Origin of the sequence: Aurantimonas marianensis, from assembly GCF_024195285.1 — a bacterium.
In the GTDB taxonomy this organism is placed as follows: Bacteria; Pseudomonadota; Alphaproteobacteria; order Rhizobiales; family Rhizobiaceae; genus Aurantimonas; species Aurantimonas marianensis.
In genome coordinates this window covers 1-57,671 of record NZ_JALHBS010000007.1, presented here as the reverse complement: position 1 = coordinate 57,671, position 57,671 = coordinate 1, and the positions used below count along the sequence as shown (strand labels likewise).

The following is a 57,671-nucleotide window of genomic DNA, read 5'->3' as shown; positions in this document are numbered from 1 at the left end:
ATCTGGCAGTCTATCGCCTCGGCGCCATCGCCGTGCCGCTGGCGCTGCGTTTCGGTCCTGAGGCGCTCGGCTTTCGCCTGAGAGCGTCGGGCGCCCGTATGGTGGTGACGGAATCCGCCGGCATCGCGACGCTTGCCGCTGTCGACGAGGCGCTGCCGGACCTCGCCGAGGTCGTCGCGGTCGGGGCCGAAACGCCCGGCGTTCTCGACTTCGCAGAGCTTGAGACCCAAGCGGGTCCGGACGCCGGGACCGCCGACACGACGCCCGACGATCCGGCGATGATCATCTTCACTTCCGGCACCACGGGACCGCCCAAAGGCGCGCTGCACGGCCATCGCGTGCTGCTTGGCCATCTGCCCGGCATGCGCTTCCACCACGATGGCTTTCCCCAAACCGGCGACCGGCTCTGGACGCCGTCGGATTGGGCCTGGGCCGGCGGCCTGCTCAACGCGCTTCTGCCGTCGCTGCTCCTCGGCGTGCCGGTGGTCTTCACCAAGGTGCGTTTCGAGGCCGCAGAGGCGTTCGCGCTGATAGCCCGGCAAAAAATCCGCAACGCCTTCCTGCCGGCAACGGCACTGCGCATGATGAAGGGTGCCGCCAGCCCCGAGGCGCTCGCCGGCCTCGACCTTCGCACGATCGGCTCGGCCGGCGAGACGCTGCCGCGCGACACATTCCTGTGGGCGCGGGAGACGCTGGGGCTGACGGTGAACGAGTTCTACGGCCAGACCGAATGCAACATGGTGCTCGGATCGTCGGCGGCCTATGGCGTGTCGCGCGCCGGCGCGATCGGCAAGCCCGTGCCCGGTCACCGCGTCGCCATCCTCGATTCCGACGGTCGCGAGGTGACGCGCGGCACGACCGGGACGATCGCGGTCAAGGCGCCCGATCCGGTGATGTTTCTCGGTTACTGGCAGGACCCTGCGGCCACGGCGGCGAAGTTTTCCGGCGACTGGCTGACCACCGGCGACCAGGGCGTCATGGACGATAAGGGTTATGTCACTTTTTTCGGGCGCGACGACGATGTCATCACCTCGGCGGGCTATCGGATCGGGCCGGGCGAGATCGAGGATTGTCTGATGACCCATCCAGGAGTCGCCCTCGCCGCCGTCGTCGGCAAGCCCGACCCGATGCGCACCGAAATCGTCAAGGCCTATGTGGTGCCGGCCGACGGATTTGCGCCGGATGCCGCGCTCGCCGCCTCGATCCAGAAATTCGTGCGCGAGCGGCTGTCGGCCCACGAATATCCCCGCGAGGGTGCGTTCGTAAACGAGATGCCGCTGACGACAAGCGGCAAGATCGTTCGCCGGGTGTTTCGCGAGAAGGCCGCGCGGGAAGCGGCATCGGACGCGCCGCCGACGACCGCGCTTGGTCGCGCTTCATAGGCGAGACACGGCCCGACTATCCGAGCCAGAGCATGGCCCGTAACCGCTCGCGCATCAGGCGAGCGAAATTGCGCGAGCGGCGCATCGACGAGAGCCCTTTCGCGGCCGCTTCGACACGCCGCGCGCTATTCGGATTCAGGCCGAGAACGATGGTCGCGATCTCGATCCGATCGGACCAGAACCGGTTCATCACGAAATGGTCCGGCATGGCGCAGGAATCGGCGCGCTTGACGACCGGATCCGCCAGCAAGGCGCGGGTCGCTTCGGCGACGACTTGCTGCCCAGGCGAGGCGGCGGCGAAGGCTTCGTCATAAGCGCTCTTCCAGGCGTAGGCTTCGCCGCGATCGACAAAGGCGACAAGACTGGCCACGGTCCGCGCGCCCACCTTGAGCGTGAAGACGCGCACCCGCCCGTCGGCGGCGAGCGCATTGACCGCTTCGCGGGCGAAAGCCGCGCGATAGCGGTCGGTAATCAGGGCGCTGCGCTGCCGGCCCTTCCAGCCGCTGGCCTCGAGAACGAAAAAATCCTCCAGCGCCAGTTGCACATCCTCCTTGGCGCGGGCGACGTCGAAGCTGACCGGACCGGTGGCTTCCAGCAGACGGCGCTGGCGGGCGAGTTCGCGCCGGCGATGGCCCGAAAGAGCCGGCAGTTTCCGAGGCCCGCCGTCCGTCTCCTTCAGCAGCGCCGCGCGCGTGATGCCGTTGACGCAGGTGACCGGCAAGCCGCGCTCCTTCGCCACGGCCAGAAGGGTCCTTGCCATCGATCCATCGAGGCGGACATCCGGCAGCACGAGGACGTCGGGCAGGGCGAATTCAGGCCTTGCGATGGTTTCGAGAAAGCTCGCGAGCGTGTCGGCCGGATCGTCGCCATCGACGGGGAGCGTGCCCAGCGGACCGAACGGATGGGTCCAGGCGCGGATCGTCGCGGGGCCGCCGACGGCGGCCGCCCGTTCCACCGAAAACGGCATCAAGAGCCGCAACCGGCTGCGCGACCCGGCCTGGTCGCGAACCACCATGAGCCGAACCTTGCGTTCGTCGAGCCGCGGCATGGCCGGCACGAGGAACTGCGGATCGAAAAAGACGTTCGGCTCGATCGCCCGGCGCGACAGATGCGACAGCTCCTCGACCAGCCCGAACGCGGCCATCGGGGCATAGATCGAGAAATGGCGCACAGTATCGCCGCTCGAAACGGTGATGTCGTGCTCCGGGGCGTGGACGAGATCCTTCCCGCCGGCCAGCGCAATCTCGGAAGCGGCCAAAGGCGGGACGAACAACTCGTCAACAAGAGGTTTGGCTGCCATGATTCGATGATCCACATGCAGTCATTCGCCGCGATTCGCGCATCTTGCGCACGAAGGATGGTCGGCTCTCCTGCAAGGATTAGCGCCATAGCCTTAAGATTCAGTCGCCGGCCAAGGTCGGGCCGCGAGATTCACCCCGCGAAGCCGCCATCGGCGAGAAATTGCCGCTCCGCCTCGCTCGACCGCCTGCCAAGAATGGCATTGCGGTGGGGGAAGCGTTGGAACCGCGCGATGATGTCGCGATGCTCCTTAGCGAAGGCAACGTTGTCCGCGTCGCCGATCTCACCCATCCACGCGACGCACGCGTCCTGATCGGCCAGCCTCTCCGAATGCATCATCGGCATGGCGAGAAACTGGTTCACGTCCTCACCGACCGTTCGATGGTCGCCGCGGGCGAGCGCCTCCCGGGCGATGTCCAGCGCCTGCGCATCCGTCGCGAAGGCTTTCGGCGTGTTTCGGAACATGTTGCGGGGGAATTGATCGAGGAGGAGCACCAGCGCCAGCGCCCCTGTAGGCTCGCTCCGCCACGCCTCGAGTTCGCCGCGAGCCGCCTGCTCGTAGATATCGCCGAAGCGCCGCAGGATGGTTTCGTCGAATTCGGCGTCCTTACCGAACCATCGCTTCGGGCCGGCCTCACGCCAGAAATCGACGATGGTCTGGGGATCGATCGAGACGGTGCTCATGGAGGACTCCATCGGGCGGGCAAGGCGGCCGGGAATGCCGACGGCACGCGGTCCGCTCAGCCGAAGCGATGGCCCGGCACCGCCAGCGGGTTGGTTTCGAGCGCGGTCCGGTCGGGCGCGTCGGCCCGGACCCCGCCGGTGAAGGCCGCGAAGAGATCGCGAACATAGGTCTCGGGAAGCGCTTCGCCGATCAGGACGATCCGGGTTTCCCGGCGCGCGCCGGCCGGCCACGCGGGCAGCTGCGCGGGCGGGTGCAGATAACCCTGCACGCCGTGCAGCACGACCGGCCGCTCGGGGTATTCGCGCGTATGGACGAGCGCTTTCATGCGCAGGATGCGCTGGCCCTTCGTCGAGCGCAGAAGATCGAGAAAGCCGTCGATGGCGTCCCAGGCCACTGGTTCCAGGCACACCAGCGAGAACGAGCGCACCGCGCCGTGGTGCGCGTGCGCATGATCATGATGATGTGGGAGGGCGGCATCGTCGGCGCCCTGAGCATGATCGCGGGCTCCCGAAGTGCGCGTGTCGGCGCCGGATTCCAGGCCCAGCCACCGGTACGGGTCGGCGGTGCCGGAAACCGGATCATAGACGCCGCAATTGAGTAGACGCGACGCCAGCGGGCGCCCGTCGCCCGCGTCGATGACCGGCGCACGCGAATTCAGCGCGGCGATGGCCGCGTCCGGAGGCTCGGCTCCGGTTCCCAACGCAAGATCGGCCTTGCTGATGACGATCCGGTCGGCCACCGCCACCTGCCGTTGTGCCTCTTCCCGCTCGGCGAGATTTTGGACGCCGGCCAGCCGGTCGACCACGGCGACGACTCCGTCGAGCGCGTAGGTTTCCAAAAGTCCCGGATGGGTCATCAGCGAGGCGAGGATGGGAACCGGATCGGCGAGACCGGTGGTTTCGATGATCACCCGCTCCAGCCCCGAATCGCCGCTGGGACGCGGGCGTGTCGCCAGCGTGACGAGGGTCTCGACGAGTTCGCCGCGCACGCTGCAGCACAGGCAGCCATCCGACAGCTCGATGACCCCGTCGCTCGACGCCGTCTCGACGAGGAGCTGGTCGATGCCGGCCTCGCCGAACTCGTTGACGACGACCGCGGTATTGGTCACCCCCGGCTCACGCAACAGGCGGTTGAGCAACGTCGTCTTGCCGGACCCGAGAAACCCGGTGAGGATGGTCAGTCGGATCGGCCGCGGCGTCTGCCCGCTCGAGGAAGCATCCGCGGAGGCCATCAGTTCGCGGCCGGCGGTGGCGGCGTCGGAAACGGCACCGGACTTGTCGGCTGAAGGGCGAGAGCGCCGTTGCCATCCTCACGCGGCGCTTCGCCGCCCTCGCGGTATATGTCGAGTCGCGACGTCTTCCCGCTCAGGCCATCCGTCTTCGCCTTTGACGAACGCAGGTCGGATGCCGCCGGATCGCCGAGCCTGGCATTCCCGACCATTGCGGCGGACTCGGCGACGGCTTTCCGCGCCGCGTCGCCTTCCCCGCCATAGTCCACGTCCTCGCCGCCGACATCGGTGGCGTCTGCTTCGGCGGGGATCGCTGGTGGTATGAGGTCATCCACCGTCAGCGGCGGCGTCATGGCCGTCTCCTGCGGCCGCTCGGGCCGTGGTGTCGGCAGCGGGATGCCATAGGCCGAGATCAGGGAAATGCCCGGCTCGGCAATGTCGTTGCCGGCCGCTCCCCCCAGACCGACCTGAAGTACGACGGGCGAGCGATCCATCTCGTGAAGATAGGGGGAGCCGTAGGTCTCCTCACGCTCTTTTTCCTCGACGCGCTCGTTGGCGCGGGCCGTGCGGCCCTCGGACGAACAGATATAGCCGCTGACGTCGAGCGGTTCGCCGGTCGCAGTCGGCAACTCGTCGACCGTGGTGTCGATTTTCGCGAGATCGGCCTTGAACCCGGCCTCCAGGATCTCGGCCGAGTTGCGTTCGCGCTCGATGGTGCCGTTGGCGCCGATGACCACGGCGACCAGCGTGCGCCCCTCGCGCGTCGCCGAGGACACCAGATTGAACCCGGAGGCGCAGATGTAGCCGGTCTTCATGCCGTCGGCCCCGTCGAAGCGGCCGAGCAACTTGTTGCCGTTGTTCATGACCCTCTTGCCGTTGGAGATCGCCTCGGTGTTGAAGAAATCCGAAAAGGCCGGAAACTCACGCCGGATGGCAACCCCGAGAATGGCGAGATCCTTGGCACTGGAATATTGTCCGTCACCGGGCAGGCCGTTGGCATTGATGAACCGGGTGTCCAGCATCCCGAGCCGCCGCGCGGTGTCGTTCATCATGGCGACGAAATCGTCCATCGAGCCTCCGCCGATCGTCTGGCCGATGGCATACGCGACATCGTTCGCCGACTTGACGAGCATCATGCGCAGGGCGCTGTCGAGCCGCATGACCGAACCCGGCTGGAAGCCCATCTTGCTGGGCGGCTCGGCGGCGGCGCGACGGGTCATGACCACCGGCGTATCCAGCGCCGCGCGCTCGTCGCGAAGGGCTTTCAACGCGAGATAGGCGGTCATCAGCTTGGTCGTCGAAGCCGGGTAGCGACGCTCGCTCGCGCGATCCTGCGACAGCACCTTACCGGTCTCGACGTCGACGACGATCGATGCCATCGGCCGCGCGGCATCTTCCGCGGCCATCGCGGGCGAATCGCGTCCCGCGATCGGCATCGCGCCAAGCAACGCCACGGCGAGGCAGGTCGCGGTGAAAAATCGAAAATGACGGGAGGCGAGCGTCTTCACGCTGGATTCCTTCATTGATTGCAGTCAGTCTGCGCGCTTTGCTGAATCTGAACGATCGTAGGGGGCGTTAGCTCCAAGCTGTGACGCAAGCATGGCGTGTGACACGCCGCCCCCGATGAATGCGCCAGGGTTCTAGCCTGCATCAGGGAAACCGGAAAGCATCGATGCCTGTCAACAACCGAATTGCCGAAACGCAGCCCGAGATCGCGGGATGGCGCCAGCATCTCCACGCCCGCCCGGAGATCCTCTACGACGTGTTCGAAACGGCCGCCTTCGTGGCCGAGAAGCTGCGTGCGTTCGGCTGCGACGAGGTCGTGACCGGCATCGGCAAGACCGGTGTCATTGGTCTGGTGCATGGACGCGGCGGCGCCGGCGGCCCGATGATCGGGCTGAGAGCCGACATGGACGCGTTGCCGATCGCGGAGGAAACCGGTCTCGAATACGCTTCCCGGACCCCGGGGGCCATGCATGCCTGCGGTCACGACGGCCACATGGCGATGCTTCTGGGCGCAACCCGCAGCCTTTGCGAGACGCGCGGCTTCACCGGCACGGTGGCGGTGATCTTCCAGCCCGCCGAGGAAGGCGGAGCCGGCGGCAAGGCGATGCTCGACGACGGTCTCTTCCGGCGGTTCCCGATCGCCAAGATCTACGGCATGCACAACCTGCCGGGCATGCCGGTCGGCCGGTTCGGCATGCGGCATGGCGCCACGATGGCGTCGACCGACGAATTCGCCGTGACCATCGAGGGTCGCGGCGGTCATGCGGCCCTCCCCCATCGCACGATCGACCCCATTCTCATCGGCGCGGCGCTCGTGCAGGCGCTTCAGACGATCGCCGCCCGCAATGCCGATCCGTTGCAATCGATGGTCGTTTCGGTGACCCAGTTTCACGCCGGCTTTGCCCATAACATCATCCCGGACACGGCGGTCGTTTCCGGCACCGTGCGCGCGCTCGACAAGCATCTGCGAGATCTCGCCGAGCAGCGCATCCATGAGATCGCGCGCGGCATTTGCGCCGCGCATGGGGCGACCGCCGCGATCGCCTATGACCGCAACTATCCGATCACGGTCAACGATCCGGCGGAAGCGGATTTCTGCGCCGAAATTGCCCGCGAGATCGTCGGCGCGGACAATGTCGATGCCAAGGTCGATCCGATGATGGCGGGCGAGGACTTTTCCTACATGCTGGAGGAAAAGCCGGGGGCGTACGTCTTCATCGGCAATGGCGACAGCGCGAGCCTTCATAACCCCGCCTATGATTTTGCCGACGCGGCGATCGCCTTTGGCGCGAGCTACTGGCAGCGCCTGGCCGAACGGGCGCTCGCCCGGCTGTGAAACTTTCGTCATGGCTAATATCTTGGTGACCCAGTGCCGCACCGCCCGTGCTAACCATGGCGCCGCTGACCGCAGGCGCTTCGGGCCCGGTTTGGATGTTTCCGAGTTCGAGGCGGGGAGAATCGACATTGGCGAATGAGGCACAAAAAGCACTGATTCGGCGCCTCGACCTTGTGGCCAAACTGGACAACGACGATCGGGAGGCGCTGTCGCGGCTGCCGATCGCCATCAGGGAGGTCGGGGCGGGGACCGATATCGTCAGCGAAGGTCAGCGCGTCACACAATGCTGCATTCTGATCGACGGCTTCACCCATCGCTATCGCCACACTTTCGAAGGCAAGCGGCAGATCATCGCCTTTCATGTACCGGGCGACATTCCCGACCTCCACAGCCTGCACATCAACGTCATGGACCACAGCTTCGCGGCGACGACGCGGTCGAAAATCGGCTTCGTTTCGCATGAGGCCATCTGGTCGTTATGCTTGGCCCGCCCGAACGTGGCGGCAGCCTTGTGGCTCGAGACGCTGATCGACGGGGCGATCTTCCGCGAGTGGATCGTCGGGCTCGGACGCCTGTCCGGCAAGAGCCGCACGGCGCATCTGCTATGCGAACTGGCGATGCGCTTGCGTTCCGTGGGCCTTGCACCCGATCACGTCTATTGCCTGCCGCTCACCCAGCACGAACTGGCCGACGCCCTCGGCCTGACTGTCGTCACGGTCAATCGCGTGCTGCAGGAGTTCAAGCTGGAGGGGCTGCTCGATCGGGACCGCTCGCGAATGGCGATCAAGAACTGGCCGGCTCTGGCGCGGATCGGCGAGTTCGATTCCGACTATCTTCACTTTCGCGCCGATGTCGACATGAAGGCGAGCCCGCCGACGGCCCACTGACCGCGGCGCGCGATCCGTTGCCTGGGTGACGAGCCACGCCCCGCTGGTTCGGCCGGTTCATCGGCGCGTCGGCACCCCTGGCCACGACCCGGCCGCGCCGATTCATCATGAATCAAACGAGCCGGATATGCTGCATTGCACGAAGAACGCTCAAACGCCCAAAAACCTTGAATTTTTCGCCGGAATGGTATAACGTGGAAAAACAGTCGGGCGTTGTGGCCGCGAGGCCACGCCTTCTGGCCCGTGGGTCTTTCCGAAAGGTCGTTTCCCTCATCCTCTGAAACATCACTGCTGCGCAGGACTGTCTGTTTCGCGCGGCAATCTCGAGGGTGCGAACGGCTTGGCCCAACGACTGCGGTCCGATCGGTTTCCGAAGGACCCGTGCAAATCGGCGGCGCCAGCGTCGTCACCTGTGTCTAGCGGCTGTCGCGGCCCGGCACAACAGGGAGTTATAAAAAGCGTATGAGCAGTCAAAAGAAGACATCGAGCCGTCAGGGTTTCAAGACCGGCGAAAGCATCGTCTATCCAGCCCACGGTGTTGGCCAGATCGTGGCGATCGAGGAACAGGAAGTCGCGGGCATGAAGCTCGAACTGTTCGTCATCGACTTCGAGAAGGACAAGATGCGGCTGAAGGTGCCGGTCGCCAAGGCCGAATCTGTCGGCATGCGCAAACTCTCCGAAACTGATTTCGTCGAGCGTTCATTAAAGGTCGTGCAGGGACGCGCGCGCGTCAAAAAGACCATGTGGAGTCGTCGTGCCCAGGAATACGACGCGAAGATCAATTCCGGCGATTTGATCCAGATCGCCGAGGTGGTTCGCGATCTTTACCGGGCGGAGAGCCAGCCGGAGCAGTCCTATTCCGAGCGCCAGCTCTACGAGGCCGCGCTCGGCCGGATGGCGCGCGAACTCGCCGCGGTCAACGAAGTCTCCGAGACCGAAGCGGTTCGCCTGATCGAGACCAATCTCAACAAGGGTCCGAAGCGCCTCAGCAAGGCGGAAGCCGAAGCCGAAGCGAGCGATGACGATTCCGACGCCAATGGCGAGGCCACCGCGGCCACGCCGGCGGCCGACACCAGCGAGACCGAGCAGGTGAAGGCCGCCTGACAGGCGCTCCATCCATGTGATCCCGGCGCGCCGACGGTTGCGCCGTGAAGCTTCAGCCCGACATCCATAGAGGCCGGCCACTCCATCAGTGGGCCGGCCTTTGTCGTTCCGGCCTGGCGGCGCTTCGACAAGCTGCTGCGAGGACCCGGTGCTCATCAACGGGGGATATTCGCGATGACGGCTTGTCAGCGGCGGGCTGATTGCGCATGATGGGTTAAGGCTAGCCGCGATTTCGGATCGCGCCCGAGCTTGCCCTCACCCTTTTCCCCTCTACGTTCCCATAAAAAGTTTTCCCTTCCGGGAACGTTTGCGGGGAGTGCGCGTTTTGCTCACACCAGGCGCGGATTCCGAACAGTTTCGCGCGAAAGGCTCAAGGGCCTCGAAAGCTTGACTGGAGGGTAAACCATGAAGTCCCAATCCGCTGGCCGCTCCCTGATCCGCGCCGCCATGTCCGCGCCCTACCTCCAGCGGGAGGAAGAGTACGAACTCGCCGTGCGCTGGAAAGAGCAGCGCGATCAGGAAGCGCTTCACAAGATCACCTCCGCCCATATGCGCCTGGTCATCTCGATGGCCTCGAAATTCCGTCATTTCGGACTCGCCATGAGCGACCTCATCCAGGAAGGCCATGTCGGCCTCCTGGAGGCGGCCGCGCGTTTCGAGCCGGAACGCGAGGTCCGGTTTTCCACCTACGCCACCTGGTGGATTCGCGCCTCCATCCAGGACTACATTTTGCGCAACTGGTCGATTGTCCGCGGCGGCACCTCGTCGGCGCAAAAGGCGCTCTTCTTCAATCTTCGCCGGTTGCGCGCACGCTTGAGCCAGGGTTCGGAGAGCCTGACCGGAGTGGCCATGTACCGCGAGATCGCAACGGCCTTGAAGGTATCGGAGGGCGACGTGGCCCTTATGGATTCCCGTCTTTCCGGACCGGATTCCTCGCTCAACGCGCCGCTGATGGAGGATGAATCCGGCAGCGCCGATCGTCAGGACTTCCTGGTCTCCAACGACCCCCTGCCCGATGAAATGGTCTCCGATTCGATTGACGACGAGCGCCGCGTCACCTGGCTGCACAGCGCTCTGGACGTGTTGTCCGACCGTGAGCTGAAGATCATCCGCGAACGCCGCCTCCAGGATGACGGCGCCACGCTGGAAGCGCTGGGTCTCAAGCTGGGGATCTCCAAGGAACGTGTGCGGCAAATCGAGACACGAGCCCTGGAGAAGCTCAGGGCTGCGTTGCTCGAGACGAATGCGGACCGGGCCGCCTATGTGAGCTGAGCCAGGCCGCCCGATGGCGCCCAATCGTGGCTGATCGGCTGCCGCATGACGGCCGGCGGATCGCGGAGCATGGCCCTGAGATTCCGCGGCCACGCGGATTGGAATCTCGCCCGATGCAGTGGTGACGGAAAAGGGTGTCGCTACGGTCCAACCATAGCCACAACCTGATTTTGCCGAACCCGGACGTTGTTCATGCTTGCCGATTTCCCGCATTACCGAGGAGGACTCGGACTCGCCTTGTCCGCAAGGACGATTGCAACAGCCCTGAACGCTTCCGAACAGACATGACCAATCACGCACTTGCAGGTTCGCTCGATCCGCCCTCCAATGAACAGCCCACGATCCGCTCGTTGCGGCAAATACTGCGGATGGGACCCTCGCAGCAACATGCGCGGCTGGATCGCTTTTTCGACGGAATGACCGAAACCGACCGCCCGGATCTCTACCACTGTTTCATCCAGATGAATCATCGGTGTCACGCGGTGCTCGAACCGCTCCTCGCCGATCACCGTGCCTTTGCTGCCGTCGCGGGCGCGAACCGACGAAAGGACCTGCTCCGGGAATTGGATGTGGACATGCGTCGGATGGCGCTGTCCCCGCTCGAAGCGATTGCCTATCCGCTCCGCCAGATCGGCCTGCCGGAGGCGGCGGGCATCGCCTATGTCCTTGACGGATCGAGGCTGGGAGCCCGCTTCATCCATCGCGATTTTATGGCACGCGATCTCGCGCGGGAATGGCCGGATATCTCCACGGCTTATCTGGAGGCGGCAGCGATCGCCGACGGCTTCCGGGAACAGATGGTCGACCTGTCGGCGACCATAGTCAGCACGCGCCATCGCGCCCGCGCGCTGGCTGCGGCGAGCGCCGCTTTCACGCTTTTCGAGACTGCCATCGCTGTCTTACCGTCCGCATCCAGGCAAGGGATCGTCGCATCTTGAGCATCGACGCCGCAGTTCCGTTTCAGGTCGATCTGTCGAACTGCGATCGTGAGCCCATTCATCTGCTGGGTCGCATTCAGGAATTCGGTTTTCTGATCGCGGTCACCTCCGACTGGTTGATCCGGCACGTATCGGCCAATATCGGCGATTTCGTCGGCAAATCGGCGGACGAGCTTCTCGGCTCACCGATCGCCACCATCTTGCCGACATCGACCGTGCACGCCGTCCGCGGGCGCCTGCAGGTGCTGTCGAACAATGACGGTTCGGAGCGGCTCTTCGCGATCGATGTGTTTGAGAACGGCCAGTATTTCGACATCGCCATCCACCTGTCCGGCGATTCGACCGTCCTGGAGATGGAGCCGGCCTCCGCGCGACGCTCGGCCGATTCCGGCGCTCTCGTCAAAGCGATGATATTACGCATCCAGAAAGCGCCCGATCTGGAAACGCTCTATCGCGAATGCGTGCGGCAATTGCGAGCCGTGACCGGATTCGACCGGGTCATGCTCTATCGGTTTCATGGCGACGGAGCCGGTGCCGTCATCGCCGAATCCGTGCGCGGCGGCTACGAAACCTTTCTCGGCCTCAATTATCCGGCGAGCGATATTCCGCAGCAGGCGCGCGCTCTGTACATCCGCAACCAGATCCGGATCATCGCCAATGTCGATGCCGAACCGGTCCCGATCATGCCCGCGCTGAGCCCCGACGGCAAACCGCTGGATCTCTCGCTCTCGCTGCTGCGGGCGGTTTCGCCCATCCATGTCGAGTACCTCAAGAACATGGGTGTTTCGGCTTCGATGTCGATTTCGATCGTGATCGACGGCAAGCTCTGGGGCCTGTTCGCGCTGCATCACTACGCGGCACGGCATTTGCCGATGGAGTTGCGAAGCGCCATCGAACTCTTTGGCCAGATGGCCTCCTTCGTCATCGAGGGACGGATTCACAAGGAACGTCGTGCGGCCGACGAGACGGCGCGCGACCTGCACGATCGCTACATCGGCAAACTCGTCGCGACGACGCCATCGGTCGCGGCGCTCGCCGACCATGCCGACGAGTTGCGCGACTTCATCGCCTGCGACGGGTTCGCGGCTTGGACGGACGACGAGGCCAGAACCTTCGGTCAGTGTCCGAACCAGCAGGAGATCGCGCAACTCGCCCGGTTTCTCAACCGTGCCTCCGCTAGCAAGGTCTATGCGAGCGACAGGCTGAGCGAGGCCTATCCGGACGCAGCCGCTTTCCACGATCGGGCAGCCGGCATGCTGGCGATCCCGCTTTCCCGCATACCGCGGGATTACCTCATGTTCTTCCGCAAGGAGATCGTCCAGACCGTCAGCTGGGCCGGCGATCCCACCAAGAAGCAGACTGTCACGGGGCCGAACGGGCCAAGGCTGACGCCACGCGAGAGCTTCGAGGTCTGGAAGGAGACGGTGGTCGGCAGGAGTTACGGCTGGACCGAAGCCGAGATGAAGAGGGCCGAGGCGTTGCGGGTTTCGCTTCTGGAAGTGCTGTTGCACTTCAACGAAGAAAACGAGCGCACCCGCGATCTTGCCGCCCAGCATCAGGAATTCGTCATCGCCGAACTCAACCACCGGGTTCGCAACATTCTCAGCCTGATCCGCGCCCTGGTCGGGCAAAGCCAGGCGGGTGCCAGTTCGGTCGACGAATTCGGCGGCATCCTCGGTGGACGTATCCAGGCGCTGGCGCGAGCGCACGACCAGATCACCCGCCAGACCTATGTCGCCCAAAGCCTGGGCGACATCATCCGGACCGAGTTACAGGCCTATGTCGGGCGGAACGCCGGCGGCGTTCATCTCGACGGACCGGATGTCTTCATCGAGGCGAATGCCTTTTCCACCCTGGCGCTGGTGTTCCACGAAATGGTCACCAATTCGGCGAAATACGGCGCACTTGCCGATACGAAGGGTGTCATACACGTCGACTGGACGATCGCAGCGGACGGCTCGTGCGATATAAGTTGGCAGGAGAGCGATGGGCCGCCGGTCACCCCGCCCTCACGCCGCGGCTTCGGATCGACCATCATCGAACGCGCGATTCCCCATGACCTCGGCGGCGAGGCAGAGGTGAATTATCCAAAGTCAGGTCTGATCGCGCGCTTCCTGTTGCCGGCGTCGGCCTTCTATCTGGACAGCGGCGATCAGAAGCGCCCCAATGCACAGATGCAGCCCGTCGACACCGCCGCGACGAACGATCCCGTGACATTGACGGGTCTCAGGGGTCTCATCGTCGAGGACAGCGTCATCATCGCGCTCGACACTGAGCAATTGCTGCTCGACAACGGCATGGAAAGGGTCTTCACGGCCGCCAATCTTGCCGAGGCCCGCCAGATCATCGAGAGTGAACCCTTCGACGTGGCGCTCCTCGACGTCAATCTCGGTACCGAAACCAGCTTTTCCCTGATTGGACCGCTCAACCGGAAGAACGTCCCCTTCGTCTTCGTCACCGGTTACGGTGAGAGACTGAATTTGCCCGAAGACAACCCTCCCGAGGTCGAGGCTATCCGCAAGCCATTCGCAGGACATGAGGTGGTGGAAGCGATCGCCCGGGCCGCGGCGCGTCGCAAGGGCGAGCGATAAACGTCTTACGATAAGGAGGGGATTGAATTACTCCGGGGTATGGAAAAATTCAATCGATTAGACTAAGCAGATCGCCGGCGCGGCCGATGTCGGCCCGCCGCGACAGAAAGACAAGAAATGTCCAGCCAGATCATACCCGTCGAGCCATTCGACTACGTCGTCTTCGGCGGCAATGGCGACCTTGCGGAACGCAAGTTGCTGCCGGCGCTGTACCATCGCGACCATGATGGCCAGATACCCGACGCCTCACGCATCATCGGTGCGTCCCGCAGCGAGATCTCCGACGAGGATTACCGCGCCTTCGCCCGCCGAGCCATCGAGAAGCATGTCGATGCGGCCGACATGCATCAGTCCTCGATCGACCGTTTCCTGTCGCGGCTCCACTACCGCAAGGTCGACGCGCGGGCGGAAGAAGGCTGGGACGAATTGCGCGCCCTTCTCGACGAGGCGGGAGAGGACTGCGTCCGGGCGTTCTATCTGGCCGTCGGGCCTTCGCTGTTCGCCGATTTCGCCAGGAAGATCGGCGAAAGGGGCCTGTCGAGTGCGAATATGCGGCTCGTCGTCGAAAAACCGGTCGGCCGCGATCTGAAATCGGCCTGCGAACTCAACCGCATCATCGCCGATCACTTCACCGAGGAGCAGGTCTTCCGCATCGACCACTATCTCGGCAAGGAGACCGTGCAGAACCTGATGGTGCTGCGCTTCGCCAACGCGCTTTACGAGCCGATCTGGAATTCGGCGCATATCGACCACGTGCAGATCACCGTCGCCGAGTCCGTCGGCCTGGAAGGCCGGGCCGGCTATTACGACAAATCGGGCGCTTTGCGGGACATGGTGCAGAACCACATCGTCCAGTTGATGTGCCTTGTCGCGCTCGAGCCGCCGGCGGCTCTCGACGCCGATGCGCTGCGCGACGAAAAGCTGAAAGTGCTGCGCGCGCTGCGCCCGATCGACGCCTTGAATGTCGAAAGCCGCACGGTCCGGGGACAGTACAAGGCCGGCGCGTCTGACGGAAGCGCGGTCAAGAGCTATCTCGACGATCTCGGCAATGGCGAAAGCACCACCGAGACCTTCGTCGCCATCAAGGCCGAGATCAACAACTGGCGCTGGGCGGGTGTGCCGTTCTATTTGCGCACCGGCAAGCGGCTGTCCGAACGCATGTCGGAGATCGTCGTCACCTTCCGGCCGATCCCGCATTCGATCTTCGCCGGAGCCGCCGGCAATATCGTCCAGAACCAACTGGTGATGCGCCTGCAGCCGAATGAGGGCGTCAAGCAGTGGCTGATGATCAAGGACCCCGGTCCCGGTGGCATGCGGCTCCGTCACGTGCCGCTCGACATGAGCTTTGCCGAATCGTTCCGGGTCCGCAATCCGGACGCCTATGAGCGCCTCCTGATGGATGTCATCCGCGGCAACCAGACGCTGTTCATGCGGCGCGACGAGGTCGAGGCCGCGTGGAATTGGATCGATCCGATCCTGGAGGCTTGGGAGGAGAAGGGCATGAAGCCGCAGGGCTACACCGCCGGCACATGGGGGCCGTCCTCCGGCGTCGCGCTGATCGAGCGCGACGGCCGCACCTGGCACGAGCCCGATTGATGGATGCGATAACGCCTGCTCCCGTCCTCCATCGCTATCAAACGCGCGAGGCACTCGCCGAAGCACTGGCCACCGGCGTTGCCGCCGTGCTCGCCGGGGCGATCGCCACCCGCGGTTCGGCGACCCTGGCGGTCTCCGGCGGCTCGACGCCGAAGCGCTTCTTCGAGCGGCTGGCCGAGGCCGAGATCGATTGGCGCAATGTCCGCGTCACGCTGGTCGACGAACGCTGGGTTCCGGAAACCAGCGAGCGGTCGAACGCGGCCATGCTGCGCCGGCATTTGCTCAAAAACGGCGCGGCGGAGGCCCGCTTCCTGCCGCTCTACATGGACGCGCCGACGCCGGAAGACGCGCTGACCGACCTCGGCGAGCGGTTCCAGCGGCTGGCCCGTCCCTTCGATGCGGCGATCCTCGGCATGGGCGCCGACGGCCATACCGCCTCGTTCTTCCCGGACGCCGACAATCTGGCGAAGGCGATCGACATGGCGACGGACGCACCGGTCGTCGCCATCCGCGCGCCGGGGGCCGGCGAACCGCGCGTGACCCTGACGCTGCCGCTGCTGGTCGACGCGCACCTCCTCGCTCTCCATATCGAAGGTGAGGAGAAGTTGGCCGTCTATGAGACGGCACTCAAGGACGGCGCGACAACGGACCTCCCGGTTCGAGCGGTGCTGCGGGCGCCGCGGACCGAGCCGCTGAACGTATTCTGGGCGCCCTGACTTCCTCTTGCCAAGAAGGTCGATACCATGACCGCAGATCCTCGCATCGAAGCCATCACCGACCGCATCCGCGAGCGCTCCGCGCCGACCCGCGACGCTTACGTTGCGCGCATCACCGCCAAGGGGGCCGAGGGGCCGAAACGCTCGACACTGTCTTGCGGCAATCTCGCCCACGGCTTCGCCGCCTGCGGCCCGGTGGACAAGGAACGGCTGTCCGGCGGCCAGACGCCCAATCTCGGGATCGTCACCGCCTATAACGACATGCTCTCGGCCCACCAGCCGTTCGAGCGTTTTCCCGAACTCATCCGCGAGGCCGCGCGCGAAATGGGCGCCACCGCGCAGGTCGCCTCTGGCGTGCCGGCGATGTGCGACGGCGTCACCCAGGGACAGGGCGGCATGGAGCTGTCGCTGTTCTCGCGCGACGTGATCGCCATGGCCGCGGCGGTGGGGCTTTCCCACGACATGTTCGACGCGGCCGTCTATCTCGGCGTCTGCGACAAGATCGTGCCGGGCCTGACCATCGCGGCGCTGACCTTCGGCCATCTGCCGGCGATCTTCGTCCCGGCCGGGCCGATGACCTCCGGGCTTGCGAACGACGAAAAGGCCCGCATCCGTCAGCTCTACGCGGAAGGCAAGGTCGGCCGCGACGAACTGCTCGAGGCCGAATCGCAATCCTACCACGGCCCCGGCACCTGCACCTTCTACGGCACCGCGAACTCCAACCAGATGCTGATGGAGATCATGGGCCTGCACACGCCGGGCTCCTCCTTCGTCAACCCGAACACGCCGCTGCGCGACGCCCTGACCAGGGAAGCGACGAAGCGCGCGCTCGCCATCACCGCGCTCGGCAACGAATACACGCCGGCCGGGCTGGTCGTCGACGAACGCGCCGTGGTCAACGGCGTTGTCGGACTGCACGCCACCGGCGGCTCGACCAACCACACCATGCATCTCGTCGCGATGGCCGCGGCGGCCGGGATCAAGCTGACCTGGCAGGACATTTCCGACCTGTCGGACATCACGCCGCTGCTGGCGCGGGTCTACCCGAACGGCCTTGCCGACGTGAATCACTTCCAGGCCGCCGGCGGCATGGGTTTCCTGATCCGGGAGCTCTTCGATTGCGGCCTCCTGCACGAGGACGTCCGCACCGCTTGGGGTCAGGGCCTCGGCGCCTATGCCGTCGAGGCCCGGCTCGCCGACGACGGGCAATCGGTGACCCGCGTGCCGGCAACCAAGGAAAGCGGCGACCCGAAGGTGCTGACCACGCCCGACCAGCCGTTTTCGTCGAATGGCGGGCTCCGCATGCTGAATGGCAACATGGGCAAGGCAGTGATCAAGGTTTCGGCGGTCAAGCCGGAGCGCCGCCTCGTCGAGGCGCCGGCCAAGATCTTCCACGACCAGAACGATCTGAAGGCGGCCTTCGACTCCGGAGAGCTCAATCAGGATTTCGTCGCGGTGGTCCGCTTCCAGGGACCGCAGGCCAACGGCATGCCGGAACTGCACAAGCTGACGCCGCTTCTCGGTGTGCTGCTGGATCGCGGCCACAAGGTCGCGCTGGTGACGGACGGGCGGATGTCGGGCGCCTCGGGCAAGGTGCCGGCGGCGATACATGTCACGCCCGAAGCCAAGGCCGGCGGTGCTATCGCCCGAATCCGGGAAGGCGACATGATCCGGCTCGACGGCGAGAACGGCACGCTTGAAATCTTGGTCGACGCGGCGGAATTCGATTCACGCGAGCCGGCCCAGCCGGATCTGACCGATAACGAATACGGGTTGGGACGCGAGTTGTTCGGGGCCTTTCGGGCGGCCGTCGGCACCGCCGACAACGGCGCCAGCGTCTTCTGACGCGAACAGGGATCGCCGCTTTCGGCGGTGTCCCGTGTGAGGAGGGACCGTCAGGCGGCGACGCGCTGCGGCGCCGTTCTCATCGCCTTGCCGTCTTCGCCGAACAGGCGCATCGCCTCGGGCTCGGCCGTCAGCGAGACCGTCGTTCCCCGCGCGATCGTCACTTCCCCCGGCAGTTTGACGACGAAGGGCTCGTCGGTGCGGCCGATGTCGACATAGACCAGCGTGACTTCGCCAAGCGACTCCGTCAGCATCACCTCACCGCTGAACGGCGCGTCCGGACTGTCGGACAGGACGAGGTTTTCCGGCCGGATGCCGAGATGGCCCGCGCTGCCCTTCGCATCCGCCGGCGAGGCGATCGGCAAGGTGATCGAGCGTCCGCCCGTCGGCAGCACGCGGGTCTGCTGTCCCGTCTCCTCGATCACGGCCGGCAGGATGTTCATCGAGGGCGAACCGAGGAAGCGGGCGACGAAGAGGGTGTCCGGCCGGTTGTAAAGCTCCATCGGCGAACCGACCTGCTCGACATTGCCCTTGTTGAGCACGACGATCTTGTCGGCGAGGGTCATCGCCTCGACCTGATCGTGGGTGACGTAAATCATCGTCGTGCCGGCCATGCGCTCGTGCAGCCGGGCGATCTCGATCCGGGTCTGGACGCGCAGCGCGGCGTCGAGGTTCGACAGCGGCTCGTCGAAAAGGAAGACCTTCGGGTTACGCGTGATCGCCCGCCCGATAGCGACCCGCTGGCGCTGGCCGCCGGAAAGCGCCTTGGGCAACCGGTCGAGATAAGACTCGATCTGCAGGATTTGCGCCGCCTCGCGGACCCGCCTGTCGACTTCGTCCTTGGAGTTGTTTTTCTCCAGCTTCAGCCCGAACGCCATGTTGTCGTAGACATTCATGTGCGGATAGAGCGCGTAGGACTGGAACACCATCGCGATGCCCCGCTCCTTCGGCGTCCGACCGTTGACCACCTCGCCGTCGATTTCCAGCGTGCCGCCGGTGATGTCCTCCAGACCCGCGATCACCCGCAGCAGCGTGGACTTGCCGCAGCCCGAGGGACCGACGAAGACGATGAACTCGCCCGGCTCGATATCGAGATCGATACCGTGCAGCACCTGCACCTGCCCGTAGGCCTTTCTGATGCCGGTCAGCCTGACGTTCGCCATGGTCCTGTCTCCCTTCCAGCCGCGCGCGCTTGCCTCACAGCCCGCCGATAAAGCCGTCGAAGCCGTCGAGGCGAATTTGCGCCCCGTTGGCCGAACCTGAATATCCATGTCCGGGCAGCGCTGTCGGAACGCTGCCCCCCGGCAGATCGAAATGCGTCGCGCCGGCGTCGAAATTGAACGCGCAGACGAGCCGCGCGCCGTCGTGCTCGCGCGTGAAGGCAAGAACCGCGGGCGGCGACGGCAGAAATGTCATCCTTCCCTTGGCGAACGCCGGATGGGCACGCCGAAAGCGCAGGAACGCCCGGTAGAAGTGGAGCAGCGAGTCCGGCTCCGCCTCCATCCGGTCAACGGCGCGCTCCTTGTGCTCGGCAGCCACGGGAAGCCAGGGCTTGCCGGTCGAAAAACCGGCATTGGCGATGTCCGCCTCCCAGACCATCGGCGTGCGGCAGCCGTCGCGCCCCTTCACTTCCGGCCAGAAATTGATGCCGTAGGGATCGACCAGATCCTCATAGGCGATGTCGGCCTCGACCAGCCCCAGTTCCTCGCCCTGGTAGAGACAGACCGAACCGCGCAGCGTCAACAACACGCCGGCCGCCAGCCGCAGAACCTTGTCGGCATCCTCATGGTTCTCGGCCCAGCGCGTGGCGTGACGTTCAACATCGTGATTGGAAAACGCCCAGCAGGCCCAGCCGTCGCTCGCCGTCGCCTCGAAACGCCGCAAGGTGCCGGTCAGATCGGCGACCGCCGGCATGCGTCCCGACAGGAAGTCGAAGGCGTAGCACATGTGCAGCTTGTCGCCGCCGGCGGTGTATTCACCCATCAGCTCCGCGCCGTGAATGCGTTCGCCGACCTCTCCGACCGAGGTCGCGGCCGGATATTCGTCGAGCAACGCCCGGAACTCCTTCAGAAATATGAGGTTCTCCGGCCGGTTCTTGTCGTGGATATGTGCCTGCCAGTTGTAGGGCTGGTTGCGCGAGGCCATCACCACGGACTGGAGCGCGGCCTCGAGCGGCGGATTGTCCCGCAACTCCCGGTCGTGGAAATAGAAATTCGCCGTATCCAGCCGAAACCCGTCGACGCCGCGATCGAGCCAGTAGCGCACGTCCGCGAGCAGCGCTGCCCGCACGTCCGGATTGTGGAAATTGAGATCGGGCTGCGACGCGAGGAAATTGTGCAGGTAGTATTGCCGGCGCTTGGAGTCCCATTCCCAGGACGAACCGCCGAACACCGACAGCCAGTTGGTCGGCGGCGTTCCGTCGGGCTTGGGATCGGCCCAGACATACCAATCCGCCTTCGGATTGTCGCGGCTTTGGCGGCTTTCGACGAACCACGGATGGCGGTCGGAGGAGTGCGACAGCACCTGGTCGATGACCACCTTCAGACCCAGCCAGTGGGCTTCGGCAACGAGCGCGTCGAAATCATCGAGCGTTCCAAACAGCGGATCGACGTCGCGATAGTCCGAGATGTCGTAGCCGAAATCCTTCATCGGCGAGGTCATGAAGGGCGACAGCCAGATGCCGTCGACGCCGAGCGATGCCACATAGGCGAGCCGCCGGGTGATGCCGGGAAGGTCGCCGATGCCGTCGCCGTCGGAATCCTGGAACGAGCGCGGATAGATCTGGTAGAGCACCGCGCCGCGCCACCAGTCGCGATCCGCCGTGGCGGCTTGCGGCGGGGCACTCGGCCGGTCGGTGGTCATGACAGCGTCTTCGCTCATCCTACTCGCGCCCTAACCTTTCACGCCGCCGGCGGTCAGGCCGGAAATGATCTTGCGCTGGAAGATCAACACCAGGACGATCAGCGGCACCGTGACCACGACGGAGGCCGCCATGATCGTGCCCCAGGGGATTTCCTGCTCGGATGCGCCCGACAGGAGCGCGATCGCCACCGGCACGGTGCGCGTGTCGTTGTTCGACACGAAGGTCAGCGCGAACAGGAACTCGTTCCACGCCGCGATGAAGGCGAGCAGGCCCGTGGTCACCAGCGCCGGCCACATCAGCGGCAGGAACACCTTGACGACGATGGTGAAGGGCGAGGCGCCGTCGACGATCGCCGCCTCCTCGATCTCGACCGGCAGATCCCGCATGAAGGTGGTCAGCACCCAGACCGTGAACGGCAGCGTGAAGATCATGTAGGCGAAGATCAGCGAGAACAGCGTGTTGTAGAGGCCGGCGACGCGGACCATCTCGAACAGCCCGGCGAGCACCGCGATCTGCGGAAACATCGACACGGCAAGGATGGTGAGCAGCAACAGGCCGCGGCCTCTGAAATTGATCCGCGACAGCGCGTAGGCGGCGGTCACGGCCAGAAACAGCGAGATCGCCACGACGACCGAGGCGACGATGACCGAGTTGAGGATGTTGGTCGGAAATTCGCCGCTGGCGAAGATGCCGCGATAATTCACCAGCGAGAAATCCGTCGGGAAATAGTTCACCCGGAACAGCGCCGTACCCGATTTGAAGCTGGTCAGGATCGCGTAATAGAACGGGAAGATCGAAAACAGCACGATGGCGACGACGAGGGCGTAGAAGGCCGTGCGCTTGATCACAACCGGCATGTCAGCGCCCTCTCCCGAGTTCGAGCCTTGCGACCTTGATGTAGAACAGCGTGATGAAGGCGATGACCAGGAACAGAAGCGTCGAGGCCGCCGATCCGTAGGCGAACTTGTCGAACTGGAAGAGGTTTTCCTGAGCGAAGACCGACATCGTCTTGGTGTCGGTGTTGTTCGGTGTCAGCACATAGATGAGGTCGAAGACGCGCAAGGCGTCCAGCGCGCGGAAGATGACGGCGACGAGGATGGCGGGCCGGATCAGCGGCAGCGTCACCTTCCAGAACACCTTGACCGGGTGGATGCCGTCGATCTTCGCCGCCTCGTAGATGTCGCCCGGCACCATCTGGAGGCCCGCGAGGATCAAGAGCGCCATGAACGGTGTCGTCTTCCACACATCGACGATGATCACCGCCCACATCGCCGTTTCGGGCGTCGCGGTCCATGCGACCGGGGCGGACAGGACGCCGATCGCCATCAGCATGTCGTTGAGGATGCCGAACTGGTCGTTCATCATCCAGGCCCACATCTTCGCCGAAACGATGGTCGGGATCGCCCAGGGGATCAGGACCGCCGCGCGCACAAGGGCGCGCCCCTTGAATTCGGCGTTGAGAACGAGGGCGAAGGCAAGGCCCAGAACGGTCTCGATGGAGACCGATATCACCGAATAGTAGACGGTGTTCCAGACCGAGTTCCACCATTGCGGGTCGAACAGGAGGCCGAAATATTCGCCCTCCCCGTCGCCGTAATCGACATATTCCCAATAGTTCCGGAAGCCGACGAACTCGGCGCCTGCCACATTGTCGAGGCTGGCGTTGGTGAAGGAGAACCAGATCGTCTGGAGCAGCGGCCAGCCGGCGACCAGCGCCAGCACGACGAGCATGGGAGTCAGGAACAGCCAGGCCGATTTCAGCCGTTGGCGGGAGAGATCGGAACGGCCGGCCGCCCCCTGCTCCTCGGCCGCGATCGCCTTGTCCGTCGGCGGCACGCCCAGCGAAACATTGGCCATCTTCGTCCTCCCATCGACCTGTTCCACCGGCTGGCCGCGAAGCCGTTACCCCCGTGTCCTTCAGCCAGCGGCGGCATGCCTCCACGGCTTCCCGCCGCTGCTGTTAGCCGATCGATGTCGGCTGATTTTCACTCCCAGGCGCTGCGTTTCAGGCGACGCAGACGTTTTTCGAGCTGATCGAGATTGTCGGCGGCCGAGCCACGGCCGGACAGCGTCTCGTTGACGGCCGTCCAGAACTCCTTCGAGACCTCGTTGTACTGGCCTCTTTCCATTCGGCGACGATCGGTTGCTTCTCTGCGATCTCCGGGTCGTCGTAGAGCGACGGGATCGTCGGCAGCCGCGACTGGTTGACGGCGCGCTGCTTCTGCGCCTTTTCCGAGCTCAGGAACTTGACGAGATCGATCGCCGCCTCCTGGTTTTGCGAGTATTTCGAGACCGCCAGATTCCAGCCGCCGAGGCATGCGGCCGACGAACCGCCTTCGCCGGCCGGAAGCGGCACCACGTCGAACTTGCCGGCGACGGCGGAATCGTCGCCGTTCGACAGCGCGTAGGCGTAGGGCCAGTTACGCATGAACACGGCATTGCCGGTCTGCCAGACGCCGCGCGACTCTTCCTCCTTGTAGGCAAGGACGCCGTCTGGGGCGATTGTTCCGACCCAACCCTTGGCCTTTTCGAGCGCGGCCGCGGCCTTTGGATTGTTGATGGTGATCTCGCCGTCGGGCGAGACGATCTGGCCGCCACCGTGGCTCGCCACCCATTCCAGGCCATCGCAGGTCAGCCCCTCATAGGGCGCGCCCTGGAAGACGAAACCGTTCATCTGGCTGTTGCCGGCCTCGCGCTCCTTGTCCTGGATTTCCTTGGCGATGGCCTCCAGCTCCGACCATGTCGTCGGCGGCTCCTTGCCGTATTTTTCCAGAAGGTCCGTGCGGTAATAGAGCGCCGGAGCGTCGGTATACATCGGCAGGGCGACGAGCTTTCCGTCGACCGTCTGCGACTCGATCATCGAGGGAAAATGCTGGCCGACGATATCCTTGGCCGCCTCGGTCAGGTCGACGAGGCCGCCGGCGAGCTGCGGTGCCCAGATCACGTCGGTCCGGTAGACGTCGACATCGGCGTTGCCGGCGGACAGCCACAGCCGGTACTGGCCGAACTGATCGGTGGTCGACGCCGGCATCTCGACGATCTTCACCGTATGGCCGGATTCCTTCTCGAACGCGTCGAGCTGCCCCCGCAATTCCTCGATGTCCTTGCCAACGGAACCGGAGACCAGTGACAACTCGGCGGCGAACGCGCCGCCGGTGAAAAGGGTCGAGGCGGCGAATGCCAGAACCAGCCGCGAAAGCGTCATGAGAAATCCTCCCTGGTGTCCCGATCGGGCGCGCCGATCGTCCATGCCCTGCATCCGGCCACTCCCCGCGACGGATGCCCTTCTTTCGAAGCTAGCTCGACCGAAGGGAAACGCAAGAGTCGCCATCGTGGGGCGAAACACCAACGACCGAGGTCGCGATCGGACTCGAGGATGGATCAAATTCGCGCGCGTGCGCGATCGCGGTTTGCGATGGCGAAACCGGGCCGCCGTCTCAGTGGACCTGACGCCGCTCGCGGATTTCTGCGATGTGCCGCTTGACGGCCGCAATATCGAGCTGGAGACGCTCGACTTCCGCATCGTCTTGACCGAGCTCGTTATCCTGGTCGCCGATTTCGGGGCGTTCCGCGGCGATCGCGCGTATTTTTTGGCGCAGTTCCTCGCGGGTCTGCGCTACATCGTCGGCGGATGCGGATTCCGCTCCCCCATCGGGCGAATCCGGCAAATCGACCGATGGCTTCGGGTCCGCGTCCTCTTCGCTAGCCAACCGCTCGCCATCGACCGGGCTCGTTCCGACCGGGTTGTCGGATTCTGGCTGGTTCCGGCTCGGTTCACCCGCCTCATCGCTCGGACGGCGGAGTTCCCCCGTTTCGGCGTAGACCGCAGGACGGATTCCGGCCGTGTCGGCCTGAGCCGCCTCGCCAGCGGCGACGGCGTCAGCGTCGCCTGCCTCTCGCCCGGCGCCGATGCCGAGGGGAGCGGCGGAATAGAGGCCGGCGGTCTGATAAAAGCCAGGCGCATAGGCCGCGCGTCCCCGATATCCGGCCCCTTCGAAACCGACGGCCACCGGCGCGCTGTCCGAAGCGATACGATCGAACGGCCGACCCTCCTGGAAGAACAGGACGGTGGCGCGGAGCACCGCGATGCCGACCCCCGCGAGAAAACCGAGAACCGCACCGAGAAGGACCATGGTCCGCCGGGCGAGGCTCGACGGCTCCAGCGGCGGCGTCGCCTCGGAGATGACATGGACATTGGCCGTATTCAGGCTTTCCTGCTCGCCGGTTTCGCGCGCGCGCAAGAGAAACGCCTCGTAGACCGCCCGCGACGCTTCGACCTCGCGCTCGAGTTCGCGCAGCTTGACGAAGGATTCGCTGGTGGCGAGCTGTTTGGTCTTCAACGCCGTGATCTGCTCGGTCAGATCACGGTCGGTCTGTTCGGCGCGGGTCAAATCGGTCTGCGCCGCGGCGACGATGCGGTTCAGCTCGGCGCGTATGGCGTTCCTGGCCGAGGCCAGCGCCTCCTGACTGGCGAGGCGCTGCGGATGGCGGGGGCCGAGTGTGGTGCTGAGCACGGCTGCTTGCTGGGCAAGTTCGGAGTAGGTGTTGCGCAGCCGGGTCAACGCCTCCGACGTCAGCTCCTCGGGAAATGAGCCTTTGACGACATCGTCGATGCTGACGTTCTTCATCTGCTCGGCCCGCACCCGCAGCGCCGCCATCTCGCCGCGCGACCGTGCAAGCTGATCGTTGGTGCGCAGGATGTAATCGTCGTCGACCAACCGTCCGCCGACGCCGACGAGTCGGTTCTCGGTCTTGTATTCCTCGACGGCCCGCTCGGCATCGGCGACGGACTGGCGCAGTTCGGCCAGCCGCGACGACAGCGCGTCGCTGGCGCGCCGCGCTGTCTGGGATTGAACCCGCCCGAGTTGATCGATGAAGGTGGCGCCGATCAGGCGGGACAGCTCGGCGGATTTCTCCGGATCCCTCGTCTCGACCGCAAGATTGATGATGAAGCTCTTGGCATCGCGCGTGACCGTCATCGCCTTGCGAAGGTTCTTCAGCGTCACGAGCCGTTGGCGTCCGCTTTCGACGTCGTCCTGGCGGAGGAAGGACACGAGGTTCGGAAAGATCGAGCCGAAAAGCGTCTCGCCCGTCCCGTTGAATTCCGGGTCGCTTTCGAGCCCGGCTTCGTCGATCACCCGGTTCAGGACGTTGTTCGAATAGACGACCGCGATCTGGCTTTCGATCAGCGCAAGCGTCGCCTCGTTGGGCAGACCGTTCGGGGTGACTTCGTTCTGCACGACCTTTATGTCGCGCGGATCGACCAGGATCTGGGTGTCGGCGGTGTAGAGTTTCGGTGTCGACAGAGCCAACAAGATGGCGAGCGCGATACCGAGAAACGTGGTCAGGGCGATCAGCGATTTCGAGGCCCAGACCCGGCGGAAAACGTAGATGGGGTCGATCAGCGAAGTCTGTCCGGAACGCTCGCCAGCCATCGCATTCGCGCCCAACCGGGCGCTCGCCTTCGGATTTGTCGCTGAGGAAGTCGAGAACATGGGCGTCACCGAATTGCCGGAGCCGAACGTCTGCCGCGGACCCTGATCCGTCCAAAATGCAGATTCATGCTCAAGAAACGGTTAACGCGCCAACGATGGCGGCCTCATTACGTTGCGTCAGGCCGACCGCATACGCTGTCGCAAGAGCGTCATCCAGCGCTTCGGGGACATATCCCGATCGAGCGGCAATGGGCGGCTTGGATGGCCGTCCGGACGCGGGAGCACGTCCGAGACCCAGCTGTAACGGTCGCTGACACCCCAGACGATCACTGATTCCGGCGCCTGGAAGGCAAAGACCCCGTCGAGAAGATCGGCCACCAGGCGGTGGGCCGTCGCGTCCTGGGGCTCGGCGCCGGGCACGCTCTCCCAATCGATCACATCCAGCTCGGTCACCAGCAGGCCGACGCCCAGGCCGTCGAGCGTACGATGGAACCTTTCCAGCGCATCCTTGTCGATCGTCCGGTCGGCATAAAGATGCCCCTGGATGCCAACGCCGGTGACCGCGACGTTGCGATCCTGGAGTTGGCGCACGATCGTCAGCATCACCTCGCGACGGGCATCGTAGCGGGGTCCGGCGAATTCGAGATCGTAGTCGTTGATCACCAACCGGGCGTCAGGATCGGCCCGCGCCGTCGCCTCGAAGGCGATCGGAATATGCCGCGGCCCGAGCTTCTTGAGCCAGGCGGTTCGCCGCAACGGACCCTCGCTGAGGGGATTGTTCGCGATGACCTCGTTGACGACGTCCCAGCCGATCAACTTGCCCCTGTAGCGGTCGCCGACCCGTTCGATATGCTCGATGAGCGCCGCTTCCGCTTCCCGTGCCGTCTCTATCCGATCGACCCATTCCGGGGTCGAATTCCACCAGACATGGCAGGTTCCGCGAGTGGAGCGGCCGTGGGAGAGGGCAAACTCCACCAGCCGGTCCGCCGGCTCGAAGTTCCAGCTGTCGCGCGTCGGCCGGATCTGCCCGAATTTCAGCTCGTTCATCGGCATGATCAGGTCGAAATACTCGACGGCGGCGTTTCTGTAGGCCGGATCGACGTCGAGATACTCGGCCTGGATCGCGCAGCCGAGCGGCACCGTGCCGGAACGGGACGCCCCATGACCCTCGGCCCGGGCGGACGCGGCCGCCCCCGGCGCCAGCGCCAGTCCGGCGCCGGCGGCCAGCAGAGAACGGCGCGTTAAGGTTCCCGCGCTATTTGGTAGGTCGGACAGGATCCCGTCCGTCGCGTTCCGCTGCGGGTCGGTGGACGCGGATCGTGCGGCTCGACGGCGGTGAGACATCGTCATCTGCCCCTCGTGCTCCAAGGTTGGCGATCATGCCATTTTTCGCAGTCTGGATCGAAAGGCTTAAGGGCAACCTAAATCTCGTTCGGGATTACGCCTCGTTGGCTGGCGGATCGGCCGGGCGCCTCGTCCTGTCGCTCGCCTATTTCGTCTCCATCGCCAACGGGCTTTCGGTTGCCGATTTCGGCCTGTTCGCTACCGCCTCGGCATCCGGGATCGTTCTGTCGCGCATCGCCGGCTTCGGCTTCGTCTCGCCGCTCTATCGCGTCGCGACGGTGCGTCCGCGCCTGCTGGGAACCTACACGGCAGGGCTGATCGCCGCCTTTGCCCTGTCGCTGCCCTTGGTCGCCATCGCCGCGGCCGGCTTTTACATCGCGTTCTTCGCCAGCGACATGGGTCTCGGCGCCTTCGTCGCGGTGGTCCTGGCGGAGGTCCTGTTCTGGCGGGCTTTGGAGATCGTGGTCATCGTCAACAACGGCCTCGGGCGCTTTCTGAGCGGAGCGGTCATCGTCATCGCCGGCTCGGCGATCAGGGCTGTGGCGGCTGTCGGTTTCGTGATGGTCGGCGACGGCTCGCTGGCCCAATGGACGGTCGCCTATGCCGGCGCCAACGCTGCTGCCGCAGCCTTTGCGATCGTCGTCTACTATCCCCGCCAGCGTCTGCGTCTGCGTCCCGCTCTCTATCTCAGCAGATGGCGCGACAGCGTGTCGGTCGCCGGCGCCGAGATCATTTTCTACCTTCAGTCCGAGCTCGACAAGCTGCTCGTCCTGTCGCTCGGTGGCCCGCAAATGGCGGGCATCTACGCGATCTTGATGCGGCTCGTCGATCTGACGGCCTTGCCGATCCGATCGTTCAACACGATGATCGTCCAGAAACTGATGCGCGCGCCCCAATGGCTGACACGATGGCGAGTCCGCTGGGGCATCGAGGCGGCGGTTGCTGTGGTCTCAGTCGCCGGCCTCGCCGTTCTCGGCGGTTTTCTGCATGTCTTCCCGGCGGCGCTCGGCAAGAACGTCGCGGAGGCCGCGCCATTGATCCTGGTCGCGCTGCTGGTACCGGCCTTCCGCAATCTGATCGAATATGAGAGCGAGCTTCTTTACGCGCGCGGCAAGACCGGGATACGGGCCTTGATCCTGGCGGTCGTCGGTCTCGTCAAGGCTGGACTTCTGGTCGTTCTATTGCGCGCGGCGCCGCAGCCGGAGACCTGGATTTTCGGCCTGAACGGGCTGTTCATGGCGCTTTGGATCGTGTCCGCCGCCGCGACCTACGCGGCATTCGACTGGACCGGCCCACGGGCGGCGCGCTCGACGCGGCGTCTTACGCCAAGCCCGCAGCCCGGCGAATGAGATGGGGATCGGTGCCGGTGAAGGACTGGATTCCGGCGGCGACCTGATGCGGCTCCAGCCCGGCGGCAAAATCCGTCAGTTCGCGTGAGCCGAGTGCTGCGCCGTTCCAGTAGATTTGGCACAATTCCCGGTCGCTCGGCGCGTGGCGACCGGGCCGATCTTCGCACTCGTCGACAAAACGACCGTAGATCGTGCATTCCGACAGGCTGCGCGAAGCCGCGATGGCCGCGAGCCAGGACTTTCCCATGCGCGCCTCGATACGACGCTTGAGGTCGCGCACCGTGTCCGTGCGCCACGCCAGAAGCGTGGTGATATAGGCCGTGTCGGTCCAGGGCGGCGCGGTGATACCCAGCAATTCGCCGGCCCGTCGCGACCATTCGCGATGTTCGTCGCGCGCGGCGGGATCGATGGTCGCGACCGCCCCCGGCCGCCGGAAAAAGCGAACCTTGCCGTCGCTCGACAGGCTGCCGACGTCGAACGCGCGCAGGAAGACCACGTCCGAATCCACAGAAAACATCACATCTTCCCGGATCGTCGCGGCGATCGCCAGCCGACGCAATTGCTGGACGTGCCAGCCGCGCAATGGCGGGCCGTAGGCCGACAACCAGATCCGCCGGCGGCCGAAGGACAAGGGGTCCGGGAGCGGGCGCAGCCATCGCGGCAGCAGCTCGCGCTCGTCGACGATCTCCCGCCTCGGCCCAGCCAGTTGCCGGAACAATGTCACGTCGTCCGCCTCGACCAGAATCAGGTGGCGCGTGTAGCCGGTAACGCGGCGATCGATGCTTTCGCAAAGCAATCGGCATCGCTCGAAATCGCCCCGATAGCTCGACGTGACGATCGCCGATCGCAGGGGGCGCCCTTTCCCGGCGCCATGCCGTGGCGCGGCCTCAGTCATCGGGCCGCTCCCGCCGCGACCGATCGCGCAGAATGCCGAGGAGAAAGCGGGGATTGCCGAGAATATAGCGGCGCCACATCCGGCCCGGCTCGAGCATCAGTCGCCAGACCCATTCCATCCGGGCGCGTCGCACAGCGAGCGGTGCGCGGGCGACATTGCCGGCGAGAAAATCGAACAGCGCGCCGACGCCGACGAAGAGCCGGCCGTGACGAGCGTCCAGATGATCGGCGATGAACAGCTCCTGGGCCGGGACGCCCATGGCGACGAGAACGATGTCGGCCTCGGCCGCGGCGAGATCGTCGAGGACGCCGGCACAAGCTTCGTGGTCGAAGAACCCGTGCGACACCACGATATAATCATGCGCGGGAATCTCGGCGGCAAGCCGGGCCGCGGCACGTCCGGCGATGCCGGGAGCACCGCCGATCAGGGCGACGCGCAGGCGGCCGTCGAGCGCCGCGAGAAGGCGGGGCAGGAAATCGGTGCCGTTGAGGTTCTCGGTGAACGGTTTGCCGTAGAGCATCCGCGCCGCGATATCGACGCCGATCCCGTCGGGAATCACGACAAAGCGCTCCAGAGCGCGCTTGTAGGCTGCGTGACGGCGGGCGAGGTTGACACAATGGGCGTTGAGGAAGGCGAGCCGCGTGGTCCGGCCGGACGCGAGCGCGCCGGCAAGCGCCGCGATGACCGCCGCGCCCGACAGATCGGTGACCGCGATGCCGGCGATCATCCGGCTCGTATCGGCTTCGCCGCGCGAGGAGCCCGCCGGCCGAAGGGCGCTCGCCTCCATCATCGTCCGCCGGTCCTGACCAGTTGCGGCGGGCAAGCCAAATCGGTTCCGGCGGACGTGGCCGGCACCCGAGGAGCGTTGATCGTTGCGGTGAACCGCTCCAGACCGGCGGCGATCCCGGCATCGAGCGCGGCCGCCTGGGCGCGCGCGAAGGCGGAGCCGTCGAGGCGGAGCGGCTGGCCGGCCCGTTCGGCGGCGAGGAGCTCGACGATCCGGTCGGCAAAGTCCCGCGGCGTATCCGCGACCCGCACATTGGCCGGAACACGGTCGACCCCGCGCAGGGCCTGCGGCGTCGCGACCGCAGGCATCCCCTCCTCGAAGGTCTCGATCGTCTTCAACTGGACGCCGGTGCCGCCCTTGGTCGCCAGGGCAAGCGCACGCGAGGCGCCGACGAACCGCTGGGCGTCCTCGACACGGCCGAGAAAAGCGACGTTGGCGCGCGCGGCTGGTGCCGGGCCGTCGAAGCGCCCGGCCACCGCGATCGAAATATCGGGGGGAAGCAGCGGCACGACCTCGTCGACGAACCAGTCGAGGCCGACCCGGTTCGGCGCCCAGCTCCAGGTGCCGATGAGCCCGACATCGTGGGTGCGCTCACCCGTGTCGGCGACGTTCGGGCGGCCGACGGTCAGCGCCAGCGGCACGCATTTGTCGGATCCGGCAAGGCCGAGCCCGTCCCGGTCATCCTCGCTCAGCGTATGGACGACCGTCGCGTCCCGGCAGATCGTTGCCTCGGCGCGTTCGAGCAGCGCCGCCTCACGGCCGAAGAGTACGCGCGTGTGGAGACTGCCAGCATTGCGGGCGTTTTCACGGGCGGAGCGATATTCGACATTGTGAGCGATGAAGATCGACGGTTTTTCGCGCGCCAGGAAGGGATAGGCAGCCGGCATTTGCACGGAACTGAGCACATATCCGTCCACCGGCCCCGCTTCGGCCAGACGGCCGAGAAGTTCGGCGCGGCTTAGCCCGGCCACTTTCGCGGCTCCGACCGGCAGGTTGCGAGCGAACGCCGCGCCGACCCATGCCGCCTTGCGGAGCGTCGACGCCCCGGAATTTTCGATCGCCAGTTCGCCGAGGCAGATTTCGTCCGCCCTGACGGGCCGCGATCCCGGCCGGCGGAAGCCGACAAAGGTCAGTCGTACCCCATGGTGGCGGTACGCCGCGACGATGGCGCGGTTCGCGATCTCGAAGCCGGTCGATGGATCGTCGTCGGGCAGGAGTGAGGAGACGAACAGAAGATGCATTCCGACCGGATCACTCCGCGCATTGCAGGAAAAAACCGATTGTCGCAGCCGGGCGTTGACATTGCCCTAATGTCCGACGGCAGCTCTCGGCAATGTGATCGCTGCGCAATGTCGTGGAGTGCGCCGAAGGCGCCATGACGGTGGACCGGAAAGCGCCTTGAGGGAGGCCGCCCTCCGGTCGACACGCCAAGCGCGCGATCGAATTTCGGGATTTGCCGCCGCCGCGTCGAGACTTCGTTCATCTTCTTCTGATTTTGTTCTGATAGCTGCTCCGATCCATCTTCCGTCACGCGATCCGATCGAACGACACCTTATGACCGACGCCATCACCATCGAGCGTATCTCGCCGGACCTCGATTTCGGGCGGTACGAGGTCGTCGTCACCCTGCCGACCTTCCGGCGGCCGGAGCATCTCCTGAAGACGCTCGAATCGCTCGCCGCCCAGCAAGCCGAACGGCGGTTCGCGGTCATCGTCATGGAGAACGATGCGCAAGGCCGCGAGGGATTGGCCGCCGCCGCGGCGTTGTTCGAAACCAGCCGAATTCCGGGCTTGATCCTGGTCGCCCATGAGCGCGGCAACTGCGCGGCCTATAATGCGGGATGGCAGACGGCCCTCGAGCGCTTCCCGGCGATGCGGTATCTTCTGGTCATCGACGACGACGAGATTGCCAGCGAAACCTGGATCGAGCGGCTGGTGGAGACAGCCGAAACACTCGCCGTCGACCTCGTCGGCGCGCCGCAGATCCCGGTTTTCGAGGGCGACGGGCAGTCCCGCTACGCCCGCCACCCGGTTTTCACGCCGCATTACGCCCGAACCGGTCCCGTGCCGATCCTCTATTCCTCCGGCAACGTCCTGATCCGGCGTTCCGTCCTTGAGGCGGTCGGCGCCCCCTATCTCGATACTGCCTTCAACTTCATCGGCGGCGGCGACAGCGACTTCTATTCGCGCTGCCGCGAAAAGGGTTTTACCTTCGGCTGGTGCGCGGAGGCGCCCGTCCACGAAACCACACCCGCCCGGCGCACCGAATTCTCGTGGCTGAACGCGCGGGGGCTGCGCAATGGCGCGATCTCCTCGATCATCGAGCGCCGCCGTCGCGGCGGGCCGGCCGACCGGTTGCGCCGCCTCGCCAAGAGCGCCGCCTTGCTGGCCGCCTCGCCGTTCCGATCGGCACGGCTGGCCTTCGATACCAGGTCGCCTGTGATCGGGCTTTATCACATGCAGGTCGCCATCGGCCGCCTGCTCGCCGAATTCGGCCTCGTCAATGAACAATATCGCCGTCCCGAACAGAACTGACGCCGTCGGCGTCCACGACCCGGTCAGGGCGCTTCGGCTCGTCTTCGCGGCGACCATCCTGACGTTTCTGCTGGTCTCCTTCACGCCCTTTGTGCTGGAATACGAGACTGACGTTCAGGGCAATATCGTCAATCAACTCGGCTACAGCGCGCTCGCTCTCGTCGCGATCGTCGGCCACTTCCTGTTCACCGACCGCGCGGTCGCGCTCTCGCTGCTGCGCCCGGTCTGGCTGTTGACGATCATCCTGCTGGGCTTTTCGGTCCTGCAATCGGAGGCGCCGGGCGAGGCGATCCGGGCGATCCTGTTCACCCTGGCCGCCATGCTCGCCATGACCGGCGCGCTCAGCCTGCCGCCCTCGATCCGCGACTTCCGGCTGGCGCTCGCCATCGCCGCGCTCGTCGTTCTCGGGCTCTCCTATCTGGGGATCGCCGCCTATCCCGGAGTTGCGATCCACGGATCGGACGGGTTCGAGCCGCAGCATGCCGGCCTGTGGCGTGGCATCTACAGCCACAAGAACGTCGCCGGGCCGGTAATGGCGATGCTGTTTTTCGCCGGGCTCTACCTGCTGCGCTGTGGCGATCGGTGGACCGGCTTCGTCATCTCGGTTCTATCGGCGATCTTCATCTACAAGACCGGCTCCAAAACCACCCTGGCCCTGGTTCCGCTGGTCGCCCTCTTCGTTGCCGGCGGCCGGATCTTCGGCGGCCGCCTCCTGCCGATCGCGGTGCTGTCCCTCGCCATCATCGTGACAGCGCTGTTGACGCTGGGGGCGGCGATTTCGCCCGCGCTCGACATCGTGCTGCAGGCGGTCCTGCCCGGCACGACCTTCACCGGCCGTCTCGACCTGTGGCGCTTCGCCCTCGACCTGATGGGCCATCACCAATGGACGGGTTTCGGCGTCGAGACCTTCTGGAATACCGGCATCGTCTACAAAGCCGAGGCGCCGTTCGAGCTGTCCTGGGATCCGCGCCTGATCGTCAATGCCCACAACGGCTATCTGGAAATCGCCATCTGGGGCGGATGGCCGACCCTGGCGGTCGCGGCATTGATGCTGGTGCTGCTGCCCTTCAAGGATTATCTGACGACCCGGCCCGCCGTGGAAAACCGCCGCCTGGCGGATTTCCTCCTGATGGTCCTCGCATTCGCCTTGTTGAATTCCTTCTTCGAGAGCTACTTCTTCAGCCGCGGCAACCCGGTCTGGCTGCTGACATGGCTCGCCATCGTCGGCCTCTGGCTTTGCAGCCGCTTCCGGCTTGAATGACGAGGGCAAGGGACGCGGTACCAGCCCCCCGAACCGGGTGGGCGGGATTGCCATTCCCATTTTGATCCGCCGGCCTAGTTTGCGGTGCAGAAAGCCGTTCAGTCCACCCGTACAGACAGAAAGCAACGCTCATCACGATGGACCGCCTGCGCCTCCTTGCCGTCGATTCCGACGATCTCGCCATCCTCTCGGCCTATTGCCAGGATGCCGTCGTCACCTTGCGGGACTGTCGCTACCGGCCCCGGGAGCGGCAATTCGTCGTCGAGATGAACCGTTTCGTCTGGGAAACCGCCGAGGGAATTTCGCGCTTCCGCCTGTTCCGCAAGGCCGAATACGAGCGGCGGCGCGCCGTTCTGCATTTCGACCGGGTGCAGAGCGTCAAGCGGACGGGCCTCGACGCCGCCGACGGCGATCAGGTGCTCGTGCTGCTGGCCATCCGCTTCACTCCCACGGATGCCCCGTCCGGAACCGTCGAGCTTGTCTTCGCCGGCGGCTCCGCGATAAGGCTGGACGTCGAGGTGATCGAGGCGCAGCTCAGCGACGTCGGCGGCGCCTGGAGCACCTGGGCCCGGCCGGAGCACGACCGCTCCGATCCATCGGCCTGATCGACGCCGCTCGGTCGCCACAGCGCCGCAGTTCAAGAGGGGATCGTCACAGTGCCGTCGAGGCTTACCAGCACGGACGTCGATTTCGAGGCGAAGTTCCGGGCGCTGCTCGGCGCCAAACGCGAATCCGCCGCCGACGTCGATGACGCGGTGCGCGCGATCGTCGGACGTGTACGCGCCGAGGGCGACGCCGCGCTGATCGACCTGACCCGGCGCTTCGACGGCCTCGAGCTGACGGCGGATACATTGCGGGTCGAGTCGGACGAGATCGACGCCGCCTTTCAGGCCACCCCCCCGGAGACGCTTCAGGCGCTGCGGACCGCGCATGAGCGCATTACCAGCCACCACGAACGGCAACGCCCGAAGGACGACCGCTATGTGGACGCGCTGGGCGTCGAGCTCGGCAGCCGCTGGACCGCCGTCGAGTCGGTCGGCCTATACGTTCCGGGCGGCCAGGCGAGCTATCCCTCTTCGGTCCTGATGAACGCCGTTCCCGCCAAGGTCGCTGGCGTGGAGCGCATCGCCATGACGGTGCCGGCGATGCGAGGCGCGCTGAACCCGCTGGTGCTCGCCGCGGCGAAGATCTGCGGCATCGACGAGATCTACCGGATCGGCGGCGCCCAGGCGGTCGCGGCCTTCGCCTATGGCACCGAGACGATCTCGCCGGTCACCAAGATCGTCGGCCCCGGCAATGCCTATGTCGCCGCCGCCAAGCGTCAGGTGTTCGGCACGGTCGGCATCGACATGATCGCCGGGCCGTCCGAGATCCTGGTAATCGCCGATGGCGCCAACGATCCGGACTGGATCGCGGCCGACCTCTTGAGCCAGGCCGAGCACGACACGGCGGCGCAGTCGATCCTGCTCACCGACGATGCCGCCTTCGCCGACGCGGTCGAAGCGGCCGCCGAACGGCAACTCAAGCGTCTGTCGCGAGGCGCGACCGCTAGCGCGAGCTGGCGCGACCACGGCGCCATCATCGTTGTGGCGTCCCTTGCCGAGGCTCCTGCCCTGTCGGACCGGATCGCGCCCGAACATCTGGAACTCGCGGTCGAGGACCCCGATGGGTTGTTCGCCAAGCTCCGCAATGCCGGCGCGGTCTTTCTCGGTCGACATACGCCGGAGGTGATCGGCGACTATGTCGGCGGCTCGAACCACGTCTTGCCGACCGCCCGCTCGGCCCGTTTCTCGTCGGGGCTGTCGGTTCTCGACTTCGTCAAGCGCACATCGATCCTCAAGCTCGGGCCGGAGCAGTTGCGGGCGCTTGGGCCCGCGGCGATCGAACTAGCCCGTGTCGAGGGACTCGACGCCCACGGCCGGTCCGTGGCGATCCGCCTGAATCTTTGATCGCGCGATGACCAGCGGCAGCGACCAGAAGAGCGGCAAGCTCATTGACATCGAGCTCGACGAGAGCATCGGCCGGGCAACGCCGGACGTCGAACACGAGCGCGCGGTGGCGATCTTCGACCTCATCGAGGAAAACGTCTTCAACCCGGCCGGCGCGCCCGAGGGCGGCCGCTTCAAGCTCAAGCTGTCGCTCGCCGACAAGCGCCTCGTCTTCGACATTCGAAACGAGGACGACGAGCCGGTCGTCGCCCATATCCTGTCGCTCACCCCCTTCCGGCGGGTGATCAAGGACTATTTCCTGATCTGCGACAGCTATTACGAGGCGATCCGCAGCGCGACGCCGCAGCAGATCGAGGCGATCGACATGGGCCGGCGCGGCATCCACAATGACGGATCGCAGACGCTGATGGAACGCCTGAAAGGCAAGATCGCCGTAGACCTCGACACGGCGCGCCGGCTGTTCACGCTGATCTGCGTTCTGCACTGGCGGAACTGAGCCCACGATGGCGCCGCGGATGAAACCGGCAATCGGCACAGGATCCGGCGTATCGTGCGACGGCCGAGACGTGGGATTTTATCATGGGGAAACAGCGGGGGCCGGCCGATGACCAGGGCGGCCAACCCCACCGGCAAGGCGGCGGTCTCATCGCTGCTGTTCGTCTGCGGCATGAACGCGATCCGCTCGCCGATCGCCGAGGCAATCGCCCGATCGATCCTTCCCGCCTCGGTCTACATCGCCTCGGCCGGTGTTCGCAGCGGACAGCGCGATCCCTTCGTCGACATCGTGCTGGCCGAGCGCGGCCTCAGCCTCGGCGACTATAGGCCGCAGCGCTTCGAGGATCTGGAGGACGGCTATTTCGACCTGATCGTCACCATGGCGCCGGAGGCGCACCACGCCGCTCTCGACGCGACCGGCACCGCCTCGGTCGACATCGAGTTCTGGCCGATGCCGGACCCGTCCGCTGCGGACGGCAGTCGGGACCAGATTCTCGACGCCTATCGCGATGTCTGCGACCGGATCGAGGCGCATATCCGCGAGCGGCTGCTGAAGAAGGACGGCTGAAGGAACGTCGATGGTTGGTCGACAAAGGCATGCTCCGACAAGAACGACGCCATTGCTCTCGCTCGATCCGGCGCTTAGCTTCGCTGTGTGACCCTGGAGACCACCCCCATGCCAGACCCTGCACGCACCGCCAGTCTCGCGATCGATCCGACACTCTTTGCGGAAGCGAAGGCTCTGAAGATCGACCTTGCGAAAGCGGCGGAGGACGGGATCGCCAAGGCCGTTCGCGCCGTCCATGCCGCGCAATGGCAGGAGGCAAACCAGGACGCCCTGGCCAGTTCCAATCGCTATGTCGAGGCCGAGGGCATTCCGCTGGCGAAGCATCGCCAGTTTTAAATGGCCCGCCACGACGTTCACGCCCTGAGTGACGGGCGCGGTCTTGTCCTGAATGTTCAGTCAGACATACTCGACGCCCTCAACACGCGGGTCGTGGTTCCGCTTCTTCCGATCGCACATGCGCCGAAGCCGGCAAAGCGCCTCAACCCCATCTTCGAGATCGGCGGTAAGAAAATGGTCATGGCGACGCAGTTCCTCTCCGCCATACCGCTCTCAGCGCTCGGCGAACGCGTCACAAACCTTTCGTCGGAGCACGATGCCATCGTCGCCGCGCTCGACATGGACTTCCAGGGGTTCTGAGGGCTTTCGCGCTCAGTCCGCCAGCGACTGGATCTCGGCCTTGAGATCGTCCAGCCCGACGCCCTTTTCGGACGATGTCGACAGGATGCGCGGGAAGGCAGCCGGGCGTTTGGCGATCGCGGCCGCGGTCGCCTCGATCAGCTTGGGAATGGCCGGCGCCTTGATCTTGTCGATCTTGGTCAGGACGATCTGGTAGGAGACGGCCGCCTTGTCCAAAAGGCCCATCACCTCCGCGTCATTCGGCTTGATCCCATGCCGCGCGTCGACCAGCAGGAAAACACGCTTCAGGCTGACCCGCCCGCGCAGATAGGAAAACACCAGCCGCGTCCAGGCGTCGACCTGATCCTTCGGCGCCTTGGCGTAGCCATAGCCGGGCATGTCGACCAGGGCGATCGGCGGCAGCTCCGTCGTTTCACCGCCGTAGCCGTCCGGCACGAAGAAATTCAACTCCTGCGTTCGTCCCGGCGTATTCGTGGTTCGGGCCAGACCCTTGCGGCCGAGCAGCGCGTTGATCAGCGACGACTTGCCGACATTCGAGCGACCGGCGAAGGCAATCTCGGGCGGTCCTTCCGGCGGCAGGAACTTCATCGCCGGCGCGCCGCGCACGAAAATCCAGGGCCTCGCGAAAAAGCGGGGATCAGCCGCTTCTAGAAGCGTCTCGGCCGGGTCGATTTCGTCAGGCATGGTCATTGCGCCTTCTCAAGCGTGTCGATGTCGGCGCCCCGGATCGCTGCGAGATTGCGGCTGATCTTGTCGATCGGCCAGTCCCACCAAGCGATCCGCAGCAGTCGCGCGATGGTCGGGTCCGGAAACCGCGAGCGTATCAGCCTGGCCGGGTTGCCCCCGATAATGCCATAGGCCGGCACGTTTCCGGCCACAACAGACCGTGCGGCCACGATCGCACCGTCGCCGATCGTCACACCCGGCATGACCGTCGCGCCCTCCCCGATCCAGACATCGTTGCCGACGATCGTGTCGCCCTTCATGCCGGCGAGGACGGTCGCGAAATCGAACCCCTCCTCCCAGCCATGGCCGAAGATATTGAAGGGATAGGTCGAGATCCCGGTCATCGCGTGATTGGCGCCGTTCATGACGAACGAAACGCCGGCGGCGATGGCACAGAAGCGCCCGATGACGAGGCGGTCGCCCAGGAAGGGATAGAGATGGCTGACGCAGCGCTCGACGAAGTGTTCCGGTCCCGCCGGATCGTCGTAATAGGTATATGCGCCGATTTCGATCTGCGGATGGTCGACGAGCGGCCTGAGAAAGCCGACCCGTGGATGCCCGTTCACCGGGTGCGGATCGTCGGGATCGGGTCCATGCATCGTCGGCCCCTCGCCATCATCCGTCGAATTCGGCTTAACTCTCGGATGGTTTTTCCCGCCGCCGTAACATCCCCCTAAGATTGTCCCACAGCTCGATCTTGGTGCCGTTGCGCTTCATGATCACGCTCTGCTGTATGATCGACAGGAAGTTGTTCCACGTCCAGTAGATGACGAGGCCCGCCGGGAACGAGGCCAGCATGAAGGTGAAGATCACCGGCATCCAGGTGAAGATCATCTGCTGGGTGGGGTCCGGCGGCGTCGGGTTAAGCTGCATCTGGATGAACATCGTGATGCCCATCAGGATCGGCCAGACGCCGACCAGCAGAAGGCTCGGCAGGTCGAGCGGAATCAGGCCGAAGAGATTGAAGATGCTCGTCGGATCGGGCGCGGCGAGATCCTGGATCCAGCCGAAGAAGGGTGCATGCCGCATTTCGATGGTCACATAGAGGACCTTGTAGAGGGCGAAGAACACCGGAATCTGGATCAGGATCGGCCAGCAGCCGGCCGCCGGATTGATCTTCTCCTCCTTGTAGATCCGCATCATCTCCTGCTGCTGCTTCTGCTTGTCGTCCTTGAAGCGCTCGCGCAGCTCCATGATCCTGGGCTGCATGTTCTTCATGCGCGCCATGGATTTGTACGACTTGTTGGCGAGCGGGAAGAAGATCAGCTTCAGGACGACGGTGACCGCCAGGATGGCCAGACCGAAATTGCCGATGAAGCGATAGAACCAGTCCAGCGCGTGGAACATCGGACGGGTGATGAAATAGAACCAGCCCCAGTCGATCAGCTGGCCGAACTGGCGGATGTCCAGCGTTTCCTCGTAGCCGTCGATGACGTCGACGACCTTCGCTCCGGCGAAGGCGCGGTTGGTCGCGGTCGCCGTCGCGCCCGGAGCCAGCGTCATCGGATCAGCGACATATTCGGTCTGGTAGCGTGGCCGGTTGCCGGTCATGTAGAGGAAGCGCGACTGGAAGGGTTGGCCGGCCTGCGGGATCAGCGTCGTCGCCCAGTATTTGTCGGTAATGCCAAGCCAGCCGCTGGCGACCTTCGGCGGGACGTAGCGCAGATCGTCCTCGATCGCGGAATATTTGACCTCGGAGAGCCCATCCTCGCCGAACACCCCGATCAAACCCTCGAACAGGACGAAGACCGAAGCGACTTCCGGTTTCGAGTAGCGGGTGACACGCCCGTAGGACGACAGCGTGACCGGCTGCGCTCCGTCGTTGCGCACCGTGTCTTCGACGGTGAACATGAAATCGTCGTCGACGGAAATCCGCCGCGAGAAGGTCACCCCCGCGCCATTCGTCGTGGTCAGCGTCACCGGCGTTTCCGGGGTCAGGGTCTGGTTGCCCTCGGCCTGCCACTTCGTCGCGGGACCGGGCAGATCACCGGCATTCTGACCGATATAGCCAAACTCGGCGAAATATCCGGTCGGCAAATTCTCGGGAGACAGAAGCACGATGGTCGGCGAGGTATCCTTGACGGTCTCATGATAATTCTTGAGCCGCAGGTCGTCGAGGCGGGCGCCGGTCAGGTTGATCGAACCCGACAGCGCCGGCGTGTCGATCAAAATGCGCGCACCGGAGGCGACGGCTTCCTCGCGGGTTGCCGGAACCGCTGTAACGCCCCCCTCACTCGGCACGACGCTCTCGCGTCCCGCCGGCGCGGTGACAATTTCCTGGGGTGTGCCCGCCGGCGTCTGCGGGGTCTGCAACGAACCCTCGTTCTGAGCCGTCTCCGCCGCCTGCCTCTGCGCGTCCACGCGCGGGCTGACCACCAGAAACTGCCAGCCGACGAGAACGGCAATGGACAGCGCCATGGCAATCAGAAAGTTGCGGTTGTTTTCCATCAATCAGACCCCGATGGACGCCCTGGCGGACGCCGCTTCACTATGGTCGGCTCGCGATCCGGCCGCTTCGCACGCGCAAACCGTCGGGACAACTCGTCCTTCAGGGTGGCGAAGGGCATGGCCAGCACCCCGCGCCGCGCGACGATCACATAATCGATGCCGGGTGCCATGTCAGCCTCGGCATCGAGGCGGATCGCCTCGCGCAGCCGGCGGCGGATGCGATTGCGCACCACGGCGTTGCCGACCTTCTTGGTCACGGTCAGACCGACGCGGGGATCCTCGCCATCGCCCCGATCAAGGGCTTCGACAAAGAAAAACGGGCCGTTCAAACGACGGCCCTTGCGCGCGGCCAGAAACTCCGCGCGTTTCGTCATCCTGCCGACGGCCATCGGAAATCGTCCGGCGGCCGCGACGAGACTAGGCCGAGAGCCGCTTGCGACCCTTGGCGCGACGCGCCGCGATGACCTTCTGGCCACCGTTGGTCGCCATACGCGAGCGGAAGCCATGACGGCGTTTACGGACGAGCCGGGACGGCTGATAGGTACGTTTCATCGTATCAATCCCGCGCTCGGATGCGCGGACCCTTCATGTGTTCCGAAATCTGGGTACGGACGCGGGAGGAAAGCGCGCGACGGCTGGCCGCGCGGAACACTGCCCGCTCTGGTGGGCGCTTATAGGAAGGGTGGAGGGCAAAAGTCAATCGGCCGATCGTGACTGAAAGTGGGTTTGGGGTAGCACCGCCGAAGGAACGCCCACGCCCGCTCGGCCGCCGCGGCACCCACACTATTCCGTGACGAGTTTGTAGCGCTGACCGACCCGACCCTCGTCCCCGCCATCGAGGCCGTTCAGAAGGCGGAACATCTGCGCTTTGCGATCGACGCCGACCATACGGGTCGCAAGCCTCTCGGCCGTGTCGCCGGCCGCGGCCGTCACGATCCGGATTCGAAGCGGCTTGAGCGCCGCTTTTTCCGAGGCGCCGAGCAGACGGAAGGAACTGGCGACACGATCGGCGACGCCGCCTACGGACGCCGCCGAGGCGGCCTGGACCGCCGTCAGGAACCGGTAAACCTGGCCGCCCACCCTGATGATCGTCACGTCGAAGGCGTATTCGCCGCCGCGCGCCCGCGCCGAAACGGCGTCCAGATTGCCGATCCGCCGTTTGCGGATGGTTGACTGGTCAAGTCCGCCGATCCAGCCGCTGTTGACGTAATCGACGAGGCTGGTGGTTGCCGGCAGGGCTACGCCATCGAACCGGATCGCGGTATCGCCGGGACCCGTCGCCAGCACGGCCTCGGCGGTGTTGTCGATCAGGAAGCCCTCGGGCACCTCGATGGTGATGCCGAGACCCGGATGATAGAAACGCCGCTCGCGCACGTAGCCTTCGGCGGCCGAGTCCCCGAACAGCATCCCGTCGATGCCCGACAGATAACGGTCGCGGTCGGTCGCGCCCGTCCCAGACGGGCCGTATTGGCGCGCGTGACGCACGGCAAGGTCGATGCGCTGCGGCGCCGAGGGATGCGAGGCAAGAAAATCCAGATTGGGATCGTTGGCCTGAAAGGCATTGCGGATCTTGGAATAGGAATCCATCGCACTCAGGAAACGCGAGGCGGCGAACGCATCGTAGCCGGCACGAGCGACGTGGCGGATACCGAGCACGTCGGCCTGCAACTCCTGCTTTCGAGAAAACTGGGCGAGATTCAACCGATTGCGGGCGAGTGCGATCTCCCCGGCCGGTTCGCTGGCCAGAACTTCGCTCACGACACGGCTGGCGATCTCGGCGGCCTGCTCGCGCTGCTGGCGCTCGATCCCGTGATTGGCGGTGACATGGCCCATCTCGTGACCGATCACGGCGGCCACTTCGGCGGAATCGTTGGCGAGGGCAAGCAGGCCGCGTGTGACATAGACGTAGCCGCCCGGCAGCGCGAAGGCGTTGACGTTCGGAGAGTTCAGGACCGTGATCCGATAGGCGCGGTTCGGGTCCTCCGTCACCGCCTGAAGCTTGCCGACAACCGTTGCCAGGGTTCGTTCGAGTTTCGGGTCCGAATAGGCTCCGCCGTAAGCCGCCAGGATTTTCGGGTGCTGGGCGCGCGCGATCACCGACTGCGGATCGCCCTGCTGGATGTTTTCGAAGGTGATCGGCTGACGCGTCGCCGCATAGCCCGACTTGACGTCGCGGCCGACATCGCCGGCCAGACTGTCCAGGCTCGCCTCCAGTGACGTGCACGCGCCGGCCGCCATAAGCGCGGCCAACGCCGCGCCTCGAAGCGCCGCGCGTGTCACCCGTCTCGCGGACCAGACCCCGAACATGATTTCCATCGGTGCGATCACCGCCCCCGTTGATGTTCCGCAGAAATTCGGCTCTGCCCCGTTCGCACAAGACCCTTAGCCGAAAGGCGACGCTGCGCGGAAGGATGGATCCGCAACACGGCCTCGCAAATCCGCGGGCGTGCCCCCTCATTGTGGATGGCTTCCCGGCTAATGAGCAAATTCGCCGGAAATACGTCAGGGATCAGAAACTTTCGTGCCGAGGTAGCGGGCAACGCGCGGATCGGTCTGACCCGACAGGATCGCGCGCGTCGGACCGACCGCGAGCACCACGCCGTGATCGAGGAAGGCGACGCGGTCGGCGTGTTCGGCCGCGTCGTCCGGATGATGGGTCACCATCACCACGCTCATGGGACGCTGCGCGCGTTCCGCGCGAAGCGTCTTCAGCATACCCAGCATCCCCTTGCGCAATGCCGGTCCCAGCGCCGCGAAGGGCTCGTCGAGCAGGAGCAGCGGGCGATCGCGGAGGAAAGCGCGCGCGAGCGCAACACGCTGGCGCTCGCCGCCGGACATTGTGGCGGGACGACGGGTCGCGAAACCGGCGAGTCCCACGGCCTCCAGCGCTTCCATGACGCGACGCCGATCGCCCTTTGACACCCGCAGGTTGGGGGCGATGCCGAGCGCGACGTTGCGAAACACGTCGAGATGGGGAAACAGATTGTTCTCCTGGAAGACGATGCTGAGCGGCCGTTCGGCGGGGGCGACCCGGGTCATATCCCTGCCGCCGATGACGACCCGTCCCGAATCGGGTGTGGCGAAACCGGCCGCCAGATCGAGGAGCGTCGACTTGCCGGCACCGCTCGGCCCGATCACCGCCAGCCATTCGCCCTCGATCACGTCGAGATCGAATCGCATGTCGCTGCCCTCATAGGCCAGCCGAACGTCTTCGAAGGACAAGGCCGGCACCCCGCTCATCGCTTTTCTCCCGCACCTGCCAGCCCGCGCTCGGCCAGCGCCATCAGGCCGAGGCACAGGACACCGAGGATCAACGCCAGACCGGCCGCGTCGCTGGTGCGATAGCTGCCCATTCGCTGCAATAGCAGATAGGGCAACGTGACCAGGTCCTGGTTGCCGAACAGGGCGATCGCTCCGAGATCGCCGAGCGAGATCGCCAGCGCGAAGGCGAAGGCGAGGCCGAGCGCCGGGCGCATGGCCGGCCAATCGACGACGCGCAGCCGCGACAGGCCGGCGAGCCCCAGACTGTCGGCCAGTCGCCCGGTCGCCTGATTGGCGGCGGCGAGCGCCGGCCCGACGATCCGCACGATGAACGGCACGGCCATCGCCGCGTTGGTGGCGACGACGACATAGGGCGCGGCGGCGAAGACGTCGGTGACCTGGCGTAGCGCCAGGAACCAGCCGGCCCCGACGACGATCGGCGGCACCACGAGGACGAGGCTGGCGGCCGTCTCCAGCCCCTTGCGCGCTGTATCATGTCCACGACACCTCCCGGATGGCGCGCCGCGCAAAGCTTCAAGGGCGAGGATCACCAGGATCGAGACGAAAAGCGCCAGCAACGCCGCGGCAAGGGCGATCACCAGGCTGGTCAGCGCCGCGCGGCGCACCGCCGGATCGACGGCGAGCGAGACGCGGTCGGCCCGCAACCCGCGCACCAGAACCGCGACGAAAGGCGAGAGGACGAAGGCTACTCCGAGCGACAGGATCGCGGCATCCATCACCGCCCTCGTCCGGCTCGGCCGGTCGTAGCGCAGCGCCCGGCCACCAAGGCCGAAACCCGCCGCGACGTCGCCGCCGAGCCGTGTCGCGAGCCACAGGATGCCAGCGGTCAGGGCGATCTGCAGGAGCGACAGCGCAATCGCCCGGCCGGGGTCGAACTCGTAGCGCAGCGCCTGGTAGATCGCGACTTCCAGCGTCGTCGCGCCGGGTCCGCCGCCGAGAACGAGGACAAGCGTGAAACTCGTCACGCAAAGCATGAAGACGAGGCTCGCCGCCGCCGGAAGGCTGGCGCGGATCGCCGGCCATTCGAGCAGGCGGAAGGTGGCGAGCGGCGTCAGCGACAATTGCCCGCCGAGCTTCCAGCTCTCGGCCGGCACGCGGTCCAGCGCCGCCACCATCAACCGCGCGGCGAGCGGCAGATTGAAGAAGACATGGGCGATCAGGATGCCGGCAAGGCCGTAGACGTCGAGCCGCGACAGGCCGATCGCGGCGAAGCCACCCGACAGCACCCCGTTGCGGCCCCAGATGGTGATGATGGCCAGCGCCCCGACGAGAACCGGCAGCGCCTGCGGCAGGAGAAACAGCCGCAGCACCGCCCGGCGTCCCGGAAACCGCGCCCGATGAAGCGCGACGGCCAGCGGCACCGCGCCGGCAAGTGACAACAGCGTCGACAGCGCCGCCTGCTCCAGGGTGAAGAGCACCACGCCCCGGATATATCGATCGGCGAAGAGCGCCGGCAGATCGGGCGCGGCCCCCGTTGCCGCCAGCAGGAAAACGAACGCGCCGCCGAGAAAGACGATCAGGAGCGCGGCGGCGGCAAAGCCGAGACCGATGCGCAGCCCCCGATCGGTGGCGCCGGTCATGGCCGCGCCGGCAGCCGCGCCCGGCCGCGCGGTCCAACGCGAACGTTCTGGCGCATCAGCGACCGATCGCTTCGAGCCATTCCTGCGTCCAGGCCTTGCGGTTCGCGGCGACCGTCTCGGGATCGATGAACAGCGGCGTCTCCACCTTGACCAATCGGTCGAATGCCTCCGGCAGCGCGATGCCGTCGATCACCGGCAGCGTCCAGTTGGTGGTCGGGATGATCGACTGGAACTCGGGGGTCAGCATGAACGCGAGGAATTGCCGCGCCAGCTCCGGCTGATCGGCGTTCTTGAGCAGGCCCGCGACCTCGATCTGGAGATACTGGCCTTCCGAGAAGGCTGCGGCCTGATAGCGCTCGGTGCCTTCCTCGACCATGTGATAGGCCGGCGAGGTCGTGTAGCTCAGCACCAGCGGCACTTCCCCATTGGTGAACAGGCCATAGGCCTCGCTCCAGCCGGGCGTCACGGTGAGGATGCGGTCGGAGAGCTCTGCCCATTTGTCCTTCGCTTCCTCGCCATAGACCGCCTTCATCCATAAGAGCAGGCCAAGCCCCGGCGTCGAGGTGCGCGCGTCCTCGATGGCGATCTTCTGCTCGGGATCGCCGGAGACCAGTTCCTCAAGGCTTTTCGGCGGGTTTTCGACTCGCTCGGTGTCGTAGACGACGGCAAGATAGGAATAGTCGTAGGGAACGAAGACCGGATCGGAAAAGCCCGTCGGCACCGTCAGCATGGACAGATCGAGGCCGCTTTCGGCGAACAGGCCGGTGGCCTTGGCCTCCGGAATCAGATCGGAGGTCAGCCCCAGCGCGATGTCGGCGTCGCTCGTTTCGCCCTCTAGCTTCAGCCGGTTGAGGATCGCGACCCCATCCCCAAGGCCGACGAATTTCAGGTCGCAACCGCAGATAGTCTCGAACGCCGCCTCGATCTTCGGTCCCGGTCCCCATTCAGGGATGAAGCTCTCATAGGTGTAGACGGTCAGCGTCGGCTGGCCGTCCTGCGCCAGGGCGGGCGCGGCGAAGGCGGACAGCGCGGCGATGCCAACGGTGCCAGACAGAAATTGCAGACGGATGGGAGTCATGAAGGAGCCTCTCGATGCAGCGGCTTTGGAAGAGCCGCGCCGCGAGAGCCTCGCGAACGCCCGCAATCCCTCCGCCGGTACGATCCGGATCAGGTTCGACGGGTTGGCAAGACGCCTCTCAGCCCGAAGGCACCCCGTGTGAGCTGCGCAAACATCTAGCGGCAAGAGCCGCCACCGGCAAGAGCAGGCCACACTGCTCCAGTGACTTGACGAGGGATGCCCTGCGTTTTCCCTCCCCTTCGAAGCCGCGATGCGCTAGATCACGGCGCCATGCGCTTCACGATCCTTCTTGCCGGCCGCGTCGATCCGACCCGGACCCTGATCGCTGCCGTGTCTGGCACACGAGTGATCGCCGCCGACGACGGCATTCGCCATGCCACGGCGCTCGGCATAACGCCGGAACTGTGGGTCGGCGATTTCGATTCCAGCCCGGCGGTCCCAGCCGTCCAGGCATCAGGCATCCCTCGCGAAACCTTTCCAGGCGATAAGGACCAGACCGACGGGGAACTCGCCATCGAGGCCGCGATCGCCCGCGGCGCGACCCGGCTGCTCCTCGTCGGCGCGCTCGGCGGGCCGCGCAGCGACCATGCCTTCGCCCATCTCATCCTGGCGCAGCGCTTCGCCGCCCGCGGCCTCGATGTCGAGCTGTTCGACGGGCGCGAGCATGGCTGGCCGCTGTCCCCGCAGCCGCGCCGCTTCGATCTGGCGGCGGGCACGCAATTCTCGATTCTGAAGTTCTCCGACCTTTCGGGGCTGACGGTCGTGGGCGCGAAATGGCCGCTCGCCGATGTCGACGTCCCGTTCCATTCGATCCTGACCCAGTCGAACGAAGCGCTCGGCGAGGTCGTGGTCCAGCTGCGCGAAGGCGCGGCGATGCTGATGGCGCAGGCCGACCCGACGGTGCGGTGAGGCGACGCCGGGCGGTTCAATCCTCCCGGAAAGCCCTTGAGAAACTGTCGGTGATGGGTTTGGCCAGATATTCCAGGAAGGTGCGCTCGCCGGTCGCGATATAGGCCTCCACCGGCATGCCCGGATAGATCTGGTCGCGGCTGATCTCGGGTGGCAGATCGTCGATCATGCTGAGTCGGGCAGTGTAATAGGGTTGCTGGGTCGTCTGATCGATCAGCCGGTCAGCGGAAAGATAGGTGACCTTCGCCTCGACGGTGGGGGTGGTGCGGGTATTGAGCGCGCTGAACCGCAGCCGGGCCTTTTGTCCGATGGAGACGACGTCGACATCCTGCGGCGAGACGCGGGCCTCGATCAGCAGGTCTTCGCCGGTCGGCAGGAGTTCGAGGAGCTGGTCGCCGGGCCGCACCACGCTGCCGGAGGCATTCACGCTCATCTTGATGATGATTCCGTCGCTCGGCGAACGGACGACGATGCGATCGAGCACATCCTCGGCCGCGCGCAGCTGCTCTTCGGTATCGGAGATCTGCGCCCGGATTTCGTTGAGCTGCGTCACCGCGGTCTCGACGCGCTGGGTATCCAGACGCGCCAGTTGCGCCTGCGCTTCGGCGATCTGGGTCTTCGCCGCGAGTATGCTGGAAACGCTCTGCCCGACCTGACCGACCAGACCCGCCTCGCTGCGAAGCAGCGCGGTGTATTCCGAGCGATTGGTCAGGCCCTTGTCCAGGAGCTTGCGCTTTCGCGTCACCTCCTCCCGGACGACTTCGAGCTGGCGCTCGAGCGCCGTCTGCTGCGCGGTCATCCCCTCGATCTGCTCGCGGAGGGCCTGAACTCGCTGGCCCATGATCACCTGCTCCTGGCGGTGCCGGTCCAGTCGGGCGGTGAACTCGCGTTCCTGCTCGTCGAGAAGATTGCCGATACCTTCCGCGGCGGCCAAGTCGCGCAAGGCCGGGGAAAACGACACCACATCCAGGCCATCGCGCTCGGAGGTCAGCCGCTCGCCCCGCGCCGCCAGGCCAACCATCTGTTTCTGCAGTCGATTGCGCTGCGCTTCGGGAGCCGTCGGGTCGAGGGCGAACAACGCCTGGCCCGCCTTGATGCGCTCGCCCTCGCGCACGAGGATGGTTCGAACGATCCCGCCTTCCAGATGCTGAACCCGCTGGTTCTTGCCGGCCGCCGCGACGACACCCGGCGCGACCGCGGCGCTCGCCAACGGTGCCAGGGCGGCCCAGGCGCCGAAGCCCAAAAGAAAGATCATCGAGAGAGCGGCACCGGTCACGGTGATCAGCCATATGCCGGTCTTGACGTCGCGAGCCCAGCTGTCGTCGTTTTTCGTCATGGATGTCCGCTCCCTTGTCGGCAACCGGGCCATCGAGCCGCCGTTCAGCTGTCAGCCGTATCGAGATTCCGCCCGCCGGTGACGACAGCCGGAAACCGCCCGGTGACGATGGGGAATGATGCAGGCGCTGATTCCGCCCGATTGCCGGAAGCCGCGCGTGCGCCCTCCTGGGCCGCCTTGGCCTTCTGGACCTGGCGCGCGAACACCTCCTGCCGCGGCCCGAAATCCTGGACCGCACCCTCGCGCAAAATCATGATCTTGTCGGCCCGTTCGGCAATCGGCCGGCGCTGCGTCACGAGAAGTACCGTCACCTTCGCCTCGCGGGCCGATGCCAGCGCCCTGTCCAGCGCCATCTCGCCTTCGGTATCGAGATTGGCGTTCGGCTCGTCGAGAACAAGCAGCTTCGGCGATCCATAAAAGGCCCGGGCCAGACCGACGCGCTGGCGCTGTCCGCCGGACAATTGCAGGCCGGCTGGACCGATGATCGTATCATAGCCCTTCGGCAATCGCTGGATGAGGTCGTGCACCTCGGCTTTCCGTGCCGCGTCGATGATCGCCGCGTCCCGCGCGTCGGGGTCGAACCGGGCGATATTCTGCGCGATCGTCCCGGGCAGGAGTTCGACGTCCTGGGCCAGGTAGCCGACATGGCGACCCAGACTCTCCCGGTCCCAGTTGCGGATATCGGCTCCATCGACACGAATGGCGCCCGAACGGATGGTCAAGCCGCCGACGATGGCCCGCATGAGCGTCGATTTGCCGGCCCCGGAAGGACCGACCACCACGACGCAGTCACCGGCCGGGATCTCGGCCGAGATCCGTTTGAGCAACGGGTCGGCGTTCGCCGCATTGGGCGGGAACACGACGACGTTCTCGAGCGACAGGCGCCCGACAGGATCGGGCAGGTCGGTCGCGCCCGGCTCGGTACCGAGCGAGGCGAGCAGCGCGCTCAGCCGTCCCCAGGCCTTGCGGGCATCGACGGCGGGCTTCCACCCCGCGATGACCTGATCGATCGGCTGGAGCCCGCGACCGGAAATGAGCGCGGAGGCGAAGATCATCCCGGCGGTCATCTCTCCGGCCAGCACCAGATAGCCGCCATAGCCGAGAATCGCGATCTGCAACCCGATTCGAAGCGTGCGAGAGACGCCGGCATAGATCGCATTGATGCGGTTCAGGCGATCCTGCGCCTCCAGCGAGCGCGCTTCCTGGCTGCCCCATGCAGCCACGACATTGCCAACCATGCCCATCGCAGCGATGCTTTCGGCGCTCCGGGCGAAGGACTGCGCCGCGAGCATCGCGCCCATCGCCCGCTCGCCGGCTTCGCCGACCGGGCGCTGCATCGCCTGCTGATTGGCAAAGGCGAGCAGCGCCAGCGCCGTCGCGCCAGCCAGCGTCAGCCAGAAAAGATGCGGGTGGATGAAATAGAGAATGCCGATGAAGAACGGGACGAAGGGCAGGTCGAAATAGGCCAGCAGGGCGCGGCCGGATATGAATGCGCGCACCGTGGCGAGATCGCGCAGCGGCTGGACGTCGCCCAGCGAGGCCCGCGGCCCGCGCATCGCGCCGACGAGCGCCCGGGCGCCCGTTCCGGCCTCCAGCCGCGCGGCGATCCGGCCGCAGATCATCGACCGAATCGCGTCGACCGCGCCGAGCAGGACCAGCGCCGCCACCGCGACGACGGAAATGAATGCCAGCGTCTCGACGGAGGCCGAGGACAGCACGCGGTCATAGATCTGCAGCAGATAGATCGGCTGAATCAGGAGCAGAATGTTGATGAAGAAACTGAAGACCATCAACGCGACGAAGCCGCCGGTCAGGTCCACGCCGAAATGTCGGTCATTTCCGGTCAATGCGATCCCGCCCCCTCCGGTTTTACTCAAAGATGTCGCTCGCGATAGCACGCGGCCTCAAAATTCCGACTCTCAATCGACAGCTACAAGAAGCCGACCCTAGGGAACTTTCCTTAGGTCATTCAAGCGCATTCATCAGGCAACGACAAGATGATCTTCGGCGGGCGCATCGGGCAGCTTGCGGGACCCTGATCATCGATGAAGGCTTGGCGGCGGCAACAGGATTCGCTTATGGTGCGCCCGCGTGGTCCCGTAGCTCAGCAGGATAGAGCATCAGATTCCTAATCTGAGGGTCACTGGTTCGAATCCAGTCGGGATCACCACATTGATTTCAGTGAAGAAATCGCCCCCGTCCAGCACCCGTGTCCCGCAAGCCCATCGCCCGGCCGATGATGTCGGATTTCGCTGCGGCCGGGAAGCGCGGCAGCGCTCAGTCGAGCCAGGTCGCGGGAAACAGGAGAACGAGCACCGTCACGATCTCGAGCCGCCCGAGCAGCATGATCGCGGAGAGGGCCCAGAGCGTCGGATCGGAGAATTTGCCGAAATTGCCGGCGGGGCCAATGATCTGGCCAAATCCCGGACCGACATTGGCGAGCGCGGTGAGCGATCCGGAAAAGGCCGTCATGAAATCAAGCCCGAGCAAGGTCAGGACGACCGTGCCGATAAGGAGGACACCGAAGAACAACAGGACGAACAGCGTCACGGTCTGCAGCAATTCCGGGGTCACCTCCTGATAGCCGTAGCGCAGGCGCCGTATCGCGTGCGGGCGAAACAGCCCCCGGGCGCTGGCCTTCACGAGGAGGAAGAGGATGACCAGCCGGTTGGCCTTGATCCCGCCGGCGGTAGACCCGGCGCAGCCGCCCAGGAACATGGCGAGGAAGAAGATGCCCGTCGCGGCGTTGGACCAGAGCGTATAGTCCTCCGAGGCATAGCCCGTCGTCGTGATCACCGAGATGAGGTTGAAGGCCGAGCTGGCGAACGCCTCGTCGAAGGGCGTGGCGTTGAGCGCGTGGCGGGTAGCGGCCAGAGCGACGCTGAGCACGGCGCAGGTCGCCAGGAAGACCGGAATCTGCGGATCGTTCCAACGCTGGAACCGAAGCGGCAGCAGCGCCCGGATGTAGACCACGAAGGGAAGCGAGGCGAGCACCATGAACAGGCTCGAAACGACAAGCAGGCGGTTGTCGTCGAAATAGCCCATCGACGAATCGTGGGTCGAGAACCCCCCGGTCGCCAGTGTCGTCATGGCATGGTTCACGGCATCGAAGACGCTCATGCCGAGGGCCGAATAGGCCATCACGCAGAGCACCGTCAGCGCGGCATAGGCCGCCATCAGCCCGGCCGCCAACTGGTTGACGCGGGGCAGGATCTTCTCGGATTTGTCCGAACTCTCCATGTGGAAAAGGGAGAGACCGCCGCCGCGGATCGACGGCAGGATCAGGATCGCCATGCCGATAATGCCGATGCCGCCGAGCCATTGCAGCAGCGAGCGCCACAGCAAGAGCCCCGGCGGGAGCGCGTCGAGACCTGAAATCACCGTCGAACCGGTCGTCGTCAAACCGGACATCGATTCGAAGTAGGCGCCGGCGAAGCTGAGATGGACGGAGCCGAAATACAGCGGCAGGGCGCCGATGCCAGCGGAGACCAGCCAAACCGACGTGACCAGCAGGAAGCCGAGGCGGGGCGTGAACGGCACGCGTTCGCCGCGAGTGGCCGCCGCGACAAGGCTGCAGAGAATCGCGACGTCGACGGCGGAAAACACGAAGACCCGCCAGTCGTCATTGGCGCTGGCGAAATCCGCCAGGGCGGGAATCAGCATGGCTCCGGCCAGGGCCAGTCCGAAGAGCGAAGCCGTATGGAAGGTTGTCCGGAGAATGGGAAGCTCCCGCAAGGGCCACGACGATCCGGCCAGCCGGACGGCGTGAACGCGCTTTTATACCTCCGCCGCGGCGTCGACAACGGGGCGTGGCCGCGAAGCGGGCACCGTCGCGCTCGACCAGGTCCGGCCCCGCTACAGAGCCCGCGCCGCGATCGTGCCGGCGGGCGCTTTCTCCTGGCGTAGAAATCCATTCCGCTGCGGCGCCGATGCCGCGACATGCTTTGCCCTTGTCAGCCTTCGAGCGAGCGGCTACGTCCGGGCGAAACGAGGAGGCGCCGGAAATCGAGCCGGCGCGCTCGCTCGCGCATGGACCGGCCCCGTTTGACGGGGGTCGACAAGACCGAGGTTCCGTCATGACCTATCTGGTGACCGACAACTGCATCAAGTGCAAATACATGGACTGTGTGGAGGTCTGTCCGGTCGACTGTTTCTACGAGGGCGACAACATGCTCGTCATCCATCCCGACGAGTGCATCGACTGCGGCGTGTGCGAGCCGGAATGCCCGGCCGAGGCAATCAAGCCGGACACCGAGCCGGGCCTCGACAAATGGCTGACGGTCAACACCGAATACGCCGAGAAATGGCCGAACATCACGATCAAGCGCGAGCCGCCGGCCGACGCCGAGAAATTCGACGGCGAGGAAGGCAAGTTCGAGAAGTACTTCTCGCCCGAACCCGGCCAAGGCGACTGAGCCGTCGGTTCTCGCGGCAAAGTTTCAAAGGCTGTTCGCACTCACCCCCAGCGCAGGCGCTCATGGGCGCGGCGCTCCTTCTTGTTCGGTGGCCGTTTCGGCGGCGTGTAGCCGCCCTTGGACGGCTCGGCATCCTTGCCCCTGGCTTTGTTGTCGGGCGGCGGCGACAGATCCTCGTACAACTCCGCCGCTTCGCTCGCCGGCCCACGGCGGGTACCGCAGTCGCGAATCTTCAAAATACGAACCGTATCGTGGATCGACACGGTCAGCGTGTCGTCCGCGCGCACCAGACGCGCGGCATTGGTGGTCTTGTCGCGGTTGATCCGCACGGCACCCGATTGGACGAGCTTCTGGGCAAGGCTGCGCGACTTAACGACCCTCGCGAAGAAGAGCCATTTGTCGATGCGCTGACCCGTTCCGTCAGCCATCGGAACCGTTTTCGGGCTTATTTGCCAAGCTTGTCCTTGAGGGCCGCGAGCTTGGCGAAGGGCGAATCGGGGTCGACGCGCTGCGGCCTTGCCTGCACCGGCGTGTTGTAAGAGGTGTGCGGCTTGTCTGAGCGGCGTCCGCCGCCGCCCTCCTTGCGTTCGCCGCGCTCCTTCCAGTCACGATTGGATCGGCCCTTGGCCTGGCGCTCGTTCTCGGTGCGGCCGTCGCTCTTCTGGCCGCCCTTGCCGAAGCGCTGGCCGCGCTCCGGCGCGGCCGCTCCGCCGCCGGTCTCGCGGGCCTTGCCACGCTGACCTTGACGATGGCCCGTCCGCCCGCCGGCGCGCTGAGGCCGCCAGACCTGCACGAGCTTCGGCGCTGCCGTCTCGCCGTCGGGCTCGGAGGCAGCCGCCTGTTCGCCTTTCCCTTCTTCCGGCGCCGGTCCGCTTACCGCTGGCTCCGGCGTCGTCTCCGCCCCGGACACGGCCGCGTCGCCAACAGGTGCGGCCGCCTCGGTCGTGCTGGCGGCGGGCTCACCATCCGTTGCATTCCCGGCGCCGTCCGGTGCGGCCTCGCCGGTGCCGCCGTCCGATGCGGCTGCCCGCGCGGCCGCCGCATCGTGCGCTTTCGCGGACATGTCCGCCGGCGCGACCATATCCGCGGCGGCGATCCCTGCTTTCGTCGCGACAGCCGCGTCCGGCGTATCGCCCGTCTCCGGCTGGGGTTGCGGCGCTTCGAGCGTGGCGACGGCCTCCGCCGCCTTGCGCTCGGCTTCCGCCCGGCTTGCCGCTTCGGCGGCCCTGGTCTCGGCGTCGAGACGCTGGATCTCGGCTTCGACCGTGCCCGCCTCGATGCCATCGGGCCGGTATCCGAGGCCCTTGAGCACTTCTTCCATGTCCTCGGCGGTGGCGCCGAGAATCGACATCATCGCCGGAGTCACCAGGAATTGCGCGCCGTTGTAAGCGCCCTCCGGGCGTTTTCCCGTTCCCGGCTTCCAGGCCAGCGCCGGCCGGATCAGATCGGCGAGACGTTCCAGAATGTCGACCCGCACCGCCCGGCGGCCGAGCAGCCGATAGCCGGCAAGGCCGAAGAACACCGGATCGATGGTCGGATCGGCGACCGCCGACGTGCGGCCGGTCGCCAGAAGATGGGTGACCTCGCCATAGCCGGGTCGCTCGCGGCCGTCCTTGTTCACCGCCCAAAGCAGCGTCAAAAGGGCCGCGGGCGCCGGCTTGATCAGCGCCGGAATGAAGATGTGATAGGCGCCGAAGCGCACGCCGCAGCGCCTGAGCGCCGCCCGCGCGTCCTGATCGAGCGAGCGGACTTCCTCGGCCACGTCGCGGCGTTGCACCATGCCGAGATTCTCGGACAGGCGATAGGCGAGCCCCTTGGCGGTCCCCTCCAGACCCTCGGCCGTTTTCAGGTCGACCAGCGGCTTCAGCACCGTCGAGACCTGATAGGTGACGGATCGCTCGGCGCGCGCGACAACCTTGTCGCGCTCGGGCCCCGTCAGCTGTTCGTCGGCGAGGAGGACGATCTTCGGCTTCAGCGTGTCGTCGCTCGCGGCAAGGCTGGCCACCGGCGCGCCGAGCCAGCGGATCAATCCGTCGGAGCCAAGGGCGATGTCGCCGTTCGGCGCGTTGGCGAAGCGCTCTGCCCGCTTTTCGAACTCGCCGGCCAAGGCTTTTTGCGAGGCGGCGCGCAACGCCTTGCCGTCCTGGCCCTCGGCCTTGCCGTCAAGCGTGAACCTGAACCCCTGCAGCTCCCCGACAGTGTGGCCCTCGACCACGACAGTGCCGTCGCCGCTGATCTCAGCTTCCATGAACGCGTTCTCTCTCAGCCGCTTCATCAAGACGCTTGTCCTGCGGTCTACGAAGCGTTTCGTCAACCTGTCGTGCAGCGCGTCGGAAAGCCGGTCCTCGATGGCGCGTGTCTTTTCCTGCCAGTGTGTCGGATCGGCCAACCATTCCGGACGGTGCGAAATATAAGTCCAGGTCCGGATCTCCGCGATGCGCTGGGACAGGGTGTCGATGTCGCCATCGGTGCGATCGGCCCGGTTGACCTGGCTTGCCATATAGTCTTCGGCGACGTGTCCCCGGGCGGCGAGGTCGACATAGATCGCGGCGATGATCTCGGCGTGCTGGGCCGGGGCGATGCGCCGATAATCGGGCAGCTTGCACGCCTCCCAGAGAAGTTGCACCCGCTCCCGGCCCCGCGCCAGATTGGTGACATCGGCGTCTCGCGACAAGTACTCCAGCGCCCGCTGATCGACCGAGGGCAGGGATTTCGTCAGTTCCGGGCAGGGCGGCGGCCGGTCGAGACTGTTCTTCAACGCCGCGATCGACGCGAAGTCGAAGTCCCGGCTGCGCCATTGCAGCACCCGCACCGGCTGAAACGCGTGAGCTTCGAACGCTTCGACCAGTTCGCCCGGCAGCGGATCGACCCGGCCAGTGACACCGAAGGTTCCGTCGCGCAGATGCCGGCCGGCGCGGCCGGCGATCTGGCCGAATTCGGCGGCGGTCAGTTGGCGGTACTGGAAGCCGTCGAACTTCCAGTCCTGGGCGAAGGCGACGTGATCGACGTCGAGGTTCAACCCCATGCCGATCGCGTCGGTCGCGACCAGAAAATCGACGTCGCCCGATTGATAGAGCGCGACCTGCGCGTTGCGGGTGCGTGGGCTGAGCGCGCCGAGGACCACCGCCGCGCCGCCACGCTGGCGGCGGATCAACTCGGCAATGGCGTAGACCACGTCGGCGGAAAAGGCGACGATGGCGGTGCGGCGCGGCAGCCGGGTGATCTTCTTGGAACCGGCATAGGCGAGATTCGACAGGCGCGGCCGCGTCACCGTCTGGACGCCCTTCAACAGCCGCTGCAAGACGCCCTGCATCGTCGACGCACCGAGCAGCAGGGTTTCCTCTCGCCCGCGCGCGTGCAGGATGCGGTCGGTGAAGACGTGGCCGCGCTCGAGG

At 65.6% G+C, this 57,671-nt stretch carries 48 protein-coding genes, 1 tRNA gene, 1 pseudogene and 1 riboswitch (1 of these 51 running past the window's edge); of the genes and pseudogenes, 22 read left to right on the top strand and 28 right to left on the bottom strand.

Going from position 1 to position 57,671, the window contains the following annotated elements; translation table 11 throughout:
• Window positions 1-1,382: the 3' portion of an AMP-binding protein gene (locus tag MJ956_RS01075; RefSeq protein WP_253962631.1), read on the top strand. It extends 283 nt beyond the left edge of the window; 1,382 of the gene's 1,665 nt are visible here — the last part of the coding sequence; its start codon lies off the left edge, out of view; its stop codon occupies window positions 1,380-1,382.
• A 16-nt stretch (window positions 1,383-1,398) separates the two neighbouring features.
• Here MJ956_RS01075 and MJ956_RS01070 read toward each other — a convergent pair whose 3' ends face one another.
• The 4 genes from MJ956_RS01070 to MJ956_RS01055 all read right to left on the bottom strand — a co-directional run bounded on the left by MJ956_RS01070 (window position 1,399) and on the right by MJ956_RS01055 (window position 6,102).
• Window positions 1,399-2,682 carry a GNAT family N-acetyltransferase gene (locus MJ956_RS01070; RefSeq protein ID WP_253962630.1) on the bottom strand — a complete coding sequence of 428 codons (1,284 nt, stop codon included), beginning with the start codon at window positions 2,680-2,682 and terminating at the stop codon, window positions 1,399-1,401.
• A 131-nt stretch (window positions 2,683-2,813) separates the two neighbouring features.
• Window positions 2,814-3,365 carry a DUF924 family protein gene (locus tag MJ956_RS01065; RefSeq protein WP_253962629.1) on the bottom strand — a complete coding sequence of 184 codons (552 nt, stop codon included), beginning with the start codon at window positions 3,363-3,365 and terminating at the stop codon, window positions 2,814-2,816.
• Window positions 3,366-3,421: 56 nt separating this feature from the next.
• Window positions 3,422-4,597: a CobW family GTP-binding protein gene (locus MJ956_RS01060; protein ID WP_253962628.1), complete on the bottom strand. Its 1,176-nt coding sequence runs from the start codon at window positions 4,595-4,597 to the stop codon at window positions 3,422-3,424.
• Window positions 4,597-6,102, bottom strand: a complete 1,506-nt coding sequence (locus MJ956_RS01055; protein WP_253962627.1) for a D-alanyl-D-alanine carboxypeptidase family protein — start codon at window positions 6,100-6,102, stop codon at window positions 4,597-4,599. The genes MJ956_RS01060 and MJ956_RS01055 overlap by 1 nt, the downstream gene beginning before the upstream one ends.
• A 164-nt stretch (window positions 6,103-6,266) precedes the next feature.
• On the opposite strand from MJ956_RS01055, the gene MJ956_RS01050 reads away from it, so the two are divergent.
• The 9 genes from MJ956_RS01050 (at window position 6,267) to edd (ending at window position 18,385) form a co-directional block, all read left to right on the top strand.
• Window positions 6,267-7,436, top strand: coding sequence for a M20 aminoacylase family protein (locus MJ956_RS01050; protein WP_253962626.1), 1,170 nt, complete (start codon window positions 6,267-6,269; stop codon window positions 7,434-7,436).
• A gap of 128 nt (window positions 7,437-7,564) precedes the next feature.
• Window positions 7,565-8,323 carry a Crp/Fnr family transcriptional regulator gene (locus MJ956_RS01045; RefSeq protein ID WP_253962625.1) on the top strand — a complete coding sequence of 253 codons (759 nt, stop codon included), beginning with the start codon at window positions 7,565-7,567 and terminating at the stop codon, window positions 8,321-8,323.
• Between the two features lie 462 nt (window positions 8,324-8,785).
• A complete protein-coding gene (locus MJ956_RS01040) occupies window positions 8,786-9,427 on the top strand; it encodes a CarD family transcriptional regulator (protein ID WP_253962624.1) in 642 nt (213 codons plus the stop codon).
• A 405-nt stretch (window positions 9,428-9,832) separates the two neighbouring features.
• Entirely contained in the window at window positions 9,833-10,699 is an 867-nt protein-coding gene (locus tag MJ956_RS01035; RefSeq protein ID WP_253962623.1) for an RNA polymerase factor sigma-32, read from the top strand.
• A 134-nt stretch (window positions 10,700-10,833) separates the two neighbouring features.
• On the top strand, window positions 10,834-11,637 hold the full coding sequence (locus MJ956_RS01030) for a biliverdin-producing heme oxygenase (protein WP_253962622.1): 804 nt from the start codon (window positions 10,834-10,836) through the stop codon (window positions 11,635-11,637).
• Entirely contained in the window at window positions 11,634-14,228 is a 2,595-nt protein-coding gene (locus MJ956_RS01025; RefSeq protein WP_253962621.1) for an HWE histidine kinase domain-containing protein, read from the top strand. The genes MJ956_RS01030 and MJ956_RS01025 overlap by 4 nt, the downstream gene beginning before the upstream one ends.
• 117 nt (window positions 14,229-14,345) lie before the next feature.
• Window positions 14,346-15,824, top strand: a complete 1,479-nt coding sequence (gene zwf / locus MJ956_RS01020; RefSeq protein ID WP_253962620.1) for a glucose-6-phosphate dehydrogenase — start codon at window positions 14,346-14,348, stop codon at window positions 15,822-15,824.
• Complete coding sequence (gene pgl, locus MJ956_RS01015; protein WP_253962619.1) at window positions 15,824-16,540, top strand: 6-phosphogluconolactonase; 717 nt, start codon at window positions 15,824-15,826, stop codon at window positions 16,538-16,540. The genes zwf and pgl overlap by 1 nt, the downstream gene beginning before the upstream one ends.
• Before the next feature lie 27 nt (window positions 16,541-16,567).
• On the top strand, window positions 16,568-18,385 hold the full coding sequence (edd, locus tag MJ956_RS01010) for a phosphogluconate dehydratase (RefSeq protein WP_253962618.1): 1,818 nt from the start codon (window positions 16,568-16,570) through the stop codon (window positions 18,383-18,385).
• Window positions 18,386-18,435: 50 nt separating this feature from the next.
• On the opposite strand, the gene MJ956_RS01005 is transcribed toward edd, so the two are convergent.
• From MJ956_RS01005 to MJ956_RS00975, 7 genes and pseudogenes are all read right to left on the bottom strand, one after another.
• Window positions 18,436-19,548 (bottom strand): ABC transporter ATP-binding protein, encoded by a 1,113-nt coding sequence (locus MJ956_RS01005; RefSeq protein ID WP_253962617.1) that lies wholly within the window; start codon window positions 19,546-19,548, stop codon window positions 18,436-18,438.
• Window positions 19,549-19,582: 34 nt separating this feature from the next.
• Window positions 19,583-21,265: a beta-galactosidase BglA gene (gene bglA, locus MJ956_RS01000; protein ID WP_423724769.1), complete on the bottom strand. Its 1,683-nt coding sequence runs from the start codon at window positions 21,263-21,265 to the stop codon at window positions 19,583-19,585.
• 12 nt (window positions 21,266-21,277) lie between these two features.
• Window positions 21,278-22,105 (bottom strand): carbohydrate ABC transporter permease, encoded by an 828-nt coding sequence (locus MJ956_RS00995; protein ID WP_253962616.1) that lies wholly within the window; start codon window positions 22,103-22,105, stop codon window positions 21,278-21,280.
• A gap of 1 nt (window position 22,106) precedes the next feature.
• A complete protein-coding gene (locus MJ956_RS00990) occupies window positions 22,107-23,105 on the bottom strand; it encodes a carbohydrate ABC transporter permease (protein ID WP_423724767.1) in 999 nt (332 codons plus the stop codon).
• Window positions 23,106-23,233: 128 nt separating this feature from the next.
• Window positions 23,234-24,453, bottom strand: a pseudogene (locus tag MJ956_RS00985) (ABC transporter substrate-binding protein).
• 232 nt (window positions 24,454-24,685) lie between these two features.
• The gene (locus MJ956_RS00980; RefSeq protein ID WP_253962615.1) at window positions 24,686-26,683 is read right to left on the bottom strand and encodes a GumC family protein; all 1,998 of its coding nucleotides are present in this window, start codon (window positions 26,681-26,683) and stop codon (window positions 24,686-24,688) included.
• Between the two features lie 177 nt (window positions 26,684-26,860).
• Window positions 26,861-28,033: an endo-1,4-beta-xylanase gene (locus MJ956_RS00975; RefSeq protein WP_253962614.1), complete on the bottom strand. Its 1,173-nt coding sequence runs from the start codon at window positions 28,031-28,033 to the stop codon at window positions 26,861-26,863.
• Window positions 28,034-28,062: 29 nt separating this feature from the next.
• Between MJ956_RS00975 and MJ956_RS00970 the strand changes: the two genes are divergently transcribed.
• Window positions 28,063-29,376, top strand: a complete 1,314-nt coding sequence (locus tag MJ956_RS00970) for a lipopolysaccharide biosynthesis protein (protein ID WP_253962613.1) — start codon at window positions 28,063-28,065, stop codon at window positions 29,374-29,376.
• Here the strand turns inward: MJ956_RS00970 and MJ956_RS00965 are convergent.
• Genes MJ956_RS00965 through MJ956_RS00955 form a run of 3 tightly spaced genes read right to left on the bottom strand, consistent with a single transcriptional unit; the run spans window position 29,348 to window position 32,299 of the window.
• Window positions 29,348-30,271, bottom strand: a complete 924-nt coding sequence (locus tag MJ956_RS00965) for a DUF6492 family protein (protein ID WP_253962612.1) — start codon at window positions 30,269-30,271, stop codon at window positions 29,348-29,350. The genes MJ956_RS00970 and MJ956_RS00965 overlap by 29 nt on opposite strands.
• A complete protein-coding gene (locus MJ956_RS00960) occupies window positions 30,264-31,061 on the bottom strand; it encodes a WecB/TagA/CpsF family glycosyltransferase (RefSeq protein ID WP_253962611.1) in 798 nt (265 codons plus the stop codon). Before MJ956_RS00960 ends, MJ956_RS00965 begins: the two co-directional genes overlap by 8 nt.
• Window positions 31,058-32,299 (bottom strand): glycosyltransferase family 4 protein, encoded by a 1,242-nt coding sequence (locus tag MJ956_RS00955; protein WP_253962610.1) that lies wholly within the window; start codon window positions 32,297-32,299, stop codon window positions 31,058-31,060. The genes MJ956_RS00960 and MJ956_RS00955 overlap by 4 nt, the downstream gene beginning before the upstream one ends.
• A gap of 313 nt (window positions 32,300-32,612) precedes the next feature.
• On the opposite strand from MJ956_RS00955, the gene MJ956_RS00950 reads away from it, so the two are divergent.
• The 8 genes from MJ956_RS00950 (at window position 32,613) to MJ956_RS00915 (ending at window position 38,502) form a co-directional block, all read left to right on the top strand.
• Complete coding sequence (locus tag MJ956_RS00950; RefSeq protein ID WP_253962609.1) at window positions 32,613-33,593, top strand: glycosyltransferase family 2 protein; 981 nt, start codon at window positions 32,613-32,615, stop codon at window positions 33,591-33,593.
• Entirely contained in the window at window positions 33,562-34,854 is a 1,293-nt protein-coding gene (locus MJ956_RS00945; protein ID WP_253962608.1) for an O-antigen ligase family protein, read from the top strand. The genes MJ956_RS00950 and MJ956_RS00945 overlap by 32 nt, the downstream gene beginning before the upstream one ends.
• A gap of 137 nt (window positions 34,855-34,991) precedes the next feature.
• Entirely contained in the window at window positions 34,992-35,459 is a 468-nt protein-coding gene (locus MJ956_RS00940; protein ID WP_253962607.1) for a DUF2948 family protein, read from the top strand.
• A gap of 51 nt (window positions 35,460-35,510) precedes the next feature.
• The gene (gene hisD / locus MJ956_RS00935; protein WP_253962606.1) at window positions 35,511-36,803 is read left to right on the top strand and encodes a histidinol dehydrogenase; all 1,293 of its coding nucleotides are present in this window, start codon (window positions 35,511-35,513) and stop codon (window positions 36,801-36,803) included.
• A gap of 7 nt (window positions 36,804-36,810) precedes the next feature.
• The gene (locus MJ956_RS00930) at window positions 36,811-37,299 is read left to right on the top strand and encodes a UPF0262 family protein (protein ID WP_253962605.1); all 489 of its coding nucleotides are present in this window, start codon (window positions 36,811-36,813) and stop codon (window positions 37,297-37,299) included.
• Between the two features lie 108 nt (window positions 37,300-37,407).
• On the top strand, window positions 37,408-37,866 hold the full coding sequence (locus MJ956_RS00925) for an arsenate-mycothiol transferase ArsC (protein ID WP_253962604.1): 459 nt from the start codon (window positions 37,408-37,410) through the stop codon (window positions 37,864-37,866).
• 108 nt (window positions 37,867-37,974) lie between these two features.
• Window positions 37,975-38,202 carry a type II toxin-antitoxin system CcdA family antitoxin gene (locus MJ956_RS00920; protein ID WP_253962603.1) on the top strand — a complete coding sequence of 76 codons (228 nt, stop codon included), beginning with the start codon at window positions 37,975-37,977 and terminating at the stop codon, window positions 38,200-38,202.
• The gene (locus MJ956_RS00915; protein WP_253962602.1) at window positions 38,203-38,502 is read left to right on the top strand and encodes a CcdB family protein; all 300 of its coding nucleotides are present in this window, start codon (window positions 38,203-38,205) and stop codon (window positions 38,500-38,502) included.
• A 12-nt stretch (window positions 38,503-38,514) separates the two neighbouring features.
• Here MJ956_RS00915 and yihA read toward each other — a convergent pair whose 3' ends face one another.
• From yihA to thiB, 9 genes are all read right to left on the bottom strand, one after another.
• Window positions 38,515-39,186: a ribosome biogenesis GTP-binding protein YihA/YsxC gene (gene yihA, locus MJ956_RS00910; protein ID WP_423724766.1), complete on the bottom strand. Its 672-nt coding sequence runs from the start codon at window positions 39,184-39,186 to the stop codon at window positions 38,515-38,517.
• Window positions 39,187-39,188: 2 nt separating this feature from the next.
• Complete coding sequence (locus MJ956_RS00905) at window positions 39,189-39,827, bottom strand: CatB-related O-acetyltransferase (RefSeq protein ID WP_253962600.1); 639 nt, start codon at window positions 39,825-39,827, stop codon at window positions 39,189-39,191.
• Window positions 39,828-39,861: 34 nt separating this feature from the next.
• Entirely contained in the window at window positions 39,862-41,676 is a 1,815-nt protein-coding gene (gene yidC, locus MJ956_RS00900; protein WP_253962599.1) for a membrane protein insertase YidC, read from the bottom strand.
• The gene (gene rnpA / locus MJ956_RS00895; protein WP_341482681.1) at window positions 41,676-42,065 is read right to left on the bottom strand and encodes a ribonuclease P protein component; all 390 of its coding nucleotides are present in this window, start codon (window positions 42,063-42,065) and stop codon (window positions 41,676-41,678) included. The genes yidC and rnpA overlap by 1 nt, the downstream gene beginning before the upstream one ends.
• Window positions 42,066-42,093: 28 nt before the next feature.
• The gene (rpmH, locus tag MJ956_RS00890; protein ID WP_206453065.1) at window positions 42,094-42,228 is read right to left on the bottom strand and encodes a 50S ribosomal protein L34; all 135 of its coding nucleotides are present in this window, start codon (window positions 42,226-42,228) and stop codon (window positions 42,094-42,096) included.
• Between the two features lie 231 nt (window positions 42,229-42,459).
• On the bottom strand, window positions 42,460-43,992 hold the full coding sequence (locus tag MJ956_RS00885) for a M48 family metalloprotease (protein ID WP_253962597.1): 1,533 nt from the start codon (window positions 43,990-43,992) through the stop codon (window positions 42,460-42,462).
• Window positions 43,993-44,178: 186 nt separating this feature from the next.
• Window positions 44,179-44,916, bottom strand: a complete 738-nt coding sequence (locus tag MJ956_RS00880) for a thiamine ABC transporter ATP-binding protein (RefSeq protein WP_253962596.1) — start codon at window positions 44,914-44,916, stop codon at window positions 44,179-44,181.
• Window positions 44,913-46,538, bottom strand: a complete 1,626-nt coding sequence (thiP, locus tag MJ956_RS00875) for a thiamine/thiamine pyrophosphate ABC transporter permease (protein ID WP_253962595.1) — start codon at window positions 46,536-46,538, stop codon at window positions 44,913-44,915. Before thiP ends, MJ956_RS00880 begins: the two co-directional genes overlap by 4 nt.
• 55 nt (window positions 46,539-46,593) lie before the next feature.
• Window positions 46,594-47,616: a thiamine ABC transporter substrate binding subunit gene (gene thiB / locus MJ956_RS00870; RefSeq protein ID WP_253962594.1), complete on the bottom strand. Its 1,023-nt coding sequence runs from the start codon at window positions 47,614-47,616 to the stop codon at window positions 46,594-46,596.
• A gap of 48 nt (window positions 47,617-47,664) precedes the next feature.
• A riboswitch (TPP riboswitch) is annotated at window positions 47,665-47,763 on the bottom strand.
• A gap of 123 nt (window positions 47,764-47,886) precedes the next feature.
• Here thiB and MJ956_RS00865 point away from each other — a divergent pair.
• Window positions 47,887-48,525 carry a thiamine diphosphokinase gene (locus MJ956_RS00865; RefSeq protein ID WP_253962593.1) on the top strand — a complete coding sequence of 213 codons (639 nt, stop codon included), beginning with the start codon at window positions 47,887-47,889 and terminating at the stop codon, window positions 48,523-48,525.
• 16 nt (window positions 48,526-48,541) lie between these two features.
• Here the strand turns inward: MJ956_RS00865 and MJ956_RS00860 are convergent, their stop codons facing one another.
• On the bottom strand, window positions 48,542-49,861 hold the full coding sequence (locus MJ956_RS00860; protein WP_253962592.1) for an HlyD family type I secretion periplasmic adaptor subunit: 1,320 nt from the start codon (window positions 49,859-49,861) through the stop codon (window positions 48,542-48,544).
• A 44-nt stretch (window positions 49,862-49,905) separates the two neighbouring features.
• Window positions 49,906-51,708 (bottom strand): type I secretion system permease/ATPase, encoded by a 1,803-nt coding sequence (locus MJ956_RS00855; RefSeq protein ID WP_253962591.1) that lies wholly within the window; start codon window positions 51,706-51,708, stop codon window positions 49,906-49,908.
• A gap of 246 nt (window positions 51,709-51,954) precedes the next feature.
• On the opposite strand from MJ956_RS00855, the gene MJ956_RS00850 reads away from it, so the two are divergent.
• A tRNA-Arg gene (locus MJ956_RS00850) sits at window positions 51,955-52,031 on the top strand.
• Between the two features lie 107 nt (window positions 52,032-52,138).
• On the opposite strand, the gene MJ956_RS00845 is transcribed toward MJ956_RS00850, so the two are convergent.
• The gene (locus MJ956_RS00845; RefSeq protein ID WP_253962701.1) at window positions 52,139-53,536 is read right to left on the bottom strand and encodes a TrkH family potassium uptake protein; all 1,398 of its coding nucleotides are present in this window, start codon (window positions 53,534-53,536) and stop codon (window positions 52,139-52,141) included.
• Window positions 53,537-53,937: 401 nt separating this feature from the next.
• Here MJ956_RS00845 and fdxA point away from each other — a divergent pair, with 401 nt between their 5' ends.
• Window positions 53,938-54,276 (top strand): ferredoxin FdxA, encoded by a 339-nt coding sequence (gene fdxA, locus MJ956_RS00840; protein WP_253962590.1) that lies wholly within the window; start codon window positions 53,938-53,940, stop codon window positions 54,274-54,276.
• A 41-nt stretch (window positions 54,277-54,317) separates the two neighbouring features.
• On the opposite strand, the gene MJ956_RS00835 is transcribed toward fdxA, so the two are convergent.
• Window positions 54,318-54,704, bottom strand: a complete 387-nt coding sequence (locus MJ956_RS00835; protein WP_253962589.1) for an RNA-binding S4 domain-containing protein — start codon at window positions 54,702-54,704, stop codon at window positions 54,318-54,320.
• A gap of 17 nt (window positions 54,705-54,721) precedes the next feature.
• Window positions 54,722-57,671 (bottom strand): helicase-related protein (locus MJ956_RS00830; protein ID WP_253962588.1); only part of this gene is annotated, 2,950 nt, incomplete at its 5' end.

Bases quoted from the DNA above. Each gene is read 5' to 3' on its own strand.
- MJ956_RS00970 (WP_253962613.1), top strand. From the start codon at position 28,063: ATGCCATTTTTCGCAGTCTGGATCGAAAGGCTTAAGGGCAACCTAAAT.
- MJ956_RS00865 (WP_253962593.1), top strand. From the start codon at position 47,887: ATGCGCTTCACGATCCTTCTTGCCGGCCGCGTCGATCCGACCCGGACC.
- rnpA (WP_341482681.1), bottom strand. From the start codon at position 42,065: ATGGCCGTCGGCAGGATGACGAAACGCGCGGAGTTTCTGGCCGCGCGC.
- yidC (WP_253962599.1), bottom strand. From the start codon at position 41,676: ATGGAAAACAACCGCAACTTTCTGATTGCCATGGCGCTGTCCATTGCC.
- MJ956_RS00945 (WP_253962608.1), top strand. From the start codon at position 33,562: ATGAACAATATCGCCGTCCCGAACAGAACTGACGCCGTCGGCGTCCAC.
- rpmH (WP_206453065.1), bottom strand. From the start codon at position 42,228: ATGAAACGTACCTATCAGCCGTCCCGGCTCGTCCGTAAACGCCGTCAT.
- thiP (WP_253962595.1), bottom strand. From the start codon at position 46,538: ATGACCGGCGCCACCGATCGGGGGCTGCGCATCGGTCTCGGCTTTGCC.
- MJ956_RS01035 (WP_253962623.1), top strand. From the start codon at position 9,833: ATGAAGTCCCAATCCGCTGGCCGCTCCCTGATCCGCGCCGCCATGTCC.
- MJ956_RS00860 (WP_253962592.1), bottom strand. From the start codon at position 49,861: ATGACGAAAAACGACGACAGCTGGGCTCGCGACGTCAAGACCGGCATA.
- MJ956_RS00885 (WP_253962597.1), bottom strand. From the start codon at position 43,992: ATGGAAATCATGTTCGGGGTCTGGTCCGCGAGACGGGTGACACGCGCG.
- MJ956_RS00905 (WP_253962600.1), bottom strand. From the start codon at position 39,827: ATGCATGGACCCGATCCCGACGATCCGCACCCGGTGAACGGGCATCCA.
- MJ956_RS01040 (WP_253962624.1), top strand. From the start codon at position 8,786: ATGAGCAGTCAAAAGAAGACATCGAGCCGTCAGGGTTTCAAGACCGGC.
- MJ956_RS00960 (WP_253962611.1), bottom strand. From the start codon at position 31,061: ATGATGGAGGCGAGCGCCCTTCGGCCGGCGGGCTCCTCGCGCGGCGAA.
- MJ956_RS01065 (WP_253962629.1), bottom strand. From the start codon at position 3,365: ATGAGCACCGTCTCGATCGATCCCCAGACCATCGTCGATTTCTGGCGT.
- MJ956_RS00965 (WP_253962612.1), bottom strand. From the start codon at position 30,271: ATGACTGAGGCCGCGCCACGGCATGGCGCCGGGAAAGGGCGCCCCCTG.
- bglA (WP_423724769.1), bottom strand. From the start codon at position 21,265: ATGAGCGAAGACGCTGTCATGACCACCGACCGGCCGAGTGCCCCGCCG.
- MJ956_RS00995 (WP_253962616.1), bottom strand. From the start codon at position 22,105: ATGCCGGTTGTGATCAAGCGCACGGCCTTCTACGCCCTCGTCGTCGCC.
- MJ956_RS01050 (WP_253962626.1), top strand. From the start codon at position 6,267: ATGCCTGTCAACAACCGAATTGCCGAAACGCAGCCCGAGATCGCGGGA.
- MJ956_RS00950 (WP_253962609.1), top strand. From the start codon at position 32,613: ATGACCGACGCCATCACCATCGAGCGTATCTCGCCGGACCTCGATTTC.
- MJ956_RS00990 (WP_423724767.1), bottom strand. From the start codon at position 23,105: ATGGCCAATGTTTCGCTGGGCGTGCCGCCGACGGACAAGGCGATCGCG.
- MJ956_RS00880 (WP_253962596.1), bottom strand. From the start codon at position 44,916: ATGAGCGGGGTGCCGGCCTTGTCCTTCGAAGACGTTCGGCTGGCCTAT.
- MJ956_RS00920 (WP_253962603.1), top strand. From the start codon at position 37,975: ATGCCAGACCCTGCACGCACCGCCAGTCTCGCGATCGATCCGACACTC.
- thiB (WP_253962594.1), bottom strand. From the start codon at position 47,616: ATGACTCCCATCCGTCTGCAATTTCTGTCTGGCACCGTTGGCATCGCC.
- fdxA (WP_253962590.1), top strand. From the start codon at position 53,938: ATGACCTATCTGGTGACCGACAACTGCATCAAGTGCAAATACATGGAC.
- yihA (WP_423724766.1), bottom strand. From the start codon at position 39,186: ATGCCTGACGAAATCGACCCGGCCGAGACGCTTCTAGAAGCGGCTGAT.
- MJ956_RS00940 (WP_253962607.1), top strand. From the start codon at position 34,992: ATGGACCGCCTGCGCCTCCTTGCCGTCGATTCCGACGATCTCGCCATC.
- MJ956_RS01060 (WP_253962628.1), bottom strand. From the start codon at position 4,597: ATGGCCTCCGCGGATGCTTCCTCGAGCGGGCAGACGCCGCGGCCGATC.
- MJ956_RS00980 (WP_253962615.1), bottom strand. From the start codon at position 26,683: ATGGCTGGCGAGCGTTCCGGACAGACTTCGCTGATCGACCCCATCTAC.
- MJ956_RS00975 (WP_253962614.1), bottom strand. From the start codon at position 28,033: ATGACGATGTCTCACCGCCGTCGAGCCGCACGATCCGCGTCCACCGAC.
- MJ956_RS00955 (WP_253962610.1), bottom strand. From the start codon at position 32,299: ATGCATCTTCTGTTCGTCTCCTCACTCCTGCCCGACGACGATCCATCG.
- zwf (WP_253962620.1), top strand. From the start codon at position 14,346: ATGTCCAGCCAGATCATACCCGTCGAGCCATTCGACTACGTCGTCTTC.
- MJ956_RS00835 (WP_253962589.1), bottom strand. From the start codon at position 54,704: ATGGCTGACGGAACGGGTCAGCGCATCGACAAATGGCTCTTCTTCGCG.
- edd (WP_253962618.1), top strand. From the start codon at position 16,568: ATGACCGCAGATCCTCGCATCGAAGCCATCACCGACCGCATCCGCGAG.
- MJ956_RS00915 (WP_253962602.1), top strand. From the start codon at position 38,203: ATGGCCCGCCACGACGTTCACGCCCTGAGTGACGGGCGCGGTCTTGTC.
- MJ956_RS01005 (WP_253962617.1), bottom strand. From the start codon at position 19,548: ATGGCGAACGTCAGGCTGACCGGCATCAGAAAGGCCTACGGGCAGGTG.
- MJ956_RS00925 (WP_253962604.1), top strand. From the start codon at position 37,408: ATGACCAGGGCGGCCAACCCCACCGGCAAGGCGGCGGTCTCATCGCTG.
- pgl (WP_253962619.1), top strand. From the start codon at position 15,824: ATGGATGCGATAACGCCTGCTCCCGTCCTCCATCGCTATCAAACGCGC.
- MJ956_RS01070 (WP_253962630.1), bottom strand. From the start codon at position 2,682: ATGGCAGCCAAACCTCTTGTTGACGAGTTGTTCGTCCCGCCTTTGGCC.
- MJ956_RS00930 (WP_253962605.1), top strand. From the start codon at position 36,811: ATGACCAGCGGCAGCGACCAGAAGAGCGGCAAGCTCATTGACATCGAG.